We start from the raw sequence: 55,574 nt of genomic DNA, 5'->3' as shown, positions 1-55,574 counted from the left end.
CCGAGGCCGTCATCGCCGACAAGCCGGAGAAGGCCGCCGCGGCCGCTCCGGGCGGCATGCCGGGCGGTGACATGGACTTCTGAGCCTGACGGCTCGGCGGTTCCCGCGCAGTACCAAGGGCGGCACTCCCTGTGCGACAGGGGGTGCCGCCCTTCGGCGTGCCGTGTCCGGGGTCACACGGCACCCGCGCCGGGCCGGGAATGCGTACGACCGGGCAGGTCGTTGCACGAGACGTGCATTCGATGCGCGTGCACATACCGTTTGGTATGCGACCTAGGTATACGACCTATTCACGAGGAGCCCCCCACGTGACCGTCACCACGCCCCCTGCCTCCCGCGCGGCCGAGATCCTCTCCCGTCCCATCGCCCTGAACGGGCTCACGGTCCCCAACCGGATCGTGATGGCCCCGATGACGCGTCAGTTCAGCCCCGGCGGCGTCCCCGGCGAGGACGTGGTCTCGTACTACTCCCGCCGGGCCGCCGCCGGTGTCGGTCTGATCGTCACCGAGGGGACGTACGTCGGCCACGAATCGGCCGGGAACAGCAGCCGTGTCCCGCGGTTCCACGGCGAGGAGCAGCTGGCGGGCTGGGCGAAGGTCGCCGAGGGGGTGCACGCGGCCGGCGGCGCGATCGTCCCGCAGCTCTGGCACATCGGCATGGTCCGCAAGCAGGGCCAGCCGCCGTACGCGGACGCCCCCGCCGTCGGCCCCTCCGGTATCCGCCTGGACGGCACCGAGGGCGAGGGCCGGGCGATGACCCGGCAGGACCTGGACGACGTCATCCGCGCGTTCGCCGAGGCCGCGGCCGCCGCCGAGCGCATCGGCTTCGACGGCGTCGAGCTGCACGGCGCCCACGGCTACCTGATCGACCAGTTCCTGTGGGCGGGCACCAACCGCCGCACCGACGCGTACGGCGGCGACCCGGTCGCCCGCACGAAGTTCGCCGCGGAGATCGTGGCCGCCGTACGCGAGGCCGTATCCCCCGAGTTCCCGGTCATCTTCCGCTACTCGCAGTGGAAGTCCGACAACTACGACGCCCGCCTCGCCGAGACCCCCGAGGAACTGGAGGCGATCCTCACCCCGCTGGCCGCCGCCGGCGTCGACGCCTTCCACGCCTCCACGCGCCGCTACTGGCTCCCCGAGTTCGAGGGCTCCGACCTGAACCTGGCCGGCTGGACCAAGAAGCTCACCGGCAGGCCCGCCATCACCGTCGGCTCGGTCGGCCTGGACGGCGAGTTCTTCAGGGCCTTCGCGGGGGAGGGCGCCGCGACCAAGGGCATCGACGACCTCCTCGACAGCCTGGAGCGCGGGGAGTACGACATGGTCGCCGTCGGCCGCGCCCTGCTCCAGGACCCCCAGTGGGCCGCGAAGGTCCTCGCCGGCCGCGCCGACGAACTGAAGCCGTTCGACGGGGCGGCGCTCAAGACCCTGAGCTGACCCCGCCCCGTTCGCCCTCGGGTTCCCCGGCGACGCGGCCGGGGAACCCGAGGGCGGCCGCGCAGCCGGTCACAGCCGTCCCGCGACACCCATGACCAGGGCGACCGCACCCTGCACGGGCAGCGACAGAAGGCCGAAGACCAGCGCCCCGCAAGGCGCGGCGTCCGCCCCCACGCCCGCGCACCTCCCCCAGCCCCAGCGCCCGACGGCGGCCAGGAGAGGAGGCGGACCTCGCCGGCCTCCTCCGGGCGGGCAGCGGTGTCGTTCGGCCCGTCAGCGCTGCTCGGCTGAGGGTGCGGTGATCCGCTTCTCGAACCAGTGGTGGGCGTAGGGCTCGTCGTTGAAGGCGGGGACCTCCTCGAAGCCGAAGGAGTGGTAGAGGTTGATCGCGGCGCTGAGTGTCTTGTTGGTGTCCAGGCGCAGGGTGTCGTAGCCGTGCCGGGCGGCCCGTGCCTCCAGTTCGGTCAGGAACCGGCGGGCGAGGCCGAGCCTGCGGGCCCGCGGGGCGACCCACATGCGCTTGATCTCCGCCGGAGCCCCGGGCGGCAGTTTCACCCCGGCGCAGCCGACGGGTTCGCCGTGCAGCCTGGCGACCAGGAACAGGCCGTGCGGCGGCCGCAGTTCACCCGCGTCGGGCAGCAGGCTGCGCGCGGGGTCGAAGCCGGTGTCGAAGCGCTCCTGCAATTCGGCGAAGTAGGCGAGCAGGCAGTGCCGGGCGTCGGGGTGGTCGGGGTCGACGACGTCGAGGGTGACCGTGCCGGCGGTCAGCAGCAGCTCGACCTCGGCCATGGCCGCGACCAGCCGGGCGCGCTGGGTCGCGTTGAGCGGCTGGAGGAGGGATCCGGCCAGGTCGTCGCTGCGGTCGTCGAGCAGGGCGCGCTCCGCCCGGCCCTTCTCGGTCAGCCGCACGGTGCGCACCCGCCTGTCCTCGGGGTGCGGCTCCACCGCCACCAGGCCGTCGCCCTCCAGGGAGCGCAGCAGCCGGCTGACGTATCCGGAGTCGAGTCCGAGCCGCTCCCGCAGCCGTCGCACGTCATCGCCCCGCTCACCGATCTCCCAGAGCAGCCGGGCCTCGCCGATCGGGCGGTCACGGCCCAGGTAGCGGTCGTGGAGCACGCCCACGCGTGCGGTGACGGTGCGGTTGAACCGCCGTACCTGCTCGATCTGCGCCTCGTCCATTCTCTGACCTTAGTCAGAGAAGTCAGAGATTGCCTAGGGGCTCGATGTCCACGTGCACCGGAGTGCCCCACACTCTGAGCACCTCGTAGTCGGTGAACTCGTGCACCAGCCGGTAGGCCATGGCCGGCCGGGACCCGCGCCGCTGGGCGGCGAGGTACAGCTCGGCCTCGCGCCGGTCACGCCGGGGGGTGCCGCACAGCTCCCACTCCCGGCCGTTCCACGCCTCCGGCAGCCAGCGCTGCTGGGGCTGCGGCCGGTCGGCGCGTACGCCGTACCGGGACATGGAGGGCCCGGCGGCCTCTCCCTGTGCGGGCGGCCGGGGTCCGCCCCCGTACTCGGACCTGCGCGCCGCCCGCCGCCGCGTCTCGCACAGCAGGCACAGGTCGGGGGCGCTCTCGTCCACGGGCCCCTGCGGATGCTCGGCGCACCGGGTGGTGGGCGCGGCCGCGCTGACGCTCTCCTCCAGCAGGTCGAGGGCGCGCCGCAGGTCGTCCTTCACCTCGTGCAGCTTGGCATCGGGCGTGTCACCGGTCAGGGCCTCCCCATGCTCACCGAGCAGACGAAGGGCCCGGCCCAGGGCGGTGAGCTGGGAGTGGTTCATGGGGACCAGGGTGGCATACGGCGCTGACAGCACCGCCGGAGCGCGAGGTCAGGTACTGCGCCCGACTTTGAGCACATAGGCCGTGACGGTCTCGCCGTCCGGGCGGTAGAGCACCCGCCAAGTGCCGACATGCAGGCGGTAGTACCCGGATGTTCCCAGTGCACGTGCTGCTTCGGGACGGGGGTCCTCGGCAAGTGCCCGCACGGCTGCGGCGGTCGCCTTGGCGCCTACGGGGTCGATTGCCCGGAGCCGCCGGAACTCGTTCATGGCGTGGTGTTCCCACACCACCGCGTGGATCACGAAGCGACCTCGCGCCGGTCCTCGTCCTCCAACTGCGCCATGAACTCGTCGTGCGTCATCGAGGGTCCGGACCGAGTCGCCTCACGCGCGCGTGCTTCGGCGACATCCGCTGCGTCCCGCAGTCTCTGAAGCTCCTCAAGCTCGCTTATGGGGATGAGCGCGGCGGCGGGCTTGCCGTACTCGGTGATCAGGATGTGCTCCTGACCGTGCCGGACCCGGCCGACAAGCTGACCGAGCTGGTTACGGGCCTCCACAAGCGGATACGTCTCCATGGGAAAACTGTACATACCTGCGGGTGTGTGCGGTGTGTGCACGAGAGTCGTCACGCAGGTGCCCTCTCTCGTCGTGCGTTCATCGCGCCACGGATCTCGGCGACGCGGGACCGGACCTCGGAAGGCGACAGGGGCGTGTTGTGGCAGCCGGGGGCGCGTTCGCCCCGGCATGCGCCGCAGATGCCGCCCGGCAGCGCCTCCGGGCGGCCCGGCGTCCCGCACTTCGCGCACTCCAGGATGCGGAGGGGCGGGCGGGCGGCGGGCCGCACTGGCTCGGGCGGCGGGAGCTTGTCGGTGAGGCGTCTGCGGAGCAGGGCGGCCGGGTGGTGGACGGGGGAGGGCAGGCCACTGGTCAGGGCCTGGAGGGCGTACTCGTCGCTGGCGCCCCGCGCGAACCACTCCGTCAGCAGCGGGGCGAGGGCGGCGCAGTCGGCCTGGGAGAGGGAGAGGGTCGGGGCGGTGCGGCCGAGGGCGGCCAGGAGGATGTGGGCGCGGGAGCGGGTGGGGCGGGTCCGGTCGGGGTCCTGCTCCGGCTCCGGTACGGCGCCTCGCGTGAACGCCGCCCACCAGTCATCGTCGCGTGCGGTACGGGACCACCACGATCGGGTGATCCAGCGGCGGCTCCCCGAGTCGGCCAGATGTTCCCGGCCCCGCCTCAAGTGACCCGCCCGCTGAAGGTTGTTGAGGGCGGTGCGGAGGGCGCACTGCCCGTAAGGAAGCTGCTTGGCCAGCGTCTTCACGGAGATGTCGGCGCCGTCGGGGAGCCGGTCGACGTACGCGGCGATGGCGGCTTCGCGGGGTGGGAGGTGGGCGAAGTCGTGCACGGAGCGGCGGTGTTGGTCCGGCGCGGACCGCTTTCCGTACCCCGGGTTCGCCATGGGGTGCGGGGTGGCGTGAGCGGGCGGGAGGGCAGCACTAAACTGGCTGTCAGCCATAGGGATCGCTGTTTCCGATCTCGTTGGTCAAGCCCCCGCAGGTGTTGGTAGCGCCTGGCGGGGGCTGTTTCGTTCGTTATGCGGGCACGCTAGACGATCGTGACTGTGCGTGGCAAACCGAACGCGTCAAGTCAACGCGCCGGGTGGGAGGGTGGGTTGAGGCCCTCCCACCATTCCTTGAAAAAGGGGCTCGGGGCTGGGCGCCCGAGGCTCAAGCCGGGTCAGGCGCCGTGGTCCTTGAGGTTTTCTACGAAGGCGGACCATGCCTCCGGCCGGAACACGAGCTTCGGGCCGCGGGGGGCCGTTTTGGAGTCGCGGACGGGGATGAGGGCGGGGTGGGCGTCGGAGACTTCGAGGCAGTCGCCGCCGCTGCCACCGCTGTAGCTGGACTTGCGCCATGTGGCGGTGATCAGGTCGTACTCAGGCAAGTTCCTCATGCTCGTAATCCTGCGCCGTCGACTCGATCAAGACCAGGGAATCCGACGGAGAAAGGGCGGCGGCCAGGAGGAGTTTGAACATCTGGGCGTGGCGGGCGACGGCGGCCGGGTCGTCCAGCAGCCTCCCCATGTCGGGCCCCTCGACGAAGGAAAGCGGGGGTGCGTCAGTGAATTCCATCAGTTTCAGGGAGCCCTCCATCGCAGCGTGCGCCCCCGCGCGGAACGGCAGCACCTGCACGATCACCCGCCTTCGGCGGATCAACCCGGCGAGGTGGCGCAGGGCTTCGGCCATCACGGAGGGCCCGCCCGTCGACCTGCGTAACGCGGCCTCGTCAATCACCGCCCACAACACCGGCTCTGTTGGATCGTCGAGAAGGTGAGTGCGCCCCATCCGGGCCGATACCAACTCCTCGATCACCTGCTCCGGGGCCGTCGGCTTGTAGGCGCGGAACACCGCCTCGGCGTAGGCCCTTGTCTGGAGCAGACCCGGAATCAGCAGCGCCGCGTACTGACTGATCGCCGTGGCCCGCGCCTCCGCCTCCGCTGCCTCCGCGAAGTGATCGGGGTACTTCGACTTCGCCGCCGCCTCCCGGTTCCGTTGGAAGAAGTCGTCCGTCCCCAGGGCCTCGTCCAGCAACCGTGCGTACTCCGGCTGCATCCGCCGCGTCCCCGCCTCCAGCTGGCCGATGAACGACCCGCTCACGAACAGTCGTTGCCCCAACTCCGCCTGGCTGAGGCCTTTCCGCTCCCGCGCGTGGCGCAACTCCGCCCCCAGCAGGGCCCGCGGTGAAGACGACGGATCCAGATCCTTCGGCCCTGCCATGTGCACGCCCCTGTCCGACAGACGAGGTTGTTGGGATGTCGTATCTAGCCAGGTTAGAGGTGCGATGGACACGCTGTGTGGCGAAATGCAAACTCAGCGTGGAGGTCGGGAATGGTGTTGCGGACCACCGAAGAGGTCGTGGAGTCGCTGCGGGTGGCGCTGAAAGGTGTCGGTGTCGTGTTGCCGTCGCTCTGCGTCGACCCGGTGACCGGGGCGAGCGACGAGCCGTTCGCCCTGGTCGAGCTGGGGCGGTGCAATATCCGGGTCGCGGAGCGGCTTGCCTCGGTGGTGCGGGGGGAACGGCCGCCCGTCGGGGCGTATGTGACGGACGTGCGGGACGGGCGGATCGGCGAGGTCAGGGGGCATGTCGGCGGGAGGGTGCAGTTGCGGCCCGTGGCCGGTGGCCGGGAGTGGGACTGCCCGGCGGGGTCGCTGGAGCCGGCGCCGCCGCAGGAGGTGCTGCGGGCGCAGGTGCGGCAGGTCAACAAGGATGGCCGGCTGCCCTGCTGACGCCTGGGATTCCCTGCCCGAGCGCCGCCGCGAGAGGTGGCCTGGTCTGTAGTGTCGCAAGCATGAGCGTTGAGGTAGCGGTCGTCCGGGAAGCGGACGGCGAGTCGGTCGAGGCACTGGCACGCCTGCTGCCTCAGCTTTCGAGCAAGGCCAGGCCCCTGGATCGCGAGGTCGTTCAGGCTCTGCTCAGCAGTGATGCGAATACGCTGCTGGTGGCCCGGGTCGACGGCGAAGTGGTCGGGATGCTGACGTTGGTCATGTTTCCCTTGCCTTCCGGCCTGCGGGCCCGCATCGAGGACGTGGTGGTGGACGAGGCCGCGCGGGGGCACGGTGTCGGGGGTGCTCTGACCGAGGAGGCTCTGCGGCTGGCGGAGGCGGCGGGCGCTCGAACCGTGGACCTCACCTCGCGCCCGTCGAGGCAGGCGGCGAACCGGCTGTACGAGCGCATCGGTTTCGAGGCGAGGGATTCCCGGGTCTACCGCTATGTCCTGCCACGGTGAGCGGAGCCGTGTCGACGGACATCACCGAGCGCGAGCTGACCCATCCCTGGGAAGGTGTTCTGATTGCTCCGGCTCGCGGGAGTGATGGGGGCGTTCTGGTCCTGGCGGGATCCAGTGGGCGCATCGAGCGTGAGCGGGCGCGCATCCTCGCTCAGCAGGGCTTCGCGGCCTTGGCGATCCGCTGGTTCGGCGGGCCGGGGCAGCCGCCGGGGATTTGCGAAGTTCCCCTGGAGACCTTCATCGCCGCCGTCGACTTCCTTCGGCTGGGCGGAGCGCGACGCATCGGAATTCTCGGCGTCTCCAAGGGTGCTGAAGCGGCCCTGCTCACGGCTGTGCACGACACACGCGTGGACGTGGCGATCGCGCTGTCGCCCACGTCGCGAGTCTGGTGCAACGTCGGCCCGGGACACGACGGAGCGCACCACCCGTATCGCTCGTCCTGGACCTGGCGGGAACGACCGCTGCCCTTTGTGCCGATGGACGATTCCTGGGTTCCCGCAGAACCGGACGGCAGTCCCGTCGCCGTCCGGGGATGGTACGAACTGAGTGAGCGGACCTTCGCTCACTCGCTTCCACCGGCGGAAATCCTCGTGGACACAGCCAGAGCAGACCTCCTGTTGGTAGCGGGCGGCGATGACGCGATGTGGCCGTCGCTTCCCTTCGCCGAGCAGTTGGCACAACGCCGACGGTCGGTCGGGGCAGCCGTGCGTCTTGTCGCTCGCCACGACGCCGGCCACCGGCCACGCCTTCCTGGCGAGAGCTCCGCACCGGCGTCCCCGCGCTTCACGTACGGGGGAACTCCTGAGGCGGACACACTCCTCGGTAGGGCGGCGTGGCCGCACATCCTCGACGCGCTCGGCGGCGGAGGGGCCGACGAGCGCTGAAACCGGCCGCCTTCTGTCGACCACGGAGGGCAACGGGTTCGGCACCGACACCGCCGCCACCCGCCACTTCACCTGATTCCGGCGAGGATGCCCCGGCGTTCACGCCGAGTTGGAATCACCTCCCGTGGCCGTGTCGCCGGTCGCGGCCTCCCCGTGCGCATCGAGCAGACGAAGGGCCCGGACCAGGGCGGTGAGCTGGGAGTGGTTCATGAGAGCCGGCGTCTCCGGAGCGTCATGTGGTGGAGGGGGAGCAGGCCGCAGCCGGGTCGGCAGTGGGGTGCGGTCAAGCTGCCGGATGAGCGATAAAGGTGACTTCCTCGCGATCGTCGTCCAAGGCGATGCTCAGCGAAGCGTCCAGGGCCAGGGCCAGGCGCCGCAGCAAGGGGAGGGTCGGTACGGTGTCGGCGCCTTCCAGGCGGGAGATCTTCGCCTGGGTGAGCCCGGCGCGCTCGGCGAGATCGGCTTGTGACAACCCCAGTTCCTTACGGCGCTCGTACACCGCCTGGGCGAAGGCCATGGCCAGTCGGATCTCCGCGCGCTCGGCCGTGACCTCCGGGGACTCGGCATGCCCCGTGGCCAGCTTCTTCTCGCGCGCCAACCTCCAGCGGGAGTGGTTCATCGCGCGTCTCCTTCCTCGGCGCGGCTGTACGTCACGTGGGCCGGGCCGTGCTCCTCCGCGCACACCTTACGGGCGGCCACCGCGCGGGCGACCTGGTCCGCCTCGTGCATCCGGGTTTTACGGAAGATGGTGAGGAGCACAATGCGGCGCGCTGGCGCGAACCAGTACGTGATCCGTGTGCTCACACCGCCCAATGTGGGGCGCAGCTCGTAAACTCCGTCTTCCAAAGGGCGAGCGAACGGCATGGGCGTCCGGGGGCCGAGTGCGGCGAGCAACTCGGCGTACTCCTCCACCTGCGGTGTTGTTTGTCGGGGAGAAGCTCCAGCCAGGACCGCACCTCGGGCTCCAGCTCGATCACGTACAGGTCATCCATACGGCGGACCGTATTATGTCGCCAACAGCATATCTCTCCCCCTGGGCGGCGGTCACCGGTACGAGTGACGTAGAGACCGTTGCCGTGGGTTCGGGCAGGTGAGCGGCTCCTTCCGTTCGGGGAGGGAAGCAGCCAATCTTGACAGCCTCTTTGAAGGCCGACCAGGTAGCCGACCGGAACACGAGCTTCGGTCTGCGGGGACCATTCGAGTCTCGGGCGAGGGCGAGGGTGGGGGCCGGGGGGTAATTCGAGGCAATGCCGCCGCCCTGGCTGTAGCTGGAATTGATCCACATGGCCGCGCGGCGGTCGTGGTGAGGGATTCTCCTGTTGGTGGCGGGCGGCGATGACGCGATGTGGCTGTCGCTTTCCTCCGCCGAGCAGCTGGCGCGGTGCCGACGGTCGACCGGGGCAGCCGTGCGTCTGAGGATCCTCGGTGACGACGTCGACATCACGTACTACTGGGACGCCGGGCACGGCGCCGACGACGACCCCGGTGACCTCATCCCGTGGAGCGCCGAGGTGACCGGCCCGCCTGGCCCCCGGCGCCGGTGAAACAGACGTAGGTCGCCAAGAACCCCACGGCGTAACCGGTCAGCAGGCCGCCCGCGTAGACCGCCGCCGCCAGGGCCGGGCCCCTGTTCCCCGTGAGGAGGGGGAACAGGGCCCAGCCCGAGGGGCCGATGGCGGTTGCGCCCACCCGGTCGCCGAGCACCGCGAAGAAACCGACGAAGGCGCCGCCCGCCGCCCCGCCCGCGCAGGCGGTCAGGAAGGGGCGGCCCAGCGGGAGCGAGACGCCGTAGATGAGGGGCTCCCCGACGCCCAGCAGGCCCGCCGGGAGCGCCGACCTGATCGTCGTACGCAGCGACGTGTCGTGGCGGAGGCGGGCGTAGACGGCGAGGGCGGCCCCGACCTGGCCCGCGCCCGCCATGGCCAGGAGGGGGAGCAGGACGGTGTAGCCCTGCTGCTGGATGAGGGTGGTGTGGATGGGGATCAGGGCCTGGTGCAGGCCCAGCATGACGAGGGGGAGGAAGAGGCCGCCGAGGACGAGTCCGGCGACCGGTCCCGTGGTGGCGAGCAGCCAGTTCGCGGCGGTGCCGATGGCGGAGGAGACGCGACCGGCGGCGTACATGAGGCCGTAGAGCGTGGCGAGGCCCGCGACGAGGACGGTCACGGTGGGGGTGAGGAGGACGTCGAGGGCGTCGGGGACGCGGCCCCGGCACCACCGTTCGACGTACGTCGCGAGCAGCGCCGCCGCCAGGGCTCCGAGGACCCCGCCCTGCCCGGGGGCGAGCGCCACCCCGAAGGCGGTCACCTTCGCGACGCCCGGCCAGACGGCGATCGCCGCGACCGCGCCCCCGAGGATGGGCGTGCCGCCGAACACCTTCGCCGTGTTGTAGCCGACGAACACGCTGATCAGGGCCATGAAGCCGGAGGCGATGGCGGCGAGGGCGGGGGTGAGCCAGGGCAGCCGGCCGGTGTTCACCAGGAGCCCGTTGAGCCCGGCCAGGACCCCGCAGCCGATCAGGGCCGGGATGAGCGGCACGAAGACGTCGGCGACACGGCGCAGGGCGGTCTTGACGGGGGTCGCGTTACGGCGGGCCCGGTCCGCCCGCAGCTCGGCTCCGCGGACGGCGAGCCGCCGCGCGGACAGCAGCTTCTCGAACTCGGCGGTCACGGTCACCACCGCCCCCGGCCCGATGACGATCTGCGCGGTGTCCCCGTCGGTCACCACCCCCAGCACCCCCGGCACGGCCCGCACCGCCTCCGCGTCCACGAGCGAGCGGTCGTTCAGCCCCACCCTGAGCCGGGTCATGCAGTGGGCGACGGAGGTGACGTTCGCGGGGCCGCCCACCAGGGGCAGCAGCGCGGCGGCGGTGTCGTACGACGATCTCTGCACCCTCCGAGCGTGCGGGTCAGCCGCCCGTCGTGGCGAGCGCCGCGCGCAGATGACCGCCGGACTCCTCCAGAAGGCGGGCGGCGGTGGGCCCGTCGACGCCGGCCAGGATCACCAGGACGGCGTTCTTCACCTCGCCGCCGGTTTCGGTGAGGGCCGCTTCGATCTCCGCGTCCCCGGCGCCGGTCGCCAGGGCCACGATCCGCCGCGAACGGGCCCGCAGCTTCTCGTTCGAGGCACGGACGTCCACCATCAGGTTCCCGTAGGTCTTGCCGAGCCGGATCATCGTGATCGTCGACAGCATGTTCAGGACGAGCTTCTGGGCGGTGCCGGCCTTGAGGCGGGTGGAGCCGGTGAGCAGTTCGGGGCCGACGACGACCTCGATGCCGTGCTCGGCGGCGGCCGCGAGCGCGCTGCCCGCGTTGCAGGCGAGACCGACGGTCAGGGCGCCCAGGCCACGGGCGTGCTCGACGGCGCCGACGGCGTAGGGGGTGCGGCCGGAGGCCGAGATCCCGACGACGGTGTCGGAGGCGTCGATCCCGAGGGCGTCGAGGTCCGTGCGGGCCAGTGAGGCGGAGTCCTCGGCCCCTTCCACGGACGTGACCATGGCCTCCGGCCCGCCCGCGATCACCCCGGTGACCTGACCGGGCCGGGTGTTGAAGGTGGGCGGACACTCGGAGGCGTCCAGGATCCCGAGCCGCCCGGCGGTACCGGCCCCGGCGTAGACCAGGCGGCCGCCGAGGGCCATACGGGGGGCGATGGCGTCGACGGCGGCGGCGATCTGGGGCAGCCGAAGGGCCACGGCGGCGGCGACTTCGGCGTCCTCGCGGTTCATGAGGCGTGCGATGTCGAGGGTGGGGAGCGTGTCGATCTCGGCGAGCTCGGGGCGGAACGCCTCGGTGGTGAGCGACTCCAGCTCGGCGCGCAGAGCACGGTGTTCGGTGGTCATGGGAAACGGTTCTTTCTGACTCGGTCGAGTGCACCCGCCAGGGGCGCGGGGCGGTATCGAATGTGCGGCCACCGCCGCGTGGGCGCGACAAGCCACGACGAACCGGCACGTTCCCGCGATGATCAAGCCCTGCGGTCTATCGAGGAGAACTCCGGTGCCGATGCGCCAACGCCTCGTACGACGCCGCCAACGCCGGCGCCGCCGCCTCGTACGTCCGCTGCGCCACCCCCACGAACAGACAGTCCACCACCAGCAACTGACTGGTCCGCGACGACATCGCCGCCGGCCGCAGCTCGCTCTCCCGCGAGGTCGACGTCGTGAGCACATGGTCGGCGTACCGCGTCACCGAGGACCCCGGCCGCCCGGTGACGGCAACGGTCGTGGCCCCCCGCTCGAAGGCCGCCCGCAACGGCTCTATGACATCCTCGGTCGCCCCGGAGTGCGTGATCGCTATCGCCACGTCCCCGGCCCGCAACTGCACCGCGTTGGTGACCGCGAGATGCGGATCGCTGTGGGCGTGCGCTATCAGCCCGATCCGCAGCAGCTTCTGCGTGAGGTCCTGGGCCACCAGCCCCGACGCCCCGATGCCGTACACATCGGTCCGCCGCGCCCCGGCGAGCGCGCTGACGGCGGCCCCCAGCTGCGCCGTGTCGAGACCGGCCGCCGTGTCCGCGAGGGTCTGCTGCTCGTCGTAGGCGAGTTTCGCGACGACGTCGGCGATCGGGTCGTCGACGGAGATGTCGGTGGTGATCGTGGGCGCCCGCCCCGACTGCTGCTGCGCGGCCAGCCCGGCGAGGGCGAGCCGCAGGTCGCGGTAGCCGGGGTAGCCGAGCAGCCGGGCGGTGCGGACGACGGTCGCCTCGCTGGTGCCGGTGAGCTCCGCGAGTCCGGTGACCGTGAGGGCCGCGCAGCCGGCCGGGTCGCCGGCGACGGCCTCGGCGACGCGCTGCATGGAACGGGTCATGGAGGGCGCGAGGGTCCGCACCTTGGCCGCGAGGGCGGCGGGAGCCGGCGGCGCGGCGCCGCTGCCGCCGCTGCGGTTTCCGTCGTTTCCGAAAATTTCCTTCACACCCTCGGTCACCCTTGAAAGATATTTTCGGTTCGGTCGTCCGGTCAAGACCGCGCACAATGGGTCCATGGACCCCGTAAGCCCCCTGGAACAGGCCTTGCACGCAGCCCGCGCCCTGGTGCTCGCCGACCTGGCCGCCGGCGAGGTCGCCGAGGCGCACGTGGTCTCGCTGGTGGAGGACTCCGTCGTACAGCGCCGATGGTGGGTCCAGCAGTGGCCGGACGGCGCGGAGTACGTGGCGGGCCTGGTGGCCCAGGACGTACAGGACGCGCTCCTTGAGCGGTACGGCCGCTGGCCGCTGTGCCCGGTGTGCGGCTCCGGCGACCCGCACGCCCTGGACGTCGAACCGGAACTCGGCCCGGACCCGCACTGGGTGTGCCACAAGGCGGGCGTGAAGGTCGCCTCCGTCGGCTCCCTGGGCGGCTTCCGGGGCGGGGAGTCGCCCTCGTGACGGTGTACATCGACCCGCCGAACTGGCCGGGCCACGGCCGGATGTGGTCCCACCTGGTCAGCGATGTGTCATACGCCGAGCTGCACCTGTTCGCCGAGGGGCTGGGCGTACCGCGGCGCGGCTTCGAGCGCGACCACTACGACCTCCCCTCCCACCGCTACGCCGACGCGGTGCGAGCCGGTGCCGTGGAGGTCAGCAGCCGCGAGGTGGTGCGGCTGCTCACACGGGCTGGTCTGCGGCGACGGAAGGGGCGGCAGGCGTCTTTGGGGCAGGGATGAACCAGGTCTCGGCTTCGTGGCCGATGCCCATCCCGGTCGCTCTCAGCGCGACTTCGCGCAGGGACTTGCCGGCTCGCAGCGCCACCACGGCCAACGCGACGAGGGAGAGCGAGGGGGCGGGGCCGTCCGGGACGGGCGGCTCGGCGTCTGACGCGCCGAAGGACGAGAGCAGGCGCGTCTCCCATGCGCGTTCCGCGGCCCAGGCCTCGGTCGTCGGCGCGACGTCGAAACCCAGTGCCTTGAGGGATGCGGCGACGGCGTCGGTGGCCTGACCGGTGTGTCCGCTGACGGCGTGGAGAGCCGCCGGGGAGACCGGGCCGGCCTCTTCCGGGCTTGGCCAGGATCCGGCGAGACCGCCGCCGAGCGAGACGGCCTCGACGTCCTGCTTCCTGAAACGGGCGAGGACGGCGGGATCGAAACCGAACCGGTAGCCCAGGGACGCGAGCCGGTTCGCCGCCTCCGCCATGGAACTCTGGGCACGGTTCGCGACATCCACCACCTGTTCCAGGGAGACCGGGTCGGCGAGGTCCGCGAGTGCGAACTCGGTGCCGAGGAGGGCGATCTCCTCCGAGGTCGGCAGGTGTTCGTCGTCCGGCACCTCTGCCACCTGGTATCCGAGTTCGCGGAGCCGCGCCGCGAGGTCGCGGGCCGGACGGTCGAGGCGGCGGGCGGTGGCGACCACGTAGCGGAGCGGGACCTCCCGGTCCAGGAGGACCTCGGAGCTGTCGATCAGTGCTCGGTCGTCGTCGGTCAGCTCCGGGAAATCCGCGGCGCCCGGGGGCAGCAGAAAACCCAGGTCCGAGAGGAGTTCCACGACGAAACGGAGGGGGAGGTCCGTCAGATGCGTCACCTCCAGCAGCTGCACCGCGGACACCCGCACCGCTTCCTCGGCGGCGGGCGAGGTGTCGTACGACCTCCACAGCGCCTGGACGACGCTGCGCTCCTCCTTCGTCCACTGCTCCTTGACCGGGTGGTCCGCGGGGACCGTGAAGCCCAGTTCCCCTAGTCGCTGAGCGGCCTTCGCCGTGGACCAGGAGGCCTGCGCCGCGCTGACGCCGATCTGGGCGGCGCTCAGCGTCGCGCCGGGCGTCAGCCAACCGGACAGGTTGCCGAGGGGACGCAGGAGCGGCAGATCCTCCCACCGTGCGGACGAACAGCCGGACAGGGGCTCGACGCGGAATCCGAGGGCGGTCAGGCGCTCCGCGACGTCGGCCGGGGTTCGTTCGACCGCCGAGCCGATCTCGAAGAGTTCCGCGGTGCTCAGGGGGACCGCGGGATCCCGCCAGGGAAACATCAGACCAAGGCTGCCCCAGCCGGTGTCGGCGAGCGGCTGCGAAGGCGCGGAGGTCAGAAAGAAGGACGTCGACCGCGGTCCCTTCAGCCACCCTCTGTGGGCCAGGCTCCAGTTGGGGTGGGTGTGCAGCTTGCCCTGGATGGAGAAGTCGGCCAGCTTGCAGAGCAGGACGAGATCCGACGGACGGGCGCACAGCGGGTCCGTGCCATCCGGCTCCGGCAGGGAGACCGGGCCGCCGAAACCGGCCTGGTACAAGGTCCGCAGCCGCCAGCGCAGCACCGGGAGCGGGAAGTTGGCGAAGAACGAGGCGGACATCGGGGGGTCGGTGTCCGTGTAGTCACCGGTGAGCAGCGGCAGCAGGTCGATGTCCGGGGGGAAGAACCCCAGCCGGCTGAAAGGGGCACCGCAGTCGTCCGTCAACTGCCAGGACAGGTCCGTGTGCCGTATGTGCTCGGCGACGGCGTCGGCGAAGGGCACGGACCAACGGGCCGCGGCCTCCAGCCAGGCGGGGTCGGGCAGTCCGCAGTCGGACTCCGTGAGACTGGGGACGGCGGCGATCATGCGTGCCGTCACCTGTTCCACGTTGAAGGACCGCAGCTTCCGGCGGTCCACCGTCAGCTCCAGCTCCGGTGACTTCTCACCATGAAGATTGACGACGGCACCGTAGACACTGACGTGGTCGCTTTCCGTGTACAGGCCGTCCGCCAGCACATGGCCCCGGCCTTCGATCCACCAGATGTCAGGGTCCTGCGACGGCACGCAGCCCTTGCGCCCGCTGCGGATCAACTGGAGGGAGCCGCTTGTCTCCAGGGCGGTCTGCGAGAGCTTGCCCCGTGGCCAACGCCGGGTTCGTGCCCCGTGCGTGGCCACCGTCTGATACGGCGCCACCCACAGAACCTTCTCCAACGCCTCCACGCAGGAGACGGACCGGTGTTCCTTTCTCAGGAGCAGCGTGACGACCGTCCCGATGTCCTCCGGCCTGCCCTCCCCTTTGTCCTCCACCCTGAAGAAGTTCCCCGGCCCCGCGATCGTCACCTGCAACAGCCGCCGCGGTCGCCCGTCCGTGCGCCCCATCCGGCAGGTCCTCACGACGATCTCGTCCGCCAGCATGAAGTAGCTGAGCACCCCGATGCCGAAACGTGAGTTGGGGAACAGGCGCAGCTTCGGTTCCGGCAGCTCCTCCCAGTCGGCCTGTTCCTCGATGTACTCGGGAAGATCGACGAAACGGGCGCCGCCCTGGGAGAAGACGGTGCTCAGCTCGGTGATGCCCATGCCGATGCCGTTGTCGCGGCACTCCAGATACGGTCGGCCGTCGGGGCGGACGCCCTGGGTGAAGGCGATCTCGCCCTGCCAGTCGCCCGCGGGGCCCCCGGTACGCCGCAGGTACTCCGTGCGGCGGTCACGGTAGCGGACGGCGTCCAGCGCGTTCTGGTAGAGCTCGCGGACGGCCAGGTCGCTGTCGCCGTACAGCTCCTCGCCCATGAGGAGTTCCTGGACGCGGTCCTCGGCGAGCTGGAAGCGGATGCCGTCGGAGAACTCGTCGGGGGTGCCTTCTGAACGCACCCTGCTGCCGTCGGCGTAGGGCGGGAGTCCCTGGAGCTGGTCGAGGGCGGGGTCGTCGCCGCGGTCGATGTCGCGGAGCAGGGCGTCGACTCGCGCCGCGTGTTCGCGCAGAGCCACCTGGACCGCCGGGTGCGTGCACACCGCGTTGAGGGAGCGGCCCAGGCCGGAGACCTGCCAGTCGGAGTGGCGCACGGTGGTCAGCAGCTGGCCCAGGTCGACGCTCTCGGGGATCCCGAGGTGCTCGACGACGATCTCCGGGAGGTCCATCGGGTCCACCGCCATGGCCTGGGCCGCCTTGACGAGGGCGGTGACCAGCCGAGCGCGGAGCACCTGTTCCACCGGGGTGCTGGCGGCGATGGCCACCCGGTCCTGCCGAGCCGGCCGGGGGCCACGCGCCACCGCGTCGGCGGTGGAGCGGCGCATGGTGAACGGGGCGGCCCGGTGCTCCCGCAGCAGCTGCATCAGGAGTTCGGGGGAGAGCGCGTCGACGACCCACTGAGGGTAGGTGCCGCCGCAGGTCAGATCGCCGAGGAGGTCTTTCAGCCGCTCGGCCGTGTACAACTCCGGCTGCTGGATCAGCCAGCGGTGGAAGAGCCACCAGCGAATGCGCTCCATGGAGGCCCGGGCGGCTTCCTTCTGTTCCGCCGAGCTGGTGGCGGCCTTCTGGTGCTCCAGCGCGAGCAGCCGTCGCCTGAGGCGGGGAAAACCCTGCGCGAACTTGTGGAAGCGAACCTGGTCGGGGGTGGGCGCGGCCGTGAGGACGTCGGCGCGCTGGGCCGCCTCCTGGGCCCAGAAAGTCTGGTTGACCAGCGGAAACAGATAGGCGAGCGCGCTCTCGGTCGGTGACAGCGGCACCCCGTCGCCCAGTCGGCCGACGAGGAAGCCGAGCCGCTTGTGGGTGCGTGCGGCCAGTTCGCCGTCGTGCCAGGGGTCGTCGGCCAGCGTCCGGACCGCTTTCTCGTACGTCCGGGCCAGCCGGTCCGCCACGATCCGGCAGACCTCCCGGAGGGTCTCCCGGGCCGGGCCCTCGGTGGTCCGGTGCCACGGGTATTCGTCGACCCCGCGCACCCAGGGGTGGATCTCGACGCGCCGTTCCAGACCGGGCAGCAGGAGGAAGTCCTTGCCGTCGGCATCGGTCTCGCACGTGACCTTCACCTGCTGCGGGGGGCTCGTCTTGCCGTAGGCCCGGTAGTAGTCGTCGATCCGCTGCTGCACCTGCACGGAGAACTCCCGCAGCCCCAGGGCGTGCGGATCGGCGGTGATCACGTCGGCGACGGCGCGCGAGAAGACGCTGAACGACTCGCCCTGTCGCGTGCCCATGTCGTAGCCGGGTTGGAGGGTGTCCGTCTGTCTGATGAACCTGGCGAACTGGGGGGCCGCACAGGCGTGGACGTAGGCGACCTTGCGGCGCAGGGCGGTCATGATCTCCGGGGGCTTCCAGCGCCGCATCCCGGGAACCGACTTGGTGTCCCGCACCATGCCTTCGCGGCAGGTGTCGAGCAGGAACACGACGCGTTCCGCGGGGCAGCGGTCCACCTGCTGGTGCCAGCCGATCTCGATGCAGTTCTCGGCGAACGAGTCCGTGTCGGGGGCGTCCTCGGGTACCAGGAAGTCCTTGCCCTCGATGTGGAGCCCGTGCCCGCTCACCACGATCAGCAGCGTGTCGCCGTGCCGCGCGGCGGTCAGGAACTTGTCGACGGCACCGCTCACCGTGCCCGCGGTGGTGCCGCGCCGGTGCTCGAAGACCTCGGCCTGGAAGTCACGGCCGGTCAGGGCCTCGCGCAGCCGCTGAAGGTCGTCCCGGACGAAGGGCAGGTCCGCGAAGCTGGGGCTGTCGGAGTAGTCGCTCGCCCCGATGAGCAGCGCCTTGTACTTCTGCATGGGCGGCCCGCCGCTCAGGCGGACCGCTTGAAGGTCAGCGTCAGGCTCCGGGTGCCCTGCATCTGCCCGGAGCCCACGAACTGGATTCCTCCGCTTGCGGTGACCTGGAAGGAGAGCTGAGCCTCGGCGAGCGGGAGCGGGCCACCGCGGTCCGCGACGTCCTGGAAGATTTGCTGGAGGGCGTCGACGGCGTCGGCCAGGTTCTTGCGGAGCGGGCCGAGGGGCACCGCACGCAGGACGGCGTCGCCGTCGCGGCTGAACAGGCTGCCCATGGAGTCGCTGTCCTGGGCGGCCAGCGCGATGTCCTCCTCGGTGGCTGTCACCCAGAAGGGCAGCGTCCGCCCGTCGACCAAAGCCTCGACCGTGGTGTCCTCCGCGGCGTTCCCGGCTCCCCCGACCCGATTCAAGGCCTGCTCGCTCATGCCGTTCCCGTCCCCCTCAGGCGCGCGGTCGCTGCCGTTGTCTTTCCGAGTCCGCTGTCGGAGAGACAACTTTAGTTCCACCGGGGGACTTTGCGGTCGGAGATGCGCGCACCGGGTGCTGTCGTGCGCGTTATTTTCCCAGTTCGAAGGCCAGCCCCTGGTCGTCCTCGCTCACCTTGCTGAACCCGGCGCGGAGGAGGACCGCCTGCGAGGCGGTGTTGGCCGCCTCGGTGGTCGCGAACAGGGACCGTACGTCCTCCCGGGCGAACGCCCAGTCGGCCAGGGCGCGGACCGCCTCCGTCGCGTAGCCGTCGCCGCGGGCGGCCTCGGTCAGGTCGTAGCCGATCTCCACCCGGCCCTCCTCGTCGGGGGCGGAGTGGAAGCCGATGCCGCCGACCGCACGGCCGTCCTCCCGGCGGACCAGGGCGAAGACGCCGAACTCGGGCCGGTGCACGCCCCCTTCGTACGCCTTCAGCAGGAAGCCTGCCGCGTCCCGGGTGCCCTCGTAGGGGCCGCCCTCGATCCACTCGAAGCCGCCGTCGCCGCCGAGGCGCAGGTCACGGGCTTCGGCAGGGCGGATGCCGACGAGGTCGAGGCGCTCGGCGGGGATGACGAGGTTGTTGTTCCAGCGCCAGTCGGTCACCGGGGCACGGCCGGGCAGCTCGCCGCGGCCGGTGGCCCAGAGCAGGGTCTGCCAGGGCGTCGGACCGGGCTGGACGTGCGGGAAGAGGTAGGCGAGGACGGACTCGGCGAGTTCCTCGGCGGGCCGGTAGGGGAGGCCCAGGCCCTGTGTCATGTCGTGGGTGTGGAGCAGCACTTCGGCGATGCCCATGCCGGCGAAGCCCGCCCGGTCGGCGCTGCGGAAGGGGTACGGGTGGAAGGCGCGGACCTGGCGGGAGGCGGTGCGGACGGTGGCGGCGAGCAGGGCGCCGGTCGTCTCGATCACGTGCAGCAGGCCGGAGTTGTCGGTGCCCTCGTCGAGCTTGAGCTCGAAGGGCACGTACGCGTCCTGGGCGCGCCCGGCCAGGTTGGCGGCGTACGCGACGAGGTCGTCGGCGACGTGGACCGCCGTCTCGTGGCAGTTCCAGTCCAGCCCGCCCGCCGTCACCTCCGTCCAGTCCCGTGCCACCGCCGGCCGCAGCGCCGCGACACAGCCGGCGACGGCCTCCGTTATCTGATCCCCGCCCAGTTCACGCATGAGCCGCACCCTAGGTCGCCGGGTCCTCGGCGGTCGACAGCATTTCCAGCTCGGCGGTGAGGTTGTAGCGGGCGGTCGGCTCCCACTCGGTGCGGCCGTACGGCGTTCTGAACAGCTGGGGCAGATCGAGGAGTTGGCGCAGGATCGCGGAACGGCCCGCGCGGAAGGCGTCGCTCGGGACGAAGTGGTACTCCTCGCGTACCTCGGCGGTGTAGGCGGCGTACGCGGCGGGCGGGGCGGCGAGGATCGCGAGGTCGGCGTCGCACAGGACCTCGCCGTTGCGGTCGCCGGGGGCCGGGTCGTGGGTGACGGTGAGCCGGACCAGGCGGGCGACCTCGGCGGTCTGCCGGGCCGGAAGCCCGGCCTCGGGCAGGGCGCGTTCGGCGAGGCGGGCCGAGCGCTCCTCGTTCGTCGACCGGTCCGGGAGGTACACGGCGTCGTGGAACCAGGCGGCGAGCCTGACCAGGTCCGGTTCGTCCGCGTACTCCTCCAGCACGTCGATGTGGTCGAGGACCGCGCTGAGGTGCGCGACCGTGTGGTACCGGCGCTGGGGCTCCTGCCAGCGGCGGAGCAGTTCGTCGGCGTACCGGTGCGGGGAGGGCACGCAGGAGTCGTCGTCCCGCGACCTGAGGAAGGCGGTCAGCCAGCGGGAGCGCAGGGCGTCGAGATCGGCCATGCGCCCATTCTCCCGCCCGCCACCGACATCGCCCTAGCGCGGACGCATGACTGCTGCCACTGACGACGCACGCGGCCCCCTGCTGCCCGGACGTCTCCTCACCGTCGAGCGCGACGCGCTGCTCCCGCTCCTGCGTTCCCGGCCGGACCCGGACTTCGCGCTGCCCGCCCCCGCCTGTCCGGGGTGGAGGGTGCGGGACGTGCTCGCGCACTGTTCGTCCGCCCTGATCCGGGTGGTGGAGGGCCGTTTCGGGCCCGGGGTGTTCTCGCCGGAGTCGAACGACCGGGACATCGCCGAGCGCGCCGACTGGACCCATGCCCGAGTCCTCGACGAACTGGAGCGCGGGGATGACCGAGGCCGGGGACGTGATCGCGGGGCGCGCGGACGGAGCACTGGACCGGGTCGCTCTGGGGGTGGGGGTCCCCCCACGCCTTTAAGGCAGTGGGGGAGGGTGCACGCCGGTGACGTCCGCGACGCCCTCGGGGAACCCGGCGCCTACACGGGCGCGGGCCTGCCCCACGCGCTCTCCCTCCTGGCCCGGGTGACCCGGGAACGGGGCCACCTGCGGCTCCAGGCCGACCTGGACGACGTGGACGAGCCGCTGCACCTGGGCGAGACGAGCGGGACCCGGACCCCGGCCCGTTTCCTGGGGGACGCGGCGACGCTCGTACGGCTGTACACCGGCCGGGCCGGCGGACGGGGCGTCGTACGAGCTGGTGGGGGCGGAGGCAGCGGAGCTGAACCTCTACGGCTGAATGCGGCCGGTGGGGGACGGGGCGGTCTCGCGGCCGTCGCCGTTCCCCGCGTACCCTGGATTGGACTAGACCTCCGGACCGGACCGCCGCGGTCGGTCGCATGGGTACACGGGGAACACCACGGAAGGGGCCCTATGAGCACGCGTGCAGTCCTGGAGGTGATCGCCCTCGACGCCGAGGACGCGGTCGCCGCCCAGGCCGGAGGCGCGGACCGCCTCGAACTGGTCACCGACATGGCGGCGGACGGGCTGACCCCGCCGCCCCGGACCTTCACCGCGATCCGGGCCGCCGTCGACATCGACCTGCGCGTGATGCTCCGGTTGGCGGACGGGTTCGCGGCGGGCGACGCCGACCGCCTGGTCGGGGTGGCCGGGGAGCTGCGGGCGGCCGGGGCCGACCAGTTCGTGCTCGGGTTCCTGGACGCGGACGGCGGGGTGGACCTGGACGCGGTGGAGCGGGTGGTGGCCGGGCTGGACGGCTGCCGCTGGACCTTCCACCGGGCCATCGACAGGGCCGCGGACCGGGACGCCCTGCGCAAGCAGCTCGCCGACCTGCCGGGCCTCGACACCTACCTCACCGCGGGCGCCGCGGAGGGCGTGGACGAGGGGCTGCCCAGGCTGCTGGCCGAGGCGGGACGGCGCGGAGAGCCGGGGTACGAGCAGACGCTTCTGGTCGGCGGGGGCCTGCGCCTCGATCACGTGGCCGAGCTGCGAGCGGCGGGCGTCGACGCCTTCCACATCGGCGGCGCGGCGCGGCCGAGGGGCTGGGCCGGGGCGGTGGCGGAGGAAGCGGTGCGGTCCTGGCGCCGGACGCTGGACCGGTCCGGGGACGCGGTACCGCGTTGAGACGCGACCCCGGCCCGGGAACAGGGCCGGGGTCGCGTGCCGAGCGAAACCGCCGCCGGTGCGGTGACGACGGCCGGTTCAGGTCAGCTGCGCCGGCAGCGCGGCCGCGTGGGTCACGATCAGGCCGGACACCGCCCGGGTGAGGGCCACGTACAGGCGGCGCAGGCCGGTGCGTTCGTCCGGTTCGCCGTCGACGACGGCCTGGGGCTCGTCGAGGACCACGTAGTCGTACTCCAGGCCCTTGGCCAGGGACGCCGGGACCAGGGTGAGGCGCGTGTCGGCCGTGGTCTCCTCGCCGGGGGCCAGGTGGCCGATGCCCGCCGCCGTCAGCGCCGCCGCGAGCGCGGGCACGCGCGCGTCCGCCGCGATCAGGCCCGTCGAGCCCTCGTTGCGGAGCAGCTCCTCGCACGCGGCGACCACTTCGGCGGTGTCCGTGACCGGACGCACGGCGAAGAAACCGGGGTTCTCACGGACCGAGGCGACCGGGGCGAGGCCGGGGGCGATGTGCGGGAGGAGCCGGGAGGCGTAGGTGATGACGTCGGTCGGGACACGGAAACCCGCCGTCAGTTCCTCGATGACGCCGTCCGGCTTGCCGAGGTGGGACAGGGCCTCGGCCCAACTCCGCGTCGCCCAGGGCGTGGTGCCCTGCGCCAGGTCGCCGAGAACGGTCGCCGAACCGGTGCTGCACCGGCGGCCGACCGCGCGGTACTGCATGGGGGACAGGTCCTGCGCCTCGTCGAGGACGACATGGCCGAGCGAGTGCGTCCGCTGGACGAGATCCGTCGTCTCGTCGATCAGCACGGCGTCCGCGGCCGACCACTTCGCCGCCTTGACGCCGCGCACCGGCTTCGCCCAGACGATCGTCTTCTGCTCGTCCTCGTCGAGGATCCCGGCGGCGTGCTCCGCGAGGTAGTCCGCGTCCGTGAGCAGGCGCAGGACGAGTTTCGCCGGGTCGACCGGCGGCCAGATCGCCTTGACGGCCGCCTTCACCGCCGCGTTGCGGGCCACCGAGTCCTGCACGCGGTCGTCGGGCGCCTCTCCCGACCGCTCCATCTGGACCAGCACGGCGTGCGCGATGCGCTGCGGCAGGGCCTCGCGCGCCGCGCCGTACCGGATGCCCCGGTCCAGCAACTCCCTGACGATGTCCTCCAGTTCGTACGCCGGGACACGCCAGCGGCGGGAGCCGCGCACGACCACGACCGGTTCGGTGGGCAGAGTGACGTGCGCGTACACGGCCCTGCGCAGGACCTCCGCCATCCGGGCGTCGCCCTTGACGATCGCGGCCGGGGCGTCGTCGGTCCCCTTCAGCTCGACGTGGGCCACCAGGTCGTCCACCGTCGCCTGCCGCACGGTCAGCTCGCCGAGCGCGGGCAGCACCTGCTCGATGTAGTGCAGGAAGGAGCGGTTCGGCCCGATGACCAGGGTGCCGGTGCGGGCGAGCCGCTCCCGGTGGGCGTAGAGGAGGTAGGCGACCCGGTGCAGGCCGACGGCCGTCTTGCCGGTCCCCGGGCCACCCTGCACGCACACCGTCCCGCCGAGCCCGCTGCGCACGATCTCGTCCTGTTCGGGCTGGATGGTCGCCACGATGTCGCGCATCGGGCCGACGCGCGGGCGCTCGATCTCCTGCTGGAGCAGCTTGCTGGTGCGGGCCGCTTCGGCCGGGTCGGAGAGATGCTCGTCCTCGTACGCCGTGATGTCGCCGCGGGTGTACCCGAAGCGGCGGCGCAGCGCGATGTCCATCGGGTCCTTCTTGGACGCCCGGTAGAACGGCTGCGAGACCGGCGCCCGCCAGTCGATGACCATCGGGTCGCCGTCGTGGTCGTGCACGTGCCGGCGTCCGATGTAGAAACGCTCCCCGTACGCGCCCTCGGCCTGGTCGGCGCCGGGGGCGTGCAGGTAGTCGAGGCGGCCGAAGAACAGCGGGGTGTCGCTGAGGTCGGCCAGCGCCTTGATGCGCTCGTCGATCTGGCGGGCGAGGACCTCGGCGTTGACCCAGTTCGCGGTGACGTCGCTGATGTCCAGCGACTCGACGTCCTCACGCATGGCGCGCAGGGCGGCGCGGGACCGGGCTAGGTGGGAGCGTTCGCGGGAGAGCGGGTCCGAGAGGGGGTCCGAGAGCGGGTCCGAGAGCGGGTCCGAGAGGGGGTCCGAGAGCGGATCGGGGGCTGGGTCGGGGTCGGGGTGCGGGTCCGCTAGCGGGTCGTGGGCGGGCGTGGACAAGGGGGTGCCTCCGAAGGCCTGCGGGTCGATGGCGCTCAGGTGTGGATGGCGCACAGGTGGCGATCAGCCGACCGGTTTCCGTCCGGCCGACGGCACTCCGGGGGGCGGAGGCGGGCAAGAGCGGAGATTCTAGTGAGGCGGGGGCGGCGGATGCCAATGGGTTTTCCGGCGGCCGGCCGTCTGTCTGTGGAGGGGCCGGTCGTCCCCTAGGGGGAGCGTCACCCGGAAGGTGGGGCGGGGGCGGGGGGCGGGGTCCATCGAAGGGTGGACGGGAGAATGCCGGAAATTGGACCCGTGGACCGATGCCCTGCTTATGCCCGAAGTTCCACCATTGAGGCATGAGCGCAGCAACCATCCACCCAGCCCCCAGCCGCCCCCCGGGCGCCACCGCCCTCGACGGCGCCGCCCACACCCACCACCGCCTGGGCGACGCCCTGCGCGCCGTCAAGGTCTTCGCCGGCGCGGCGTTCAGCGTCGTGATACTCGGTGAGTACGGCGAGGAAGCGGGCATACGCCGCAAGTAACGGCATAGGGTCACCACCGTGCCGATCCGGACGGTGACGTCGCCCGCTGCCCCCTCCGCCTCCCCCTCCCCCTCCCTCCTCCCCTCCCTCCGCCTGTCCCTCTCCTTACTGACGGTCTCCCTCTGCACCTTCGCCGCCCTCTGCGTCCTGCTGCACGCCCCGATGGCCGATCTGCTGGTCTACCGGGCCGAGGGTGAAGCCGTGGTCCACGGCGGTGATCTGTACGGCTTCACGGTCACCGAGTGGCGGCTGCCGGCGACGTATCCGCCCTTCGCGGCGGTCCTGTTCGTCCCGACGACCTGGATCCCCGTCCCGGCCCTGAAGGCGGCGTTCCTCGCGGGCAACGCGCTCCTGCTCGCCTGGCTCGTCGCCCTCTCCGCCCGCCTGGCCGGCCGCCCGGCACCCCTCCCGCTGCTGGGCGCGGCGACCGGGCTCGCCCTCTGGCTGGAGCCGGTCTTCCAGACGCTGCTCTTCGGCCAGGTCAACCTCGCGATCGCCTGCCTGGTCCTGTGGGACCTGACCCGCCCGCCCGGCGCCCGCGCCAAGGGTTTGGCCCTGGGCATCGCGGCGGGCGTCAAACTCACACCGGCGGTCTTCATCGCCTACCTGTTCCTCACCGCGCGCAGAAAGGAGGCGGCCACCGCGACGGCGTCCTTCGCGGGCACCGCTCTGCTCGGCGCCCTCCTCCTCCCCTCGGCAGCCGTGGACTTCTGGACCCGGCGCCTGTTCGAGACCGGCCGGGTCGGCAAGGCCTGGATCATCGACAACCAGTCGCTCCAGGGCCTGATCGCAAGAGCGACGGGCACCGCGGCACCGGGCCCGGCCTGGACCCTGCCGGCGGCCGCGGTGGCGGTGACGGGCCTGTGGCTGGCGACGCGCGCCCGCGCCGCATCCGGCGACGCACCCGCCGCATCCGGCGACGGCGACGCACCCGCCGACCGTGCCCCGCACCGCGACCGTGCCCCGCACCGCGACCGTGCCTCGCACCGCGACCGTGCGCCCCACCGCGACCGCTGGGGCATCCTGCTCACCGCGTTCACGGCCCTGCTGGTCTGTCCGATCAGCTGGTCCCACCACTGGGTGTGGTGCGTCCCGCTGCTGGTGGTCCTGCTCGCCGAGGGACGGACGTTCCTCGCGGCCACGGCGGCACTCGTGTTCACGGCGCGCACGATGTGGCTGCTGCCCCACGAGGGCGACCGCGACCTGCACCTGCCGTGGTGGCAGCAGCCGCTCGCGGCGCCGTACCCGCTCCTGGGGCTGGCACTGCTGGCGGGTGCCGCGATCGCCGTGCGAAGGCGCGGCGCCGCCCCGCCGGACGGGACCGGCGCCGCCTTGCCCGACGGCCCTCAGCTCTCCGCGAGGAGCTCGTCCGCGTCCATGATCCGGTAGGCGTACCCCTGCTCCGCCAGGAAGCGCTGCCGGTGGGCGGCGAAGTCCTGGTCGATGGTGTCGCGGGCGACGACGGAGTAGAAGTGGGCCTGGTGGCCGTCGGCCTTCGGGCGCAGGACACGGCCGAGGCGCTGGGCCTCCTCCTGGCGGGAGCCGAAGGTACCCGAGACCTGGATGGCGACCGTCGCCTCCGGCAGGTCGATGGAGAAGTTGGCGACCTTCGAGACGACCAGCACGCTGATCTCGCCCTCGCGGAAGGCGTCGAAGAGCTTCTCGCGCTGGGCGTTGGAGGTCTCGCCCTTGATGACGGGGGCGTTCAGGTGCTCGCCCAGCTCGTCGAGCTGGTCGATGTACTGACCGATGACGAGGATCTGCTGCCCGGCGAAGCGCCGCACGATCGCCTCCGTGACCTTCCGCTTGGTCGCGGTCGTCGCACAGAAGCGGTACTTCTCCTCGGTCTCGGCGGTGGCGTACGCCAGCCGCTCCGAGTCCGTCAGGTTCACCCGCACCTCCACACAGTCGGCGGGTGCGATGTAGCCCTGCGCCTCGATCTCCTTCCACGGAGCGTCGAACCGCTTGGGCCCGATGAGAGAGAACACGTCCGATTCCCGGCCGTCCTCCCGCACGAGGGTGGCCGTCAGCCCCAGCCGCCGGCGCGCCTGCAGGTCGGCGGTGAACTTGAAGACAGGAGCCGGCAGCAGATGGACCTCGTCGTAGACGATCAGCCCCCAGTCGCGGGAGTCGAAGAGTTCGAGGTGCGGGTAGACGCCCTTCCGCCTGGTCGTGAGGACCTGGTACGTGGCGATCGTGACGGGCCGGATCTCCTTCCGCGTCCCGCTGTACTCCCCGATCTCGTCCTCGGTGAGACTCGTCCGCTTCACCAGCTCGTGCTTCCACTGCCGGGCCGAGACGGTGTTGGTCACCAGGATCAGCGTGGTCGACTTGGCCTGTGCCATGGACCCGGCACCGACCAGGGTCTTCCCGGCCCCGCAGGGCAGGACGACGACACCGCTCCCGCCGTGCCAGAAGTTCTCCACGGCCTGCTTCTGGTACGGCCGCAGCGCCCAGCCGTCCTCGGCGAGCTCGATCGGGTGGGCCTCCCCGTCCACGTACCCGGCGAGGTCCTCGGCGGGCCAGCCCAGCTTCAGCAGGGTCTGCTTGATCTGCCCCCGCTCGGAGGGGTGCACGGCGACGGTGTCGGGGTCGATCCGGGCGCCGACCAGCGGGGCGATCCGCTTGGAGCGCAGGATCTCCTCAAGGACCGGCCGGTCGGTGGTGGTGAGCACCAGCCCGTGCGCCGGGTGCTTGCTGAGTGTCAGCCGGCCGTACCGGTCCATCGTCTCGGCGATGTCGACCAGCAGCGCGTGCGGCACCGGATAGCGGCTGTACTCGACCAGCGCGTCCACGACCTGCTCGGCGTCGTGCCCGGCCGCCCGCGCGTTCCACAGCCCCAGCGGGGTCACCCGGTAGGTGTGGATGTGCTCCGGCGCCCGCTCCAGCTCGGCGAAGGGCGCGATGGCCCGACGGCAGTCGTCGGCCCGCTCGTGGTCGACTTCCAGGAGCAGCGTCTTGTCGGACTGGACGATCAGCGGACCATTCACGCGCGGCACCCTTTCCCTTCGGCTCGTGCGGCCATCGCCATGGCGGCCATCGTCACGGGCCAAAGTTCCAGTGTGCCTCATGCGCGAACGATCACCTTCGCCGCTGGACGGAACGTGCACCACCTGTGCCCGGTTTCCGGGAGCGCCTGATCGTCCGGTGCAACCTTGGGTCCGTTTCGGGTGTCATGTCCGAGGGAGCCGCGTATGAGCGTGGCTCGGTGGGGAGGTTCGGGTGACGTCCGTACGCATCTGGGGACCCGGCGCGGGGGCCGTGGTGGTGCTGGTGGCGGCCGGGGTGTGGGCGCGCGGGTCCAGCGCGGTGGATGCCGGGCTGTGGGCCGAGGTGCGTCCCGCGATCGAGGCGCGGCTGGTGGCGCAGGTGACCGGGGCCGGGTACGCGGAGACCGATCGGCCCGCGCTCAGGTCCCGCTGGTTCTGCCGGGCGGAGGCGTTGGAGCTGGAGGAGAGCGGGGGCCGGGTGCGGGCCGGCGTCGACACGCTCTGCCTGGAGTACGGCGTCCACGGCGACGCGCTGGTGGAGTGCAGTGGCGAGCAGACACCGCAGGTGATGCGGCTGGAGCGGCGTCCGGCGAGCGGCGGCTTCCGCGTTGTCTCCGCGGAGGCGCCGCCGGACGGGGCGGGTTACGGCGAGTGGGAGGAGGGCCACTTCGGTCCCTACGCCGCGTCCCGCCTCGACCGGCCGATGGACTCGGCGGGCCTGCGGGCTGCGGCCCGCACCCACTTCGGCCTGCCGGCCGACGCGCCGGTACGGGACTGTTAGCCGCGGTGGTAGGGCGCGGCCCCTGGGGTCGGCTGCCCCGGGCTCAGCTGTGAATGCGGCGAGCGCTGCGCCGGAAGTGTCGCGATGGGGCGTCGGTCGGGTGCGGCGCCGTCGTGGCTGGTCGCGCGCACGCGGCGGCAGCCGCATGTCGACATCGCCCCGCGCCCCTTCGGGGCGCTTCAGTGCGGGGCGGTTCAGTGCGGGGGGTTCAGTCCTCCGCGAGTTCGGCGACGCCCGTTACGCGGTGGAGGGGGTAGGTGCGTACCTCGTCGGCCGTGTGGTCGTATGCCGTGACGAAGCCGCCTTCGACGCGGATCGGGGCGATGACGCGCTGGGTGGCGGTGCCCTCGGCGTTGACGTAGCCGATCCAGACGGTGTCGCCGGTGAGGACGGCGGCCTGCATGGTGGCGAGGGTCTCGGCGGGGGTGGTGCGGGGGAGTTCGCCGCCCTTGACGGCGGTGCCGGTGGACTTGCGGGGGGTGGTGGCGGCGAGGTCACCGGCGCGGATCGCGCGGATCGCGGCCGCGAGGAGGGTGACGTCCGGTGGCGGCGGGCCGTCCGGGACCGGCTCGGGGGCCGTGCGCGGCGGGGTGCGGTGGGCGTGGGCGCGGGTGATCAGGACGTCGCCCTCGGCGGACTCGGCGGCGGGCGCGAAGCCCATTGCGCGCAGACCGTCCAGGAGGGCGGCCGGGTCGGCCTGGGTGGCGAGCACCGTCGGGGCCAGGCGGCGCAGGCGCAGACCCGAGGCCCGCTTGTCGGCCATGATCTCGTTCAGGACGGTGTCGTCGTCGCAGCGGACGTACGCCGAGGCCGCGCCCACCCGCAGATGGCCGTGCCTGCGGGCCACGTCGTCGATCAGGTACGTGAGCGGCTGCGGTACCGGGGTGCGGGAGTGGCCGGCGAGGAAGGCGTGCAGGTCGGCGGCGGTCTGGCCGGCGTCCAGGGCACGGCGTACGGAGCCGGGCGTGAAGCGGTAGACCGTGGCGCCGCCCTTCGACTCGACGTCGGCGAGGACGCCCAGCGCGTCGGCGAGCGGGCGGCGCAGCGGGCCCGGGGCGACCGCCGTCAGGTCGGCCTGGAGCAGCACGTGGTCGAGGGGCTCGGGGAGCAGCGGGGCGAGCAGCCGGGCGGCGGCCGCGGCGGCGACGGCCTGCTCGGGCGGCGAGAGGGGTGCGGGGGTGACTGGGGCGGCGGCGGCCGGATGGTGGTGGTGCACGGGGAGCTTGTCGCCGGGGCCGGCGGACTCGGCCGAGGCGGGGGCTGAGGCAGTGGTCGGGGGCGCGGTCGCGGGCGCGGGCGGTGCGCCGAGGAGGGCGCGGCCGTGGGCCGACAGCGCGCCGCGTCCCGTCACGCCCAGCAGCTCGGCCTCCGACAGCGTCCAGCGGGCCAGCCGGCCGCGCAGGTCGTCGTCCTGCTGCCGGGGGCCGCGCAGCGGGCGTTCCCAGCGCAGCCGGGCCAGCACCGAGTCGGCGACCGGGGCGGTGCCCTCCGGGAGCCCGGCGAGAAGGGTCAGCACCCGGTGCCGTACCTCGGGCGCGGCGGAGCGGTCGAGGCCGGGGCCCAGCGCCGACAGGGCGCGGTCCTTGGCGTCGCGGCCGCCGACCAGGCCGCAGGTGCGGGTCGCGGTCAGCCAGGCCTCCGCCAGCCGGGTCCAGCGTTCGGCGGGCGGGCGGTCCAGCCACTCGTCGTAGGCGGGGGTGGCCGCGTAGCGTTCGTCGGCCTCGCCGTCGGAGGCGAGCAGTCCGGCCGCGTACGCCAGCTCGACCCAGAAGGCGGCGATCGGCTCGGACACGTCCAGGGCGACGGCCGTCCGCTTGAGGTCACGGACGCTCAGGCCGCCGGCCCGCAGCACCGTGGGACCGCCCTCGTCCCAGTCCTTCAGCAGCTCCTCGACGGTCGCGAGCGCGGTGTACGCCTGCCCGGCCGCGGTCGCGTCCACAACCTGTGGACGGTGGGTGGCAGCCGGCTCGACGGCGGGCGGCGTGGGCTGCGGTTCGCGGTGCGCCCGGCCCTCGCGCAGGTGCAGGGCGACCTCGCGGGGCAGCACCACGGTGCCGGGCGCGGTCGGCAGCAGCAGGCCGCGGTCCAGGAGCCAGCGCAGGTGGGCGGCCGGTTCGGGGGTGATCTGGCCGTACGGCGGCCCCCATACCAGCCGGGAGAGGACCTCGCGGGACTCGGCGGGCGCGGCGGCGAGCAGCTTCGCCATCTTCTTCCGGTGGCCGAACAGCTTGGTGAGCGCGTCCACCGCGGACACCGAGTCGTGCGTGGAGGGCAGCCCGGCGGCGGCCAGAATCTCCTGGATCCGGCCCGGCGACATCCCCGAGGTGGCCTCCCGCGCGGTCGGGCCCAGCCCGGTCGGCGACGGGTGCTGCAGGGACGGGGCGAGCACCTCGCGCGCGGTCCGCACCAGTCGCAGCCGGTCGTCGTCGCCCCACACCAGCGCCTGGTCCCGGAGCGCGGCGACGGCACGCGGCAGCGCCGCGGCGACGACCGGGTCCCCGCCGTCACCGGCCATCAGACCCAGCAGCTCCCGGTACGACGCCGGGTCGCCGGCCACCGCCAGCGCCTCCGCGGTATCCAGGGCGAAGCGGTCCAGGCGTTCCAGGGCGCGCAGCACCGAGGCCCGGGTGCCGGCCCGGGTGGCCAGCTGGGTGAGGTCGGTGGGGACGGGGGTGATGAGGTCGGGGCGGGCACGCAGCAGTACGGCCAGGGATGCGTCGTCCCTGGCCCGAAGCGCCTCCGCGAGGGAACGCGGCGGGGTGGCCGGGTTGCTCATCCGACCCACGGTAGCGGGTGCGGGGCGGACACCGGGATCACCTGTCCCGCGGCTGTTTCTGTGTGAGGGGCGGCCGGCGGGAGAACAGCACGTTGCGCAGATGGCCGACGAATGAACTTCAGCGGGCGGATCGCGGCAGCTCTGGCAACGCCGGGCACCCACTCGTCACCCTGGGCTCCCTGGCCACCGTGCGATGTCAACAACGCGGTGGGGCAAGGCGATTCGGGGGATCCGGGGGATACGGTCGTGAGAACGCTCGGCGTCGAACTCAACTTCAACAACATCGTCGCGATCTTCAGTGTCATGATCCCGGTGCTGGCGTTCTTCTGGGAGTTCGTCGTCATCCGCCGCAAACGGCTCGGGTACCGCCTCCAGATGGACACCCTGGCGACGGACACCGCGCACGCGCCGAGCGCCGACGTGCTGGCGCGGATGCGGGACGACGGCCACGAGCTGGTGGAGCCCTCGTTCGTGCTGGTGCGGATCGAGAACGCCGGCTGGCGGGAGATCGTCTCCGGGGACTACCTGACCCCGCCCGACGACAAGACCGGCATCCGTGTGCTGTTCCGGGACCGCCGTGTCGTCGGCATGGCGGTGACCGAACTCAGCCAGCCCACCCTCCGGCACTTCTTCGTCACCACCCGCGACGGCCGGACCCAGGAGACCGACGGTTTCGGGAAGGACTGGGAGGACGGCTTCGGCGTCATCCGGCTGCCCAAGGTGACACTGAACCCCGGCGCCCACTACAAGATCCTGGCGGTGCTGGAGCGCCGGGGCGGCAGCGCGCACGCGCCCTTCCCGGCGCCGGAGTTCCAGGCCGCGGTGACCGGGGGCATGGACCACTCCTTCGCCTGGGTCCGCTGGCTGGCCCGCCTCAAGCTGGCCCACACCGAGAGCCACACCTTCGCCTCCAGACCGGCGGTGGGCGGTCTGGCCCTGCTGGCGGCGGCGGTCCTCGTCCAGGCGAGCCTCACCCTGTTCTTCCCCGCCAAGCCCGCCCCGCTGGACTGCGTCGGCGGCACGCTGCACCTGTCGGGCTCGACCGCGTTCGCGCCCGCGGTGACGGCGGCGGCCAGGCAGTACACGAAGCTGTGCGAGGCCAAGGGGGCGGACATCCCCGTCGACGACGGCACCTTCCAGAGCAGCACCGACGGCCTCACCACGCTCCAGCAGGCGGGCAAGTCCGCCGGGATCAAGGGCGACGCGGGGCTCGGCGACCACATCACCTTCACCGACGGCCCGGCCGAGGGCGACCACGCCCAGCTGCTGCCCCGGCCGGTGGTCTACTCCCTGTTCACCCTCGTCGTGAACGAGGACGCGGGCGTCCGCAACCTCTCCCTCCAGCAGGTCCGCGACATCTACGCCGGGAAGGTCGGGAACTGGTCCCAGGTGGGCGGCCACGACGTCCCCCTCCACCTCGTCAACCGCCACCGCGGTTCCGGCACCCGCAACGCCCTCGAACAGCGGGTCCTGGCGGGCAGGTCGGTACCGGAGGCCGACGTCAACGACTGCGCGGCCCTGGAGACCGGCAAGTACGGCGTCTGCGAGGTCACCACCACCGACAGCCTCCTGGACGCCGTGAGCGCCGACCGCGGCGGCCTCGGCTACAGCGAGGTCAGCAGCGTGCCCGCCGGCAACCTCGTCGAACTGCGCATCGGCGGCATGCCCCCCACCCTCGAAGGCGTCGAGCAGGGCACGTACCCGTACTGGCAGACCGAGTACGCCTACACGTACGGCGAGCCGCCCGCCGGCTCCATCGCCGCCGCCTTCCTGCGCTATCTCACCGACCAGGGCGGCAAGGACATCCTGCGCGAGTACGGCAACCGGCCCTGCTCCGAGACCCGCTACCCGCTGGAGTGCCGGCCGACCTGAGCCGTGGCCTGCGCTACCGTCGTTCCGACGGGGGTATCCAACGCAACGTACCGGCCCCGGAGGGGACTTCGTGGGTATCGAGAGCGACCAGGTCGTCTACGAGTATCTGAGCCGCGTCGGGGACATCGCGCACCAGCGCCAGTTGTCGTCGGCCGAGCGGATGCGGCTGGTCTCCGGGCTGCGCAACGAGATCGACCGGCACCGGGCGAAGTCGACCGTCGACAGCCCTGCCGCGGTACGGCGCATCCTGGACCGGCTGGGCACGCCCGACGAGGTCGTCGAGGCGGCGGGCGGTACGGCGGGCAGCGCGCCCAAGCCGCCGCCGCCCGGGGTCCCCGCCCAGCGGGACGCGGGGCCGGCGGCGCCGGCCGAGGACCTGCGCCGCGTCGTGCCGGGGCCGCGGCCCGCCGAGCCGGACGGTTCGGGGCCGCCGCCGGACTGGTGGCGGGTGGACCGCAGCCCGTTCGGGGACGGGGACGGGGACGAGGTGCCGGGGTTCGTCGGCGGGGTGGAGATTCCCGAACTGCTGAGCAGGCCGCGACTGCGGAAGACGGAGCCGGCGGACGAGCCCGGCGCGGCGGGCGCGCCGGGCGCGGCGGCGGAGGCGGTGGCTCCTGTGGTGGCGGAGGCCGCGCCGTCCGGACGACGCCGGATCCGCGTCGTTCCCCGCCCCGCCACCGGCTGGAGCAACCCGCTCCTCCTGCTCGCCGCCGGCGCGCTCGTCGTGGGCGCGGTGCTCGGCTACTGGTTCGCGCTCGTCGTCGGCTGGGCCATCGCCTACGGGTCCCGCCGGCTCACGCCGATGGAGACGAAGCTGGCGGTGATGTGGGTACCGGGGCTGTCCGTGGCGGCCGGGCTGGTGTGGCTGTGGGGGCGGAGCGCCGGGCGGTGGGGCGACCCGATCGCCCAGGGGCAGATGAGCGGTGCGGTGGGGGAGACGTGGCCGTGGGTGGTACGGGGCGCGGCGCTGGCCTCGGCCGTCTATGTGGCGTGGCGGTCCCAGAGGACGCGGTAGGGGGAGCGCCGGGCGCGGTAGGGGGTGGGGCGGCCGGTTGTCGGGCGGCTGCGGGGAGGTGGGGGCTGGTCGCGCAGTTCCCCGCGCCCCTGAGGGGCGCGCTGCCCAGCCGTGTCTCATATAGCCGCAGGCAGTGGGGCAGCTATTCAGCTGCGGATGATGGGGCGGCTGCTCAGCTGCGGATGGTGGGGCGGCTGCTCAGCTGTGGGCAGTGGGGCAGCTATTCAGCTGTGGGCAGTGGCGCAGGTATTCAGCCGCGGGCAGTCGTGCCGCTGGGGCGGCACGGGTGGGCGCGGGCGGCAGCCGGCAAGCGCCGGCAAGCGTCCCCACCCCCCGGCCCCAGGCCCAGTGCCCCCAAACTCGGCCCCCACCCATGGCCGCCCCCGCCCTGCACAATGGCCCCTATGACTCCTCGCCCCCTTACCGTCGGCTTCGATCTCGACATGACGCTCATCGACTCCCGTCCCGGCATCCACGCCACCTACCTGGCGCTCGCCGAGCGGACCGGGACGTACATCGATGCCGATCTGGCGATCACCCGGCTGGGGCCGCCGCTCGCCGAGGAGCTGGTCCACTGGTTTCCGGCCGAGCGGATCGCGGAGGTGAGTGATCTGTACCGGGCCATGTACCCGGAGATCGCCATCGCGGCGACGCCGGCCATGCCGGGTGCGCGGGAGGCGATCGCGGCCGTGCGGGACGCCGGCGGGAAGAGCGTGGTGGTCACCGCGAAGTACGAGCCCAACGCGGTGCTGCACCTCAGCCACCTCGGCATGGTCCCGGACGCCGTCGTCGGCGACCTGTGGGCCGAGCAGAAGGCGGTGGCGCTGCGCGAGCACGCCGCGGGCGCGTACGTCGGCGACCACGTCGGAGACGTCCGCGGGGCGCGCAGGGCGGGAGCCCTGTCGGTGGCGGTGGCCACCGGACCCTGCGCCGCCGAGGAGCTGCGCGCGGCCGGCGCCGACGTGGTGCTCGCCGACCTCACCGAGCTGCCCGCGTGGCTGGCCGGCTACCGCGAGGGCGGCTACGAGGGCGGCTACCGGGAGGACGCCTCCCGCGCCTGACGGCGTCCGGCCGCGACCGACTGGAGTACTCCGGCGGCCGCGACCAGGAAGCCGACGCCCATGAGCATGCTCAGCAGGTACATGTAGGTCGGAAAAGGCCGCGAGCCGAGGAACAGCGGTATCACGGTGACGAGTGTGGCCACCGCACCGATGAAGAAGACCACGGCACCGGCGCGGACCAGTCGGTCACCGGGCCCGGCGGAATTCGCTTGGGTTTTGTCACGCACTCGACCAGGGTAGTTCCTTGCCCGAAGGAACAACCGGGCGACGTCTTGTCACGCGCCCGAAGACCATTAGCCTTGGTACCGGCGGGTCATGGTCGACCCGCCCGAGTGCTATCAAGAGCCGTTCCAGAGCTGTTGCATTCAGAAGTTTCCAGAGCAGTTTCCGACGAGATACGAGGACGAGGACAGACGTGCCTACCGGCAAGGTCAAGTGGTTCAACAGCGAGAAGGGCTTCGGCTTTCTCTCCCGCGACGACGGCGGTGACGTCTTCGTCCATTCCTCGGTTCTCCCCGACGGGGTCGACGCACTCAAGCCGGGCCAGCGCGTGGAGTTCGGCGTCGTCGCCGGTCAACGCGGTGACCAGGCGCTGTCCGTGGTCCTGCTCGACCCCACCCCGTCGGTCGCCGCCGCCCAGCGCAAGAAGCCGGACGAGCTGGCCTCGATCGTGCAGGACCTGACGACCCTGCTCGAAAACATCACGCCGATGCTGGAGCGCGGCCGATACCCGGACAAGGTCGCCGGCGCGAAGATCGCCGGGCTGCTGCGCGCGGTCGCGGACCAGCTGGACGTGTAGCCGGGTAAGAGGCATATGCGTCTCGGAAGCGGGTAAGTCCCGTGAGTTTTTTTACGGGAAATCCAGTGCGTGCGGGCCGAGGGGCGGGACAAGTCCCTCGGCCGCCGCGCGCGTGAGCAGTCCGCGGACCGCCGCGTAACCTTCCTCGCCGAGTTCCGAGGTGAACTCGTTGACGTACAGCCCGATGTGCTGGTCGGCGACCGCGGGGTCCATCTCCTGGGCGTGCGCCATCACATACGGCCGGGAGACCTCGGGATCGTCCCAGGCCGCGTGGACGGAGGCACGGATCGCGTCGGCGAGGCGGGTGAGCGTCTCGGCACCCAGCGACCGCTTGGCGATGATCGCGCCCAGCGGGATCGGCAGGCCCGTCGTGTTCTCCCAGTGCTCGCCCATGTCCGCGAGCTTGTGCAGGCCGTAGTTCTGGTAGGTGAAGCGCGCCTCGTGGATCACGAGCCCGGCGTCGACCTTCCCGTCCCGCACGGCCGGCATGATCTCGTGGAACGGCATGACCACGATCTCGCCCACGCCACCGTCCGGGAGCGTGTCCGCGGCCCAGAGACGGAACAGCAGGTAGGCCGTCGACTTCTCGCTCGGCACGGCGACGGTACGGCCGGTGAGGTCCGTCCCCGCCTCCCGGGTCAGCACCAGGGGCCCGCAGCCCCGGCCCAGCGCGCCCCCGCAGGGCAGCAGCGCGTACTCGTCGAGGACGTAGGGCAGCACGGCGTACGACACCTTCAGCGCGTCCGACTCGCCGCGCTCGGCCATGCCATTGGTGATGTCGATGTCCGCGAAGGCCACGTCGAGCGCGGGCGCGCCCGGGATCCGGCCGTGTGCGAGGGCGTCGAAGACGAAGGTGTCGTTCGGGCAGGGCGAGTACGCGATGTGCAGGGGCTCACTGGTCATGCTGACTCCAACTCTCCAGGACGGGCGCGAGCTTCCCGAAGGCCTCGGTCAGGGCGTTCAGGGCGTCGCCGATGCGCCAGGCGGCACGGTCGCGGGGGCCGACGGGGTTGGAGACCGCGCGCAGCTCCAGCACGGGCACGCCGTGCGCGGTGGCCGCCTCGGCGACGCCGAAGCCCTCCATGGCCTCGGCGAGGGCGCGCGGGTGGCGGGCCCGCAACTCGGCCGCGCGGGCGGCGGTTCCGGTCACCGTGGAGACGGTGAGTACCGCTCCGGGGTGAGCTCCGGTGGCCTGCGCTATCACTCGTACGAGTGAATTTGGCGGATGGTGGCTGACGGTCCCGAAGCCCAGTTCGGTGACCGGCAGAAACCCGTCGGCCGTCTCGGCGCCCAGGTCGGCCACGGTGATCTCGTCGGCGACGACCAGCGAGCCGACGGGGGCCTCCGGCTGGAAACCGCCGGCGATCCCGGCGGAGACGACCAGCGTGTAGGGGCGGCCGTCGAGGGCGGCGGCGGTGAGGGCGGTCGCGGTGCCGGCGGCGGCCAGGGCCGGTCCGACCCCGGCGGCGAGGAGGTCGTACCCCCCGGCGGTGCGCAGCAGCGGGGGCGAGCCCGGCAGCCGTACCTCCGTCGTGACGTCCGTGAACGCCCGGGCCACCGCGTCCCGTTCGGCCGGGACCGCGGTGGCTACCAGGACGCGCGCGGCGGACGTGGTCAGGCGTCCTTCTTGAGCTTGAAGGACCACAGGCCCAGCACCGACTTGTCGCCCTCCTTGATGGAGACCAGGGTCGAGTTGCCGGAGGCGCCGTACTGGGCGTTGAAGAACACGCTGCCCGGGATGGTGCGGTAGGTCTTGGTGCTGGAGTCCGTGAGCGCCTGACCGTTCATCAGGATCGTCCAGCCGTTGTCCGCGATCTTCGGGTCGACGCCGAAGCGGACCGTTTCGTCCGGGTCCACCTTGATCGACTTGATCCCGGTGTCCTTCAGGCACTTCGTGAGGGAGGCCGTGTCCAGGGTCTTGCCGTCGTTGTAGCAGGTGGCCTCGGAGTTGACCGAGTTCGTGCCGACGGTGATCGTGGCGATCGGCGTCGGCTTGTCACAGGCCGACAGGACGAGCAGTCCGGCGGAAACGGCGCCGGCGGCGGCGACGACGCGGCGGCGTCGCGAGCGGGATTGCAGCGTGGTCATGGCCGAAGGCTATCGGGCGCTCCGGGCCGTCTCCCCACGTGGGGTACGGCGTGCCCCGTTCGTTACGCCACTCGCGGGTGGGGGCGGGTGCCGTGCCGGGCGGAGCTGAGCAGACCGCGCAGGGTGGCCAGCCAGCCGGCCGCCACGATCGCGGCGGCCACCACCAGGCCCAGGGTGCCGTTCAGCGGCATCACGATGCCCACCGCGCCGCCGAACACCCAGGCCATCTGGAGCAGGGTCTCCGAGCGCGCGAACGCCGAGCTGCGCACCGTCTCCGGCACGTCCCGCTGGATCAGCGCGTCCAGGGACAGCTTGGCCAGCGCCTGCCCGAAACCGGCCACCGCCGCCAGCACCGCCACCAGGAAGGCCCCGAAGAACAGCGCCGCGACGATCGCCGTACCCAGCACCACGGCCACCACCGTCACGATGATGATCTCCGGCGCCCGGGAGCGCAGCCACGCCCCCACCGCCGTACCGAGCGCGTTGCCGACACCCGCCGACACCCCCACTATCCCGAGCGACACCGCCGCGCTCTCGCCGGTCAGCGGGTGCTCGCGGAGCAGGAACGCCAGGAAGAAGATCAGGAACCCGGAGAGGCAGCGCAGGGCGGCGTTGGCGCCGAGGGCGTGGGTGACGGCGGGGCCGACCGTGCGCAGCCCCGGCCGCTTCGTCCCCTTGCGGTACGGCCCGTGCAGATGCTCCTCGTCGGCGGCGAGCAGCGCCACGTCCTCGCCCTTGGCCGAGTCGACCTTGGGAGGGAGCGAGAAGGAGAGGAAGGTTCCCGCCACGAAGATGACGAAGGCGCCGTAGAGCGGCCAGGGGTCGCCGAGGGCGTGCAGCCCGGCCCCGATCGGGGCGGCGACGCCGGTGGCGAGCAGACCGGCGAGGGTGACCCGCGAATTCGCCTTCACCAGCGAGAACCGGGGCGGGAGCAGTCTGGGTACGACGGCACTGCGCACCACGCCGTACGCCTTCGACGCGACCAGCACCCCGAGCGCGGCCGGATACAGCTCCAGGCTGCCGCTGGCCACCGCGCCCGAGATGATCAGCGCGAGCAGCGCCCGGGCGAGCATGGCACCGGCCATCGCGGCCCGGCGGCCGTGCGGGAGCCGGTCGAGGAGGGGGCCGATGACCGGGGCGAGGACGGTGAAGGGCGCCATGGTGATGGCGAGGTAGAGCGCGACGCGGCCGCGGGCCTCGTCGGTGGGCACGGAGAAGAACACGGTCGAGGCGAGCGCGACGGTGATCATCACGTCACCCGCGCCGTTGACCGCGTGCAGTTCGATCAGTTTCCCCAGCCCGGACTCGCCGGCGCCGTGCGCGTGGGTGGCCTTGCGGATGCCGCGGGCGGTGCCGGTCACCGGGAGGTGCAGGGCACGCCCGACCGAGCGGACGGCACCGCGCACCCGGCCCGCACCGCTACCGACCCCGACGGCACGTTGGGGTGACTTCGCGGTTGCCACGTGCTTCATAGTGCCCTGAGAGCGCTGTTCCTGGTGCACTTTGTGACCAAGCGAGTCGTGAGGGGCGCCGTGGGGTGGGGGCCGGGGGGTGGGGACGCTTGCCGGCGCTTGCCGGGTGCCGCCCGCGCCCACCCTCCCCCACGCTCGGCTTCGCTCGCGCGGGGGGACCCCCATCGCCCTGGGGGCACCTCCCAGGCCCTTGAGGCACTGGGGGAGGCACGACTGCCCGCGGCTATGGGAGACACGGCAGGGCAGCGCCCGGTAAGGGGCGCGGGGCTGAGTCGATGTGCGGCTCCGCCGCGTGGGCGCGCCCAGCCCCCACCCACCCGCACCCGCTCCACAGCCCGCCACCGCCCCAGAACACACCCCACCGCACCCGCCCCACAGCCCCGCTACCGCCCCAGAACACACCCCACCCGCACTCCACAACGCACCCCCACCCGCACCCGCTTCACGGCCCCGCCATAGCTCCGCCCCACACCCCCACCCGCACCCCCACCCGCACCCCAGAACGCCCCGCCGCCCCGCCCCCGTCGGCCCTCCCCCTCCGCGGAGCCACGCCGGACTGTCCCCCACCACCGGCGACGGGGTAGCGTGCCTATCTCAGCCATAACGCAGAATGGATGGCATAGGTACGCCCGAGCGCGATCGGACGCGGACGTCGATGCGGCCCACAGGTCCGCTCCGTCCGCCCCACCGCCGGAGGCAACCGCACTCGTGAGACGGCGTAGGAGAGAAGCGATACCTGTGAGCGCAGCGACAACGCGAAGCCGCACCCCTGACCGCCTGTGCGCCGAGGCCGTCGACCTCGCCCGTGGAGCCGCCGAGGAGGCCGCCGCGCCCGGGGTGGTCGGCGAGCACACCGGAGTGGTGGCCGAGGGCGATCGCGTGGTCACGCACTTCTTCGAGTGCAAGGAGCTGGGGTACCGCGGCTGGCGCTGGGCGGTGACGGTGGCCCGCGCCTCCCGCGCCAAGGTCGTCACCCTCGACGAGGTGGTCCTCCTCCCCGGCCCCGACGCCCTCCTCGCCCCCGAGTGGGTGCCGTGGAGCGAGCGGCTGCGCCCCGGCGACATGGGCCCCGGCGACCTGCTGCCCACCGAGGCCGAGGACCTCCGCCTGGAGCCCGGCTACACCGGCGAGGACGAGCCGGAGCCGAACTCCCCGATCTCGCAGGAGATGGAGGAGTTGGCGGAGGCGGAGGACGCCGAGGTCACCGCGGGCACGCCCGCGCACCTGCCGACGGTCCCCTCCCGCGGCACGATCGCCTCGATCGCCGAGGAACTCGGCATGCGCCGCGCCCGGGTGCTGTCCCGCTACGGCCTGCACATCGCCGCGGACCGCTGGGAGGAGGCGTTCGGCGCCAAGACCCCCATGGCCCAGGCGGCCCCCGCGACCTGCGTGAGCTGCGGCTTCCTCACCCCCATCGGCGGCTCCCTCGGCCAGGCCTTCGGCGTCTGCGCCAACGAGTTCTCGCCGGCCGACGGCCGGGTCGTCTCCCTCTCCTACGGCTGCGGCGGCCACTCGGAGGCCGCGGTCATGCCGAAGACGCCCCAGCCGGCCCCGCCGGTCGTCGACGAGACCAGAGTCGACCCCTTCCCCCTCCGCCCCGCCGCCGACTCCGGCTCGGTGCCGGTGACGGAGGACGAGACGTCGGCGGAACTCGGCCACTCGTAGCGGGCCTCAGCCTTCGGACGGCGTGCCGCTCTGGTCCGTGTAGAGCGGCAGGTCGTCCGTCGTGATGGTGCCGAAAACCGCTGTCGAGGAGACGCACCCCCCCCCAGCCCCCAACGCGCCGACAGAGCCCGATTCCGATCGCCAAGGTAGGGCGGGAGGCCGGGCCGACAGCCAGCCGGGGTTCGGTGCCGAGGCCGTCCGGGAGGGTGGTCCGGACGTCAGGGCGGCTCGGCGTTCGGTCCTGGGCGGGGGCGTCCAGGGCTGCCGGTGTGGTGCCGGAGGCCGGGGCGGGCGTTTCTCGGACGGCCGAGTCGGGTGGGCGGCCGGGTGGAGCCCCGGCGCGCGGTACCTTCGTCCTCACGTCGACTTGGAGAGTGAACGTGAGCAAGTTCGTGCGGCCCGCAGCCGAGGGTGCCGACCCGTTCGGGACCGCCCGTCTCCGGCGGGGCGTTCTGGACGCCTGGGCGACCAGCCCCGCCCGTTTCCGTGAGGACGCCAACGCCGAGGAGGACCTGGTCCTCGGCGGTTACCGGGACCGGCTCGTCGTGGAGCTCGCGCAGAACGCGGCCGACGCGGCGGCGCGGGCCGGTGTCCCCGGGCGGCTCCGCCTCACCCTCCGCGACGGCGTCCTGTTCGCCGCCAACACCGGCGCCCCGCTGGACGCGGTCGGCGTCGAGTCCCTCTCCACCCTGCGCGCCTCGGCGAAGCGGGGGGACGGTGAGGGGGCGGTGGGGCGGTTCGGTGTCGGGTTCGCCGCCGTGCTGGCCGTGACGGACGAACCGGCGGTCGTGGGGCGGCACGGCGGGGTCCGCTGGTCCCTCGCCGAGGCCCGGCAACTGGCCGAGGACACCGCCCGGCACAGCCCGGGGCTGGGGGACGAGATCCGCCGGCGGGACGGCCATGTCCCCCTGCTCCGGCTCCCGTTCGCCGCCGAGGGCACCGCCCCGGACCCGTACGACACGGTCGTGATCCTGCCGCTCCGGGACACCGCCGCCGCCGATCTCGCCGAGCGCCTCCTCGACGCCGTGGACGACGCCCTGCTCCTCGCCCTCCCGGGCCTGGAAGAAGTCATCGTCGAGAAGGACACCGTGCGCACCCTGCGCCGCCGCACCGACGGCGCGCTCACCGTCGTGGAGGACTCCCGGGAGGGCACGACCCGCTGGCGTACCGTCTCCGCGCACGGCCCGCTCACCCCCGACCTGCTGGCCGGCCGGCCGGTCGAGGAGCGGCTGCGGCCGTACTGGTCGCTGACCTGGGCCGTGCCCACGGACGGCCAGGGCGCCCCCGACCGGCCGCGCACCGCCGCCGTCCTGCACGCCCCCACCCCCAGCGACGAGCCCCTCGGCGTGCCCGCCCTGCTCATCGCCTCCTTCCCGCTCGACACCACCCGCCGGCACGCCGCCCCCGGCCCGCTCACCGACTTCCTGGTGCAGCGCGCGGCCGACGCGTATACCGAACTCCTCGCCGACTGGCGGCCGGTGGGGGAGGGGATCATCCACCTGGTGCCCGGCCCGCTCGGCAAGGGCGAGCTGGACGGCGCGCTGCGCCAGGCGATCCTGGAGCGGCTGCCGCGCACCGCGTTCCTGCCGCCCGCCGTCGAGCCCGGTGATGACAGCGACCTTCCCGAGGCGCTGCGGCCGCGCGACGCCGAGATCGTGGAGGGGGCGGGCGCGGAGACGGTCCGGGTCCTCGCCGAGGTGCTGCCGACGCTCCTGCCCGCCGGACTCGAACGCCGCGTCGAGCTGCGCACGCTGTCCGTCGCCCGGCTGCCGCTCGCCGACGCCGTCGACCGCCTGGCCGGTCTGGAGAAGGACCCGGACTGGTGGTGGCGGCTCTACGACAGCCTCGCGGGCGTCGACCCGGACCGGCTCTCCGGCCTGCCGGTGCCGCTCGCGGACGGCAGGACCACCATCGGCCCCCGGCAGGTTCTCCTTCCCACCCCGGACGCGACCGCGATCGACCCCGAGGTGCTCGCCCGGCTCGGCCTCAAGGTCGCCCACCAGGACGCCGCCCACCCGCTCCTGGAGAAGCTCGGCGCCCTGCCCGCGAGCCCCCGCGCGGTCCTCACCACCCCGCAGGTACGAGCCGCCGTGGCCGCCTCCATCGACGACGAGGGAGGTGCGCTCTGGGAAGAAGACGCCCTGGACGCCGAGGAGTTGGCGGACACCGTGCTCGCGCTGGTCCGGGATGCCGGGCTGGATCCGGGTGACGAGCCCTGGCTGGGCGCGCTGGCCCTCCCCGACGAGGACGGCGAGTTGGCCCCGGCCGGTGAACTGGTCTTCCCCGGCAGCCCGTTCGCCCGGGTGATCAGGGAGGACGAACTGGCCGCGGTGGAGGCCGAGTTGGCCGAGAAGTGGGGCGAGGGCCCGCTCGCCGCCTGCGGGGTCCTCGCGAACTTCGCGCTCGTCCGCGCCACCGACGTCGTCCTGGACCCGGACGAACTGGAGCCCCGCGAGGGCGACTTCGCGGAACCCGACGACGCGGGCCTGCTGGACGCCGTGGACGTCTGGTGCGAGGACATCCTCGACCGCTTCCCGGACACCCCCGTCCCCCCGGTCGCCACCGAGCTGATCGCCGTCCGCGACCTCGACCTCGTCGACGAGGACCACTGGCCCGAGGCCCTCGCCCTGCTCGCCCAGCCGCCGCTGCGCGACGCCCTCACCCAGCCGGTCCGCGTCCTGCTGCCCGACGGCACGCACGAGGTGGTACGGCCGTACACCGCGTGGTGGCTGCGCGGCCACCCGGTCCTCGACGGCCGCCGCCCCGCCGGCCTGCTGGCCGCCGGCGGCGACCCGCTGCTGCGCGGCCTCTACGAGGAGACCGACGCGACCGGCTTCGAGGACGAGCAGGTGCTGCGGGCGCTGGGCGTACGGACCTCGGTGGCCGCTCTCCTGGACGAGCCGGGCGGCGCCGCCGAACTCCTCGACCGCCTCGCCGACCCGGACCGGCCCGTCACTTCCGGCCAACTGCACGCTCTCTACGGAGCGCTGGCCGACCTGGACCCCGAACAGGTCACCCTGCCGGACGAGTTGCGTGCCGTCGTCGACGGCCGGGTGGAGGTCGTGGATGCGGCGGACGCGGTGGTCGTCGACTCGCCGGACCTGCTGCCCTTCACGTCCGGCGTTCCCCTCCTGCCCGTACGGCCGTCCCGGGCCGCAGAGCTGGCCGAACTGTTCCAGGTGCGGCGGCTGAGCGAGTCGGTGACGGGTTCGGTCGACTCGGAGGGCACGGAGCACGACGTCCCCGAGCCGGTGCACGTCCTGCTCGGCCCGCGCACCCCGCGGACGTATGTCGAGCACGAGGAGCTGGTGGTGGACGGCGTCGAGATCGACTGGCGCCTCACCGGCGACGGCGTCCTGCACGCCGCGACCCTGGAGGGCGTGGCGGCCGGCCTGGCCTGGGCGGCCGGCCAGTGGCCGCGCCGCTTCGAGGTGGCGGCCCTCCTGGAGGACCCGTCCCGGACGGAGGAACTGGCGCGGGACCGCTGGTTCGACTGAGCCGCCGTCCACACGGACCCGAGACAGGTTCTGCACACAACTCCTGAATTTCGTACAACCTTTGTTCGCAGGCGGGGGTCTGATCGGGGGAGTCATCCAGACTCCCCGATCACTTCCATGCAGGGGAACGCATGCGTATTCGCGCCACCGTGGCCGCCGTCTCCGGCGCCCTGGCTCTCTCCGCCTTCGCGATGCCGGCCGCGCACGCCGCCGGCGGCCCGTCCTTCGGCGCCGAGGCGACGAAGCTCTTCGAGGCCGCTCACTCGGCGTCGGGCAAGACCGCTTACACCGCCGCGACCGCGGCCGACGACGCTCCGTACGCCATGGACGTCACCTTCTCCAACGTCAAGATCGCCAAGGCGGTCAAGGTCGGTACGACCGCCCACGTCGCGACGTCGGTCACCTACACGCTGACGCACGGCGCCGACGTGGACATCACCGCCGCCGACTTCTTCTCGGGCGCCTACATCTACAAGGGCTCCTACACCGACGAGACCAACTTCCTGATCGGTGACGACCCGGCGAAGTGCACGGTCACCTCGGCGACCACCGCCAGCTGCAAGGGGAACATCGACATCTACCCGGCCGACGGGGAGCTGTTCAACTCCGACGCCGGTCTCTGGCACGCCGGTGCGCTGGCCGTCGCGTACAACGGCCAGGACCCGACCAGCAGCAGCTTCGACATCACCAAGGTCGGGTACGCCGACCAGGGCGCCCTCGGCAGCACCCAGGTCCAGCGCCTGTCCAAGCTGACGGTCAACGCCGCCCCGGAGCCGGTGAAGAAGGGCCAGACCGTCACGGTCACCGGCAAGCTGTCCCGGGCCAACTGGGAGGACAACCAGTACCACGGCTACGCGGGCCAGTCCGTGGTGCTGCAGTTCCGCAAGAAGGGCACCAGCACCTACACCAACGTCAAGGGCATCAAGACGTCCTCGACCGGCACGCTGAAGACGACCACCAAGGCGACGGTGGACGGCTACTACCGCTTCTCCTTCGCCGGCACCTCCACGACCCCGGCGGTCAACGCCACGGGTGACTACGTCGACGTGAAGTAGCGGCCCGGGAGTAATCCCACGGAGACGTAATCCGTTCGCAAAGAAGTCAAAATGTGACCGGATTACGTCTCGCTCTTACAACCCTTGTCACCCCTCGTGGATCTGATCACTTGAGTCAACAGACTCCCTAGATCACTTGGGCCTCGCGCCCACTGTTCCCACTGGGGAATCCATGCGCATTCGTGCCACCGTGGCCGCCGTCTCCGGCGCCCTGGCCCTCTCCGCGTTCGTCGCCCCGGCCGCGCACGCCGCCGGCAGCTCGCCGAACGTCACCTTCTCCAACATGAAGGTCAACAAGGGCAGCAGCATGGTCGTCGGCACGACCAAGGCGTCTTTCTCGGTCACCTACACCGTGACGCACCCGGCGAGCCTGTCCGCGAGCGACTTCGCCACCGGTCCGGCCATCTACCGCGGCACCTCCGTGACGTCGCCGAGCGACCTCTTCGTCAGCGACGAGCCGGGCACCTGCACCGCCGCGTCCTCGACCGTCCTCAACTGCAAGGCCGCCCTCGTCTTCACGGTCGGCGGGGACTCTGACCTGATCAACTCCGAGGCGGGCTCCTGGTCGGTCGGCGCTGTCGCCGCCGACAAGAACAGCAACGTCAAGTGGGTCGGCGGCCTGGGCACCACCAAGGTCCTGCGTGCCACGAAGCTGACGGCCGACGCCACCCCCGAGCCGGTCAAGAAGGGCAAGACCATCACGGTCACCGGCTCCCTGACCCGCGCCAACTGGAACACCCACAAGTACGGCGCCTACAGCAGCCAGTCGGTCAAGCTCCAGTTCCGCAAGAAGGGCTCCAGCACCTACACCACGCTGAAGACCATCAAGTCGTCCTCCACGGGCGCCCTGAAGACCACGACCACGGCGTCGGTCGACGGCTACTACCGCTACTCCTTCGCGGGTACCTCGACGAGCCCGGCGGTCAACGCCACGGGCGACTACGTCGACGTGCAGTAGACAGCGCCCTTAGGGGCAGCGCCCCGTAAGGGGCGCGGGGCTGTATCCGATGTGCGGCTTCGCCGCGCGGGCGCGATCGACTTCCACGGGCCCGCGCGGTTCCCCGCCACCGCATCACACCGGATACCTCCGCTCCACCCACTTCCAGAGAAGCTCCAGCACGGCCGACCCCGCCGCGGCCACGCCGACGGCGGTCCACGGCATCACCGTCCCCGCCAGCTTCAACGCGAAGAAACCCTGCAACGCGGGTACGGCGAGTACGAACACGAAGGCCAGGCCCATCGCGGCCACCAGCGCGACCCGCCACCACGTGTACGGGCGGGCGATGATCGCCAGCACCCACAGCGAGATCAGGAACAGCGTCAGGGTCGCGGCACTGGTCTCGGCGTCCAGGGCGCCGGCCCCCGTGTAGTAGTGCCGGGCGATCAGGTACGTCAGGAAGGTCGCCGCACCGGCCACCAGGCCGCCCGGGATCGAGTACCGCATCACCTGGCGGACGAAGTGCGGGTGTGCCCGTTCCTTGTTCGGTGCCAGGGCGAGGAAGAAGGCCGGGATGCCGATGGTCAGGGTGGAGAGCAGGGTCAGGTGCCTCGGCAGGAAGGGGTACTCGACCTGCCAGCAGACCACGAGCAGCGCGAGCAGCACCGAGTACACCGTCTTGACCAGGAACAGCGTGGCGACCCGGGTGATGTTGCCGATCACCCGCCGCCCCTCGGCCACCACCGAGGGCAGCGTGGCGAAGCTGTTGTTGAGCAGGACGATCTGGGCGACCGCCCTGGTCGCCTCCGAGCCCGAGCCCATCGAGACGCCGATGTCGGCGTCCTTCAGGGCGAGTACGTCGTTGACGCCGTCGCCGGTCATCGCGACCGTGTGCCCGCGCGACTGCAACGCTCCCACCATGTCCCGCTTCTGGCGCGGGGAGACCCGTCCGAAGACGGTGCCCGCGTCGAGGGCCTCGGCCATCCCGGCCGGCTCGGCGGGCAGCCTCCGCGCGTCCACCGCCGTACCGCTGAGGCCGAGTTTCGCGGCCACGGCGCCGACCGACACCGCGTTGTCGCCGGAGATGACCTTCGCGCGGACGTCCTGGTCGGCGAAGTAGCGCAGAGTGTCGGCGGCGTCCGGGCGGAGCCGTTGCTCCAGGACCACCAGCGCGGTGGCGCCCGCACCCCGTGCCACCTCCGGATCGTCGAGGTCCCGGGCGGCGCGGGCGAGCAGCAGCACCCGCAGACCCTGCTCGTTGAGGCGTACGGTTTCGGCCAGTGCCGGGTCGTCGGCGCCGAGGAGCACGTCCGGCGCCCCCAGCAGCCAGGTGCTCAGCTCCCCGTCGCCCTCGCTGAAGGTCGCCCCGCTGTACTTGCGGGCGGAGGAGAAGGGCAGCGACTCCACGCACCGCCAGTCCTCGCTGTCCGGGTAGGCGTCGATGATCGCCTGGAGGGAGGCGTTGGGGCGCGGGTCGGACTCGCCGAGCGAGCCCAGCACCTTGCGTATGTACGTCTCGTCGGCCCCGTTCAGCGCCCGCAGCTCGGTGACGTCCATGCCGCCCTCGGTGAGGGTGCCGGTCTTGTCGAGGCAGACGGTGTCGATGCGGGCGAGGCCCTCGATCGCGGGGAGTTCCTGGACCAGGCACTGCTGGCGGCCCAGCCGGATCACGCCGATCGCGAAGGCGACGGAGGTGAGCAGGACCAGGCCCTCGGGGACCATCGGGACGATGCCGCCGACCGTGCGGGCGACGGCGTCCTTGAGGCCGTTGTTCTTCACGAGCAGCTGGGTGGCGACCAGGCCGACCGCGGCCGGGACCATCATCCAGGTCACGTACTTCAGGATGGTCGAGATGCCGGTGCGCAGCTCGGAGTGGACCAGCGTGAAGCGGGAGGCCTCCTCGGCGAGCTGGGCCGCGTAGGCCTCCCGGCCGACCTTGGTCGCCGCGAAGGCGCCACCGCCGGCCACCACGAAGGAGCCCGACATCACGTGGTCGCCGGCGCGCTTGACGACCGGGTCGGCCTCACCGGTGAGCAGCGACTCGTCGATCTCCAGCCCGTCGGCCTCGGCACACTGCCCGTCCACGGGGATCTTGTCGCCCGGACCGATCTCTATCAGATCACCGAGCACGATCTCGCTCGTACTCACTTCGACGGCGGCCCCGTCCCGGCGCACCGTCGGCCGCGCCTCACCGATCACCGCGAGCGAGTCCAGGGTCTTCTTCGCCCGCCACTCCTGCACGATGCCGATACCCGTGTTGGCGAGGATCACGAAGCCGAACAGGCTGTCCTGGATCGGCGCCACGACCAGCATGATCAGCCACAGCACGCCGATGATCGCGTTGAACCGGGTGAAGACGTTCGCGCGCACGATCTCGCCGAGGGAGCGGCTGCTGCGGACGGGTACGTCGTTCACCTCGCCGCGCGCGACCCGCTCCGCGACCTCGGCGGCGGTCAGACCGGTCGACCGCACCGGCACCGGCACCGGCAGCGGTACGGGATGGACGGGGTCGAGCTCGGCGCCCGCGTCGATGTGCTGCATGCATTCGACGGTACGTGCGGATTTACGCGTTCACCTGCCGAGTGGGCGGAAGATCCGACCAGGGGAGGACCGAAGTCGTGCGCAGGTTGTAGCCGCAGACACCTTTGCCCACCCACCCGCCCGACTCGGTCCCCTGAAAAGCCGGACCACATGCTCCAGCCCACCCGGCGTCCGAGAACGAAGCCCGGTCCGCCTCCCGTCCAACTCGTCTGGCGTTGAGGGGGGAGGTTGGTCTGCCGTCGTCCAGCCGGTTCGGTGGTTGGGGGTGGGGGGTTGGTTTGCCGTCGTGCAGTCTGGCTGGTGTTGGGGTGGGGGCGGTTCGCCGCCCGTTCAGCCGGTTTGGTGCCCTCGTCCGGTCGGCCCGGTGTTGAGGGCGGAGGTCGGTTTGTGTCCCCCCTCCAGCCCGTCCGGCGTTTGAGGACGAGGGCGTTCAGGTCGGCGTGGGGGCGGACGAGGGTGTCTCGGGGTGGCTCCTACTCGGTCGCCGCGCGAAGCGCCTTGATCGCTGCGTCCCGGCGCTTCACGTAGTACACGCCGATCAGGCCGAGGCCGCCGCCGGCCAGGCAGGTCCAGATCCACCAGGTGTGGCCGTGGTCGGCGTACCAGCCGTAGAAGGGGAGCTGGGCCAGGAAGAGGACGAACCAGATGATCGTGCCGCCGATGATCGTCGGGACGACAGGGCCCTCAAGGGGCTCCGGTGCCTCGTGCCGGGGAGTCCACTTCGCCATGGCGCTCAGCATACGCACCCCAGTGGTCTACGCGCGGAGATAGCGATCTAGGCATCATATGTTCATACTGAAACCGTTTGTCTCTGGCCGTTTCTTATCGTAGGAATATCCAATGTCGACCCCGGCTTCCTTGCAGACCCCCGCTCCCGAACAGCCGGGTGCGACCCCCGCGTACGGCGCGCTGGACCGTTACTTCAAGATCTCCGAGCGGGGCAGCACCCTCGCCCGCGAGGTACGCGGCGGCTTCGCCACGTTCTTCGCGATGGCGTACATCATCGTGCTGAACCCGATCATTCTCGGCAGCGCGAAGGACATGTACGGCCACCAGCTCGACCACGGTCAGCTGGTCACCGCCACGGTCATCACCGCGGCCTTCACCACGCTGCTCATGGGCGTCATCGGCAACGTCCCGATCGCGCTGGCCGCCGGCCTCGGCGTGAACTCCGTCGTCGCGCTCCAGCTGGCGCCCCGGATGTCCTGGCCGGACGCCATGGGCATGGTGGTGCTGGCCGGCATCGTCGTGATGCTGCTGGTCGCCAGCGGTCTGCGCGAGCGCGTGATGAACGCCGTCCCCTACAGCCTGCGCAAGGCGATCTCGATCGGTATCGGCCTGTTCATCATGCTGATCGGTCTGGTGGACTCCGGCTTCGTCACCCGTATCCCGGACGTCGCCCAGACCACCGTCCCGCTCCAGCTCGGCGCCGACGGTCACCTCAACGGCTGGCCGGTGCTCGTCTTCGTGCTCGGCGTGCTGCTCACCCTCGCGCTGATCGTCCGCAAGGTCTCCGGCGCGATCCTGATCTCGATCGTCGCGATGACCGTGCTCGCGCTGGTCGTCAACGCCGTCACGCATGTGACCACCTGGGGCCTGACCGTTCCGACGTGGCCCGGCAACCCGGTCTCCACCCCGGACTTCGGTCTGCTCGGCAAGGTCAGCCTCTTCGGCGGCTTCGGCAAGGTCGGCGTGCTGACCGGCATCCTCTTCGTCTTCACGGTCCTGCTGTCCTGCTTCTTCGACGCCATGGGCACGATCATGGGCGTCAGCGACGAGGCCAAGCTGACCGACGCCCAGGGCTACATGCCGGGCATCAACAAGGTCCTGTTCATCGACGGTGTCGCGGTCGCGGTCGGCGGTGCCAGCTCCTCCTCCGCCACCACCTGCTTCGTCGAGTCGACTGCGGGCGTCGGCGAGGGCGCGCGCACCGGTTTCGCCAACGTCGTCACCGGCGGGCTGTTCGCCGTGGCGCTGTTCCTCACCCCCGTCGCGACGATGGTCCCGTCCCAGGCGGCCACCCCGGCGCTGTTCGCGGTCGGTTTCCTGATCCTGGCCGGGTCGATCAAGGAGATCGACTGGGCCGACCACACCCTCGCGATCCCGGCCTTCGTGACCATGGTGATGATGCCGTTCACCTACTCGATCACGAACGGCATCGGCATGGGCTTCATCACCTTCGTGCTGATGCGCCTGGCCGTCGGCCGGGCCAAGGACGTCCCGGTCGCGATGTACGTGGTCTCGGCGGTGTTCGCCTTCTACTACCTGATGCCGGCCCTGGGTCTCACCTGACCTGCCGGGGTCAGGTGACCTTGACCTGGTCGCCGTAGAACCTCTCCGTCTCCTCGACGGCGGCCGAGAACCGCTGGTCGAAATCGTCCCGAATGAGCGTCCGGACCACGTAGTCCTGGACGCTCATTCCTCTTTTGGCCGCATGGCACCGGAGCCGGTCGAGCAGCTCCTTGTCTATCCGCAGACTGAACACACTGGTCCCCATGGATACGAGGGCGCCACATCCGCGCGCCCCATGCGTCACTTTCCGGATCCGGCTCACTCGTAAGGGTGACGCGATGTTTTCTGGGGGTGCCCCCAGGCCTCCCGATTCAGTGGCCGAGGTCACGGACATGTCGGCGCGCCCGGGTGGTCTTTAGGCAGGGTAATGAGTTACTCTAAAGAACATGCCGGACCTTACCCATGGCGACGACGCGGCCGCCGTGAACGCCCTCCGCTCCGCCGTGATGCGACTCTCGCGACGGCTCAAGCACCAGCGGGTCGACGAGTCACTGAGCCCCACCGAGATGTCGGTGCTGGGCACCCTCTCCAACTGCGGCCAGGCCACCCCCGGTGAGCTGGCCCGCAAGGAGCACGTCCAGCCGCCCTCGATGACCCGCATCGTGGCGCTGCTGGAGGCCAAGGGACTGGTCCGGCTGGAGCCGCACCCCGAGGACCGGCGCCAGAAAGTCGTCACCAGGACCGAACAGGCCGAGGCGATGCTCGAGGAGAGCCGCCGCAAGCGCAACGCGTTCCTGGCCGGCCTGGTCGACGGCCTCGACGAGGACGAGTGGGCGAAACTCCGCGCCGCCGCCCCCGTGCTGGAGAAGCTCGCACACCTGTAAGACCCGATAGAAGGAAGAGGCGAATCCTTTTGAGTACGGGACCCGGAACACCTTCCGCCCCCGCACCGACCGCCCCTACTACCCCCGCAGCCCGCAGGTCCTCGATGTTCAGCTCGCTGAGGGTCAGGAACTACCGGCTGTTCTTCGCCGGCCAGGTCGTCTCGAACATAGGCACCTGGATGCAGCGCATCGCGCAGGACTGGCTGGTCCTCAGCCTCACCGGCTCCGCGACCGCCGTCGGCGTCACCACCGCCCTCCAGTTCCTGCCGATGCTGCTCTTCGGCCTCTACGGCGGCGTCCTGGTCGACCGCCTGAACAAGCGGCGCGCCCTCCTGGTCACCCAGACCTCGATGGCCCTGACCGGCATCGCGCTGGCGCTGCTGACCCTCTCCGGCCATGTCCAGGTCTGGCACGTCTACCTCGCCGCCTTCGCCGTCGGCCTCGCCACGGTCGTCGACAACCCGGCCCGCCAGTCCTTCGTCTCCGAGATGGTCGGCCCGGACCAGCTACAGAACGCGGTCAGCCTGAACTCCGCGAACTTCCAGTCCGCCCGCCTGGTCGGCCCGGCCGTCGCCGGCCTCATGATCACCGGAGTGGGTACGGGCTGGGCGTTCCTCTTCAACGGCCTGTCCTTCGTCGCCCCCCTCGTCGGCCTGGTGCTGATGCGCGCGCGTGAGCTGCACGTCGTCGAGCGCGCGCCGAGAGCCAAGGGCCAGCTGCGGGAGGGCCTGCGCTATGTCGCCGGGCGCCCGGACCTGACCTGGACCATCATCCTGATCGGGTTCATCGGCACCTTCGGCTTCAACTTCCCCGTCTACCTCTCCGCCTTCGCGGACGACGTCTTCCACGCCGGCGCCGGCTCCTACAGCCTCTTCAACACCCTGATGGCGGCCGGCTCCCTGGCCGGCGCCCTGCTCGCGGCCCGGCGCGGCACCGCCAAGCTGCGGGTGATGCTCGCGGCGGCGGTCGCCTTCGGCGGCCTGGAGCTGGTGGCCGCGACCGCCCCCTCCCTCTGGCTGTTCTCGCTCCTCATGGTGCCCCTCGGCATGTTCGGCATGACCGTCAACGTCACCGCCAACACCACCGTCCAGATGGGCACCGACCCGGCCATGCGGGGGCGGGTGATGGCCCTGTACATGATGGTCTTCATGGGCGGCTCACCCATCGGCGCGCCCATCGCCGGCTGGATCACGGACGTGTACGGCGTCCGCGCGGGCCTCGCCGTCGGCGGCACGATCGCCGCGGCCGCGGCCGTCGTCATCGGCCTGGTCCTGGCCCGGGTCGGCAACCTCCGCCTGACGGTCGGCTGGCACGGCGGCCACCCCCACGTCCGTTTCGTCCCGAGAGAACAGCAGGAACAGCTCGCACCGGCCGCGTGAGACACGCACAGGCGCACGGCGACCGGCCCGGAGAGGCGGGCCGCTACCGGGCCGCGACCGGCCCGGAGGCGGCCACCACGGCCGCTACCACGGCTACAGCCGGCCGCCACCGCGGCTACAGCCTCCGGGCCAGTACCTGTCCCGGCCAGCTGTCGTCGCCGGGCACGTCGGCGGTGAAGGACTCGGCCGGGGTGAAGCCGTTGCGCTCGTAGAACGCGACCAGCTTGCGGTCGTCGCCCGCGTAGCAGTCGACCCGCAGCAGCGAGATCCCGGCCCGGCTGGTCTCCGCGGCCGCGTGGACCAGCAGCGCGGCGCCCACGCCGGTGCCCTTGAACCGGCGGTCCGAGGCCAGGATGTGGATGTACCGCTCGGGCTCGTCGACGGGCGCGATGTAGGGGCCGGGCGAGTCGGTGAGGGTGAGGGTGGCGGCCGGGATCCCGTCGTACTCGGCGATGTACGGGCTGCCCCCGGTGAAGTACCGGGTGATCATCTCCACCGCCCTGGGGTTCTCCGACCAGGGTGTAGTCCCCCACTGTCTGGTCCGCCCCTGCGACACCAGCCACTCCACGGCACTGTCGAACATCCCGAGGACCACCGGGATGTCGTCGGCGCGGCCGTCCCGGATCCTGATCTTCCCGTCGCTCTCCATGGGGCGATTCACGCCGTCGTCCGTCCCGCGCGCAAGCGTTTTTTTGGCAGGGTGGCCCCCATGAGACTCTTCGCAGCCGTGCTGCCCCCGTCGGAGGTGGTCGCCGAACTCGCCGTCGAGGTCGACAGGTTGCAGCGGTTGCCGGGCGCGGAGGCGCTGCGCTGGACCGGTCGGCCCGGGTGGCACTACACGCTCGCGTTCTACGGCGAGGTGGACGACGACGTCGTACCGGCCCTGTCGGACCGGCTGGCCCGTGCCGCCCACCGCACCCCGCCCTTCGAACTGTCCGTCGCGGGCGGCGGGCAGTTCGGGCACGGTAGGGCCCTGTGGGCGGGTGCCGACGGCAACCTGGACACCCTCCGCCTGCTGGCCGACCGCGCGGAGGCGGCGGCCCGGAAGGCGGGCCTGCCGATGGGGGAGCACCGCCGCTACAAGGCCCACCTCACGGTGGCCCGCAGCCGGGACGCGGTGCGGGTAGGGCCGTACGTCGAGCTGCTCGCGGAGTTCACGAGCCGCACCTGGACGGTCGAGGAGCTGGCGCTGGTGCGCAGCAATCTGCCGGTGTCCGGGGTGCGGGGGGAACAGCCGCGGTACGAGGTGGTCGCCCGCTGGGGGCTGGGGTCTGCCCCGCGGGCCGGGGCGCAGGACGTCGGCGGTTCGTGATCGGTGCCGGTGCCGGTGCCGGTGCCGGTGCCGGTGCCGTGGCCACGCCCCGCGGCCGCGGCAGGATCCGCCGGGCAGGTCCCGAGGGGGGCCCGTTAGGCTCGTCGCCGTGGACCCGAAGACCCGGAACCGGATCATGGCCGGTGCGCTTGTGTTGTTGTTCGTGGTGGTTGCCGTGGCCTCCGCGATGAGGTGAGGGCCGGCTGGGGTACCGCGGCCGGCCGTGCGCCGTCGGCTGCGGGCCGTCGGCGGCTGGTCGTGCGCGCGCCGGGGGGGCCCCCACTCGGCGACCCCCCCCCCGGCCCAAACGGGGGGGGGCCCCCAGGGGGC

53 protein-coding genes and 1 pseudogene (1 of these 54 running past the window's edge) are annotated in these 55,574 nt (G+C 72.1%); 25 read left to right on the top strand and 29 right to left on the bottom strand.

Going from position 1 to position 55,574, the window contains the following annotated elements; genetic code table 11:
- Positions 1-83: the end of a chaperonin GroEL gene (gene groL, locus AB0P24_RS08180; RefSeq protein WP_365791426.1), read on the top strand. The gene continues 1,540 nt to the left of window position 1, outside the view; the window shows 83 of its 1,623 coding nt (coding positions 1,541-1,623); the start codon falls outside the window, past its left edge; it ends in the stop codon at positions 81-83.
- A gap of 225 nt (positions 84-308) precedes the next feature.
- Positions 309-1,436, top strand: coding sequence for an NADH:flavin oxidoreductase (locus AB0P24_RS08175; RefSeq protein WP_365791424.1), 1,128 nt, complete (start codon positions 309-311; stop codon positions 1,434-1,436).
- Between the two features lie 273 nt (positions 1,437-1,709).
- On the opposite strand, the gene AB0P24_RS08170 is transcribed toward AB0P24_RS08175, so the two are convergent.
- From AB0P24_RS08170 to AB0P24_RS08140, 7 genes are all read right to left on the bottom strand, one after another.
- Positions 1,710-2,615: a helix-turn-helix domain-containing GNAT family N-acetyltransferase gene (locus AB0P24_RS08170; protein WP_365791422.1), complete on the bottom strand. Its 906-nt coding sequence runs from the start codon at positions 2,613-2,615 to the stop codon at positions 1,710-1,712.
- Between the two features lie 22 nt (positions 2,616-2,637).
- Positions 2,638-3,216, bottom strand: a complete 579-nt coding sequence (locus tag AB0P24_RS08165; protein ID WP_365791420.1) for a hypothetical protein — start codon at positions 3,214-3,216, stop codon at positions 2,638-2,640.
- A 48-nt stretch (positions 3,217-3,264) separates the two neighbouring features.
- On the bottom strand, positions 3,265-3,516 hold the full coding sequence (locus AB0P24_RS08160) for a type II toxin-antitoxin system RelE/ParE family toxin (RefSeq protein ID WP_365791418.1): 252 nt from the start codon (positions 3,514-3,516) through the stop codon (positions 3,265-3,267).
- A complete protein-coding gene (locus tag AB0P24_RS08155) occupies positions 3,513-3,788 on the bottom strand; it encodes a type II toxin-antitoxin system Phd/YefM family antitoxin (RefSeq protein ID WP_365791416.1) in 276 nt (91 codons plus the stop codon). Before AB0P24_RS08155 ends, AB0P24_RS08160 begins: the two co-directional genes overlap by 4 nt.
- A 50-nt stretch (positions 3,789-3,838) precedes the next feature.
- A complete protein-coding gene (locus AB0P24_RS08150) occupies positions 3,839-4,666 on the bottom strand; it encodes a hypothetical protein (RefSeq protein ID WP_365791414.1) in 828 nt (275 codons plus the stop codon).
- 278 nt (positions 4,667-4,944) lie between these two features.
- Positions 4,945-5,160 carry a DUF397 domain-containing protein gene (locus AB0P24_RS08145; RefSeq protein WP_365791412.1) on the bottom strand — a complete coding sequence of 72 codons (216 nt, stop codon included), beginning with the start codon at positions 5,158-5,160 and terminating at the stop codon, positions 4,945-4,947.
- Positions 5,144-5,983 carry a helix-turn-helix transcriptional regulator gene (locus AB0P24_RS08140; RefSeq protein WP_365791410.1) on the bottom strand — a complete coding sequence of 280 codons (840 nt, stop codon included), beginning with the start codon at positions 5,981-5,983 and terminating at the stop codon, positions 5,144-5,146. Before AB0P24_RS08140 ends, AB0P24_RS08145 begins: the two co-directional genes overlap by 17 nt.
- A gap of 117 nt (positions 5,984-6,100) precedes the next feature.
- On the opposite strand from AB0P24_RS08140, the gene AB0P24_RS08135 reads away from it, so the two are divergent.
- The 3 genes from AB0P24_RS08135 (at position 6,101) to AB0P24_RS08125 (ending at position 7,877) form a co-directional block, all read left to right on the top strand.
- Positions 6,101-6,493 (top strand): hypothetical protein, encoded by a 393-nt coding sequence (locus AB0P24_RS08135; protein WP_365791722.1) that lies wholly within the window; start codon positions 6,101-6,103, stop codon positions 6,491-6,493.
- Between the two features lie 62 nt (positions 6,494-6,555).
- On the top strand, positions 6,556-6,993 hold the full coding sequence (locus AB0P24_RS08130; RefSeq protein WP_365791408.1) for a GNAT family N-acetyltransferase: 438 nt from the start codon (positions 6,556-6,558) through the stop codon (positions 6,991-6,993).
- A gap of 8 nt (positions 6,994-7,001) precedes the next feature.
- Positions 7,002-7,877 carry an acyl-CoA thioester hydrolase/BAAT C-terminal domain-containing protein gene (locus AB0P24_RS08125; protein ID WP_365791406.1) on the top strand — a complete coding sequence of 292 codons (876 nt, stop codon included), beginning with the start codon at positions 7,002-7,004 and terminating at the stop codon, positions 7,875-7,877.
- Positions 7,878-8,160: 283 nt separating this feature from the next.
- On the opposite strand, the gene AB0P24_RS08120 is transcribed toward AB0P24_RS08125, so the two are convergent.
- The 3 genes from AB0P24_RS08120 to AB0P24_RS08110 all read right to left on the bottom strand — a co-directional run bounded on the left by AB0P24_RS08120 (position 8,161) and on the right by AB0P24_RS08110 (position 9,162).
- Positions 8,161-8,496 carry a helix-turn-helix domain-containing protein gene (locus AB0P24_RS08120; protein ID WP_365791404.1) on the bottom strand — a complete coding sequence of 112 codons (336 nt, stop codon included), beginning with the start codon at positions 8,494-8,496 and terminating at the stop codon, positions 8,161-8,163.
- Entirely contained in the window at positions 8,493-8,789 is a 297-nt protein-coding gene (locus tag AB0P24_RS08115; RefSeq protein ID WP_365791402.1) for a type II toxin-antitoxin system RelE/ParE family toxin, read from the bottom strand. Before AB0P24_RS08115 ends, AB0P24_RS08120 begins: the two co-directional genes overlap by 4 nt.
- A 61-nt stretch (positions 8,790-8,850) precedes the next feature.
- Complete coding sequence (locus tag AB0P24_RS08110; protein WP_365791401.1) at positions 8,851-9,162, bottom strand: DUF397 domain-containing protein; 312 nt, start codon at positions 9,160-9,162, stop codon at positions 8,851-8,853.
- A gap of 37 nt (positions 9,163-9,199) precedes the next feature.
- On the opposite strand from AB0P24_RS08110, the gene AB0P24_RS08105 reads away from it, so the two are divergent.
- Positions 9,200-9,421 (top strand): hypothetical protein, encoded by a 222-nt coding sequence (locus AB0P24_RS08105; protein ID WP_365791399.1) that lies wholly within the window; start codon positions 9,200-9,202, stop codon positions 9,419-9,421.
- On the opposite strand, the gene AB0P24_RS08100 is transcribed toward AB0P24_RS08105, so the two are convergent.
- The 3 genes from AB0P24_RS08100 to AB0P24_RS08090 form a co-directional block, all read right to left on the bottom strand.
- Positions 9,369-10,766, bottom strand: a complete 1,398-nt coding sequence (locus AB0P24_RS08100) for a PTS transporter subunit EIIC (protein ID WP_365791397.1) — start codon at positions 10,764-10,766, stop codon at positions 9,369-9,371. The two genes, AB0P24_RS08105 and AB0P24_RS08100, sit on opposite strands and share 53 nt — an antisense overlap.
- A gap of 16 nt (positions 10,767-10,782) precedes the next feature.
- Complete coding sequence (murQ, locus tag AB0P24_RS08095) at positions 10,783-11,712, bottom strand: N-acetylmuramic acid 6-phosphate etherase (protein WP_365791395.1); 930 nt, start codon at positions 11,710-11,712, stop codon at positions 10,783-10,785.
- A 136-nt stretch (positions 11,713-11,848) separates the two neighbouring features.
- Complete coding sequence (locus tag AB0P24_RS08090) at positions 11,849-12,793, bottom strand: MurR/RpiR family transcriptional regulator (protein WP_365791393.1); 945 nt, start codon at positions 12,791-12,793, stop codon at positions 11,849-11,851.
- Positions 12,794-12,848: 55 nt separating this feature from the next.
- Here AB0P24_RS08090 and AB0P24_RS08085 point away from each other — a divergent pair, with 55 nt between their 5' ends.
- Together AB0P24_RS08085 and AB0P24_RS08080 are read left to right on the top strand one after the other, a co-directional pair.
- Entirely contained in the window at positions 12,849-13,232 is a 384-nt protein-coding gene (locus AB0P24_RS08085; RefSeq protein ID WP_365791391.1) for a hypothetical protein, read from the top strand.
- Entirely contained in the window at positions 13,229-13,510 is a 282-nt protein-coding gene (locus AB0P24_RS08080; RefSeq protein ID WP_365791389.1) for a DUF4031 domain-containing protein, read from the top strand. Before AB0P24_RS08085 ends, AB0P24_RS08080 begins: the two co-directional genes overlap by 4 nt.
- On the opposite strand, the gene AB0P24_RS08075 is transcribed toward AB0P24_RS08080, so the two are convergent.
- The 4 genes from AB0P24_RS08075 to AB0P24_RS08060 form a co-directional block, all read right to left on the bottom strand.
- Positions 13,452-18,248, bottom strand: a complete 4,797-nt coding sequence (locus AB0P24_RS08075; RefSeq protein WP_365791387.1) for a caspase family protein — start codon at positions 18,246-18,248, stop codon at positions 13,452-13,454. The two genes, AB0P24_RS08080 and AB0P24_RS08075, sit on opposite strands and share 59 nt — an antisense overlap.
- A gap of 14 nt (positions 18,249-18,262) precedes the next feature.
- Positions 18,263-18,670 (bottom strand): hypothetical protein, encoded by a 408-nt coding sequence (locus AB0P24_RS08070; RefSeq protein ID WP_365791385.1) that lies wholly within the window; start codon positions 18,668-18,670, stop codon positions 18,263-18,265.
- Positions 18,671-18,800: 130 nt separating this feature from the next.
- On the bottom strand, positions 18,801-19,868 hold the full coding sequence (locus AB0P24_RS08065; protein WP_365791383.1) for a GNAT family N-acetyltransferase: 1,068 nt from the start codon (positions 19,866-19,868) through the stop codon (positions 18,801-18,803).
- A gap of 10 nt (positions 19,869-19,878) precedes the next feature.
- Positions 19,879-20,544: a hypothetical protein gene (locus tag AB0P24_RS08060; protein ID WP_365791381.1), complete on the bottom strand. Its 666-nt coding sequence runs from the start codon at positions 20,542-20,544 to the stop codon at positions 19,879-19,881.
- A 46-nt stretch (positions 20,545-20,590) separates the two neighbouring features.
- On the opposite strand from AB0P24_RS08060, the pseudogene AB0P24_RS08055 reads away from it, so the two are divergent.
- Positions 20,591-21,172: pseudogene (locus tag AB0P24_RS08055) on the top strand (maleylpyruvate isomerase family mycothiol-dependent enzyme); the annotation flags it as partial.
- 261 nt (positions 21,173-21,433) lie between these two features.
- A complete protein-coding gene (locus AB0P24_RS08050) occupies positions 21,434-22,144 on the top strand; it encodes a copper homeostasis protein CutC (protein WP_365791720.1) in 711 nt (236 codons plus the stop codon).
- Positions 22,145-22,222: 78 nt separating this feature from the next.
- On the opposite strand, the gene AB0P24_RS08045 is transcribed toward AB0P24_RS08050, so the two are convergent.
- On the bottom strand, positions 22,223-24,364 hold the full coding sequence (locus tag AB0P24_RS08045; RefSeq protein ID WP_365791379.1) for a UvrD-helicase domain-containing protein: 2,142 nt from the start codon (positions 24,362-24,364) through the stop codon (positions 22,223-22,225).
- 338 nt (positions 24,365-24,702) lie between these two features.
- Here AB0P24_RS08045 and AB0P24_RS08040 point away from each other — a divergent pair, with 338 nt between their 5' ends.
- Both AB0P24_RS08040 and AB0P24_RS08035 read left to right on the top strand, forming a co-directional pair.
- On the top strand, positions 24,703-24,888 hold the full coding sequence (locus AB0P24_RS08040) for a hypothetical protein (RefSeq protein WP_365791377.1): 186 nt from the start codon (positions 24,703-24,705) through the stop codon (positions 24,886-24,888).
- 162 nt (positions 24,889-25,050) lie between these two features.
- Positions 25,051-26,277 carry a glycosyltransferase 87 family protein gene (locus AB0P24_RS08035; RefSeq protein ID WP_365791718.1) on the top strand — a complete coding sequence of 409 codons (1,227 nt, stop codon included), beginning with the start codon at positions 25,051-25,053 and terminating at the stop codon, positions 26,275-26,277.
- On the opposite strand, the gene AB0P24_RS08030 is transcribed toward AB0P24_RS08035, so the two are convergent.
- A complete protein-coding gene (locus tag AB0P24_RS08030) occupies positions 26,235-27,878 on the bottom strand; it encodes a DNA repair helicase XPB (protein WP_365791375.1) in 1,644 nt (547 codons plus the stop codon). The two genes, AB0P24_RS08035 and AB0P24_RS08030, sit on opposite strands and share 43 nt — an antisense overlap.
- A 232-nt stretch (positions 27,879-28,110) precedes the next feature.
- Here AB0P24_RS08030 and AB0P24_RS08025 point away from each other — a divergent pair, with 232 nt between their 5' ends.
- Positions 28,111-28,659 (top strand): hypothetical protein, encoded by a 549-nt coding sequence (locus AB0P24_RS08025; protein WP_365791373.1) that lies wholly within the window; start codon positions 28,111-28,113, stop codon positions 28,657-28,659.
- Positions 28,660-28,867: 208 nt separating this feature from the next.
- On the opposite strand, the gene AB0P24_RS08020 is transcribed toward AB0P24_RS08025, so the two are convergent.
- Entirely contained in the window at positions 28,868-31,435 is a 2,568-nt protein-coding gene (locus tag AB0P24_RS08020) for a helicase-associated domain-containing protein (protein ID WP_365791371.1), read from the bottom strand.
- A gap of 246 nt (positions 31,436-31,681) precedes the next feature.
- On the opposite strand from AB0P24_RS08020, the gene AB0P24_RS08015 reads away from it, so the two are divergent.
- The 3 genes from AB0P24_RS08015 to AB0P24_RS08005 all read left to right on the top strand — a co-directional run bounded on the left by AB0P24_RS08015 (position 31,682) and on the right by AB0P24_RS08005 (position 35,383).
- A complete protein-coding gene (locus tag AB0P24_RS08015) occupies positions 31,682-33,307 on the top strand; it encodes a substrate-binding domain-containing protein (RefSeq protein WP_365791369.1) in 1,626 nt (541 codons plus the stop codon).
- A gap of 70 nt (positions 33,308-33,377) precedes the next feature.
- Positions 33,378-34,322 carry a hypothetical protein gene (locus tag AB0P24_RS08010; protein WP_365791367.1) on the top strand — a complete coding sequence of 315 codons (945 nt, stop codon included), beginning with the start codon at positions 33,378-33,380 and terminating at the stop codon, positions 34,320-34,322.
- Between the two features lie 404 nt (positions 34,323-34,726).
- Positions 34,727-35,383 carry an HAD family hydrolase gene (locus AB0P24_RS08005; protein WP_365791365.1) on the top strand — a complete coding sequence of 219 codons (657 nt, stop codon included), beginning with the start codon at positions 34,727-34,729 and terminating at the stop codon, positions 35,381-35,383.
- Here the strand turns inward: AB0P24_RS08005 and AB0P24_RS08000 are convergent.
- Positions 35,356-35,610, bottom strand: a complete 255-nt coding sequence (locus AB0P24_RS08000) for a hypothetical protein (protein WP_365791363.1) — start codon at positions 35,608-35,610, stop codon at positions 35,356-35,358. The two genes, AB0P24_RS08005 and AB0P24_RS08000, sit on opposite strands and share 28 nt — an antisense overlap.
- Positions 35,611-35,798: 188 nt before the next feature.
- Here AB0P24_RS08000 and AB0P24_RS07995 point away from each other — a divergent pair, with 188 nt between their 5' ends.
- On the top strand, positions 35,799-36,182 hold the full coding sequence (locus tag AB0P24_RS07995; protein WP_294001296.1) for a cold-shock protein: 384 nt from the start codon (positions 35,799-35,801) through the stop codon (positions 36,180-36,182).
- A 51-nt stretch (positions 36,183-36,233) separates the two neighbouring features.
- Here AB0P24_RS07995 and AB0P24_RS07990 read toward each other — a convergent pair whose 3' ends face one another.
- The 4 genes from AB0P24_RS07990 to AB0P24_RS07975 form a co-directional block, all read right to left on the bottom strand.
- Entirely contained in the window at positions 36,234-37,085 is an 852-nt protein-coding gene (locus tag AB0P24_RS07990) for a 1,4-dihydroxy-6-naphthoate synthase (protein ID WP_365791361.1), read from the bottom strand.
- Entirely contained in the window at positions 37,075-37,827 is a 753-nt protein-coding gene (locus tag AB0P24_RS07985) for a futalosine hydrolase (RefSeq protein ID WP_365791360.1), read from the bottom strand. Before AB0P24_RS07985 ends, AB0P24_RS07990 begins: the two co-directional genes overlap by 11 nt.
- Positions 37,797-38,270 carry a DUF2771 domain-containing protein gene (locus AB0P24_RS07980; RefSeq protein WP_365791359.1) on the bottom strand — a complete coding sequence of 158 codons (474 nt, stop codon included), beginning with the start codon at positions 38,268-38,270 and terminating at the stop codon, positions 37,797-37,799. Before AB0P24_RS07980 ends, AB0P24_RS07985 begins: the two co-directional genes overlap by 31 nt.
- A gap of 62 nt (positions 38,271-38,332) precedes the next feature.
- Complete coding sequence (locus AB0P24_RS07975) at positions 38,333-39,676, bottom strand: MFS transporter (RefSeq protein ID WP_365791716.1); 1,344 nt, start codon at positions 39,674-39,676, stop codon at positions 38,333-38,335.
- 804 nt (positions 39,677-40,480) lie between these two features.
- Here AB0P24_RS07975 and AB0P24_RS07970 point away from each other — a divergent pair.
- From AB0P24_RS07970 to AB0P24_RS07955, 4 genes are all read left to right on the top strand, one after another.
- On the top strand, positions 40,481-41,407 hold the full coding sequence (locus AB0P24_RS07970; protein ID WP_365791358.1) for a DUF3027 domain-containing protein: 927 nt from the start codon (positions 40,481-40,483) through the stop codon (positions 41,405-41,407).
- 380 nt (positions 41,408-41,787) lie between these two features.
- Positions 41,788-44,904 carry a molecular chaperone Hsp90 gene (locus AB0P24_RS07965; RefSeq protein WP_365791357.1) on the top strand — a complete coding sequence of 1,039 codons (3,117 nt, stop codon included), beginning with the start codon at positions 41,788-41,790 and terminating at the stop codon, positions 44,902-44,904.
- A gap of 131 nt (positions 44,905-45,035) precedes the next feature.
- A complete protein-coding gene (locus tag AB0P24_RS07960; protein ID WP_365791356.1) occupies positions 45,036-45,959 on the top strand; it encodes a hypothetical protein in 924 nt (307 codons plus the stop codon).
- A gap of 172 nt (positions 45,960-46,131) precedes the next feature.
- Complete coding sequence (locus tag AB0P24_RS07955; RefSeq protein ID WP_365791355.1) at positions 46,132-46,917, top strand: hypothetical protein; 786 nt, start codon at positions 46,132-46,134, stop codon at positions 46,915-46,917.
- 114 nt (positions 46,918-47,031) lie between these two features.
- Here AB0P24_RS07955 and AB0P24_RS07950 read toward each other — a convergent pair whose 3' ends face one another.
- Both AB0P24_RS07950 and AB0P24_RS07945 read right to left on the bottom strand, forming a co-directional pair.
- On the bottom strand, positions 47,032-49,437 hold the full coding sequence (locus AB0P24_RS07950) for an HAD-IC family P-type ATPase (RefSeq protein WP_365791354.1): 2,406 nt from the start codon (positions 49,435-49,437) through the stop codon (positions 47,032-47,034).
- A 473-nt stretch (positions 49,438-49,910) separates the two neighbouring features.
- Positions 49,911-50,165 carry a DUF2530 domain-containing protein gene (locus AB0P24_RS07945; RefSeq protein WP_365791353.1) on the bottom strand — a complete coding sequence of 85 codons (255 nt, stop codon included), beginning with the start codon at positions 50,163-50,165 and terminating at the stop codon, positions 49,911-49,913.
- A 112-nt stretch (positions 50,166-50,277) separates the two neighbouring features.
- On the opposite strand from AB0P24_RS07945, the gene AB0P24_RS07940 reads away from it, so the two are divergent.
- Positions 50,278-51,729 (top strand): NCS2 family permease, encoded by a 1,452-nt coding sequence (locus AB0P24_RS07940; RefSeq protein ID WP_365791352.1) that lies wholly within the window; start codon positions 50,278-50,280, stop codon positions 51,727-51,729.
- A 10-nt stretch (positions 51,730-51,739) separates the two neighbouring features.
- Here AB0P24_RS07940 and AB0P24_RS07935 read toward each other — a convergent pair whose 3' ends face one another.
- Positions 51,740-51,934 (bottom strand): BrnA antitoxin family protein, encoded by a 195-nt coding sequence (locus AB0P24_RS07935; protein ID WP_234541467.1) that lies wholly within the window; start codon positions 51,932-51,934, stop codon positions 51,740-51,742.
- A 181-nt stretch (positions 51,935-52,115) separates the two neighbouring features.
- Between AB0P24_RS07935 and AB0P24_RS07930 the strand changes: the two genes are divergently transcribed.
- The gene (locus AB0P24_RS07930; RefSeq protein WP_181804999.1) at positions 52,116-52,553 is read left to right on the top strand and encodes a MarR family transcriptional regulator; all 438 of its coding nucleotides are present in this window, start codon (positions 52,116-52,118) and stop codon (positions 52,551-52,553) included.
- Positions 52,554-52,582: 29 nt separating this feature from the next.
- A complete protein-coding gene (locus tag AB0P24_RS07925) occupies positions 52,583-53,932 on the top strand; it encodes an MFS transporter (RefSeq protein WP_365791351.1) in 1,350 nt (449 codons plus the stop codon).
- Between the two features lie 115 nt (positions 53,933-54,047).
- Here AB0P24_RS07925 and AB0P24_RS07920 read toward each other — a convergent pair whose 3' ends face one another.
- Positions 54,048-54,581: a GNAT family N-acetyltransferase gene (locus AB0P24_RS07920; protein WP_365791714.1), complete on the bottom strand. Its 534-nt coding sequence runs from the start codon at positions 54,579-54,581 to the stop codon at positions 54,048-54,050.
- Positions 54,582-54,641: 60 nt separating this feature from the next.
- On the opposite strand from AB0P24_RS07920, the gene thpR reads away from it, so the two are divergent.
- A complete protein-coding gene (gene thpR, locus AB0P24_RS07915; RefSeq protein ID WP_365791350.1) occupies positions 54,642-55,244 on the top strand; it encodes an RNA 2',3'-cyclic phosphodiesterase in 603 nt (200 codons plus the stop codon).
- The last annotated feature ends 330 nt before the right edge of the window (positions 55,245-55,574 follow it).

Origin of the sequence: Streptomyces sp. NPDC086519 (genome assembly GCF_040686075.1) — a bacterium.
Taxonomy (GTDB): Bacteria; Actinomycetota; Actinomycetes; order Streptomycetales; family Streptomycetaceae; genus Streptomyces; species Streptomyces shenzhenensis.
This window is presented reverse-complemented; position numbering and strand designations above follow the sequence as displayed.

Bases quoted from the DNA above. Each gene is read 5' to 3' on its own strand.
- AB0P24_RS08170 (WP_365791422.1), bottom strand. From the start codon at position 2,615: ATGGACGAGGCGCAGATCGAGCAGGTACGGCGGTTCAACCGCACCGTC.
- AB0P24_RS08165 (WP_365791420.1), bottom strand. From the start codon at position 3,216: ATGAACCACTCCCAGCTCACCGCCCTGGGCCGGGCCCTTCGTCTGCTC.
- AB0P24_RS08155 (WP_365791416.1), bottom strand. From the start codon at position 3,788: ATGGAGACGTATCCGCTTGTGGAGGCCCGTAACCAGCTCGGTCAGCTT.
- AB0P24_RS08150 (WP_365791414.1), bottom strand. From the start codon at position 4,666: ATGGCGAACCCGGGGTACGGAAAGCGGTCCGCGCCGGACCAACACCGC.
- AB0P24_RS08145 (WP_365791412.1), bottom strand. From the start codon at position 5,160: ATGAGGAACTTGCCTGAGTACGACCTGATCACCGCCACATGGCGCAAG.
- AB0P24_RS08140 (WP_365791410.1), bottom strand. From the start codon at position 5,983: ATGGCAGGGCCGAAGGATCTGGATCCGTCGTCTTCACCGCGGGCCCTG.
- AB0P24_RS08130 (WP_365791408.1), top strand. From the start codon at position 6,556: ATGAGCGTTGAGGTAGCGGTCGTCCGGGAAGCGGACGGCGAGTCGGTC.
- AB0P24_RS08120 (WP_365791404.1), bottom strand. From the start codon at position 8,496: ATGAACCACTCCCGCTGGAGGTTGGCGCGCGAGAAGAAGCTGGCCACG.
- AB0P24_RS08110 (WP_365791401.1), bottom strand. From the start codon at position 9,162: ATGTGGATCAATTCCAGCTACAGCCAGGGCGGCGGCATTGCCTCGAAT.
- murQ (WP_365791395.1), bottom strand. From the start codon at position 11,712: ATGACCACCGAACACCGTGCTCTGCGCGCCGAGCTGGAGTCGCTCACC.
- AB0P24_RS08085 (WP_365791391.1), top strand. From the start codon at position 12,849: ATGGACCCCGTAAGCCCCCTGGAACAGGCCTTGCACGCAGCCCGCGCC.
- AB0P24_RS08075 (WP_365791387.1), bottom strand. From the start codon at position 18,248: ATGCAGAAGTACAAGGCGCTGCTCATCGGGGCGAGCGACTACTCCGAC.
- AB0P24_RS08070 (WP_365791385.1), bottom strand. From the start codon at position 18,670: ATGAGCGAGCAGGCCTTGAATCGGGTCGGGGGAGCCGGGAACGCCGCG.
- AB0P24_RS08065 (WP_365791383.1), bottom strand. From the start codon at position 19,868: ATGCGTGAACTGGGCGGGGATCAGATAACGGAGGCCGTCGCCGGCTGT.
- AB0P24_RS08060 (WP_365791381.1), bottom strand. From the start codon at position 20,544: ATGGCCGATCTCGACGCCCTGCGCTCCCGCTGGCTGACCGCCTTCCTC.
- AB0P24_RS08050 (WP_365791720.1), top strand. From the start codon at position 21,434: ATGAGCACGCGTGCAGTCCTGGAGGTGATCGCCCTCGACGCCGAGGAC.
- AB0P24_RS08040 (WP_365791377.1), top strand. From the start codon at position 24,703: ATGAGCGCAGCAACCATCCACCCAGCCCCCAGCCGCCCCCCGGGCGCC.
- AB0P24_RS08035 (WP_365791718.1), top strand. From the start codon at position 25,051: ATGGCCGATCTGCTGGTCTACCGGGCCGAGGGTGAAGCCGTGGTCCAC.
- AB0P24_RS08020 (WP_365791371.1), bottom strand. From the start codon at position 31,435: ATGAGCAACCCGGCCACCCCGCCGCGTTCCCTCGCGGAGGCGCTTCGG.
- AB0P24_RS08005 (WP_365791365.1), top strand. From the start codon at position 34,727: ATGACTCCTCGCCCCCTTACCGTCGGCTTCGATCTCGACATGACGCTC.
- AB0P24_RS07990 (WP_365791361.1), bottom strand. From the start codon at position 37,085: ATGACCAGTGAGCCCCTGCACATCGCGTACTCGCCCTGCCCGAACGAC.
- AB0P24_RS07980 (WP_365791359.1), bottom strand. From the start codon at position 38,270: ATGACCACGCTGCAATCCCGCTCGCGACGCCGCCGCGTCGTCGCCGCC.
- AB0P24_RS07960 (WP_365791356.1), top strand. From the start codon at position 45,036: ATGCGTATTCGCGCCACCGTGGCCGCCGTCTCCGGCGCCCTGGCTCTC.
- AB0P24_RS07955 (WP_365791355.1), top strand. From the start codon at position 46,132: ATGCGCATTCGTGCCACCGTGGCCGCCGTCTCCGGCGCCCTGGCCCTC.
- AB0P24_RS07950 (WP_365791354.1), bottom strand. From the start codon at position 49,437: ATGCAGCACATCGACGCGGGCGCCGAGCTCGACCCCGTCCATCCCGTA.
- AB0P24_RS07945 (WP_365791353.1), bottom strand. From the start codon at position 50,165: ATGGCGAAGTGGACTCCCCGGCACGAGGCACCGGAGCCCCTTGAGGGC.
- AB0P24_RS07940 (WP_365791352.1), top strand. From the start codon at position 50,278: ATGTCGACCCCGGCTTCCTTGCAGACCCCCGCTCCCGAACAGCCGGGT.
- AB0P24_RS07935 (WP_234541467.1), bottom strand. From the start codon at position 51,934: ATGGGGACCAGTGTGTTCAGTCTGCGGATAGACAAGGAGCTGCTCGAC.
- AB0P24_RS07930 (WP_181804999.1), top strand. From the start codon at position 52,116: ATGCCGGACCTTACCCATGGCGACGACGCGGCCGCCGTGAACGCCCTC.
- AB0P24_RS07920 (WP_365791714.1), bottom strand. From the start codon at position 54,581: ATGGAGAGCGACGGGAAGATCAGGATCCGGGACGGCCGCGCCGACGAC.
- thpR (WP_365791350.1), top strand. From the start codon at position 54,642: ATGAGACTCTTCGCAGCCGTGCTGCCCCCGTCGGAGGTGGTCGCCGAA.